A 57,035-nucleotide genomic window follows, 5' to 3' on the forward strand; every position below is an offset into this window, starting at 1 on the left:
TCAAATAAAAGTTGTCCATCGCTCAGCTATCATTATCTGAATATCTGGCTTGGTTGTTTGTTGTTTAATTCTTTAAAAAGAATTTTTATAATTAACCTACTGTTTAATTTTCAAAGTTCTTAATTTGTTTTGTCCGTTTCTCAAGGACAAGTAATACTATATCACCTTTTTTTTACATCGTCAACACTTTTTCAAAAACTTTTTTATTTTTTTACTAAAAGTTTAAAAACAACCCATATATGCTTAAATATATAGTTGCGTATATAGGTTGTTTTCTTTAATTTTTTATTAATTATGTACATTAGTTCCAAAATATCTTTGTATACCTGCATATATAGCCCAAGCAATTTTTTCTTGATATTTTTCATCATTTAGTAACTTCGATTCTTTCTCATTAGATAAAAAACCACACTCTATTAGTACTGATGGAATTTCATTATCTTTTAGTAAATATAAATCATCTCTTGGTTTTATTTCTCTATTGTTAGTTTTATCAACTACACGTTTTAATTCGTCTTGAATAAATTTACCTAATAATTTACTATCTTCTTTATCCTTTGGATAAAATGTTTGAGCTCCATAATATTTACTTTCTTCAAATGCATTAAGATGTATAGATACAAATGCATCTACGTTTGATTCCTTCAATAATTTTTTACGGTTTTTTAAATTTTCATTATACTTTTGTCTAATTGTTTTCTTACCATCTTCTTCGTATAAACTAACATCCTCATCTCTAGTTAATAATACTAAACATCCACTTGATTCTAACAACTCCCTTAGCTTCAAAGTTATTTTTAGATTTACATCTTTCTCAAGTATAGTTTTGTCATTATTTAGAGTTCCAGGATCTATACCCCCATGCCCTGCATCTAACATTATAACCCTATTCGTTGTAGGCATATATGACATAACATCTTGAGAGTTCTTTTTAACTTCAAATATAAATATAGAAAGAAAACATAAAAGCGCACCTATAATGCTTACATGCTTAATATATTTCATATAATATCACCCCATATATTATATAAAAAAAGACTTTGGAATATTCCAAAGTCTTTGTATAAGCATATATAATTATCTCTTTGAGAATTGTGGAGCTCTTCTTGCTGCCTTTAATCCGTATTTCTTTCTTTCCTTCATTCTAGCATCTCTAGTTAAGAATCCTTCTTTCTTTAAAGCTGGTCTTAACTCAGCGTCTACTGTTAATAAAGCTCTAGATATACCGTGTCTTATAGCACCAGCTTGTCCAGTGAATCCTCCACCTTCAACCTTTACTATAACATCGTATTTGTTTTCAGTTCCTGTTAAAACTAATGGTTGTTTAACATCTCTTATTAAAGTTTCGTAGTTGAAGTATTCTTCAACTTTTCTTCCATTTACTATTATATTTCCTTCACCTGCAACTAGTCTTACTCTTGCTACAGAGTGCTTTCTTCTTCCTGTTCCGTAGTATTGAACGTTAGCCATGATTAACTCCTCCTTTCACCCGTTATGATTATTTGAAGTTTAAAACTTCTGGATTTTGAGCTTCGTGTCCGTGGTTTGGTCCAGCAAATACTCTTAATCTAGTCATCATTCTGCTTCTTAATTTGTTCTTACATAACATACCGCTAACAGCATGCATAACAACCTCTTCAGGTTTCTTTTCCATCATTTCTCTATAAGTTATTTCCTTTAATCCACCTACATATCCAGTGTGGTATCTGTACATCTTTTGATCTAATTTCTTTCCTGTTAAAACTACTTTATCAGCATTTACAACAACAACGAAATCTCCACCATCAACGTGAGGAGTGAAAGTTGGTTTATGCTTTCCTCTTAATATTGTAGCTATTTCTGTAGCCATACGACCTAATGTTTTTCCTTCAGCATCAACTACGTACCATTTTCTTTGTACGTCAGCTGGCTTAGCTATATAACTTTTCATTACAAGTCCCTCCTTATCTTATTTCCATATGATATTTTACCGTCTATGTCAAGTCCGGGGCAAGTGGACTTATTAACACACTCTTGTATATTTTAATACATGCACCCTGGAGTGTCAAGCTAATAATCAACTTTTTTAAGAAATAATCCATGAGCTGGCGCAGTGTGTCCAGCCATAGATCTTGACTTAGATTCTATTATACTTAGCATGTCAATATCTATTCTTCCTCGGCCAATATCAACTAATGTTCCAACTAAAATCCTTACCATATTATACAAGAATCCATTACCTTCTACTTCTATAATTATTAAGTCTTCTTGTCTTGATATATCTATGTCATAAATAGTCCTTACCGTATCTTTCACTGATGATCCAGAACTCATAAACCCTTTGAAATCATATGTTCCAATTAAAGCTTTAGCTTCTTTTTTCATCTTTTCAAAGTCTAGATCATACTTAACTAAATACGATATATTATTATATATAGGACTTCTATATGCATTATTATATATTAAATATCTATATCTTTTTCCTTTTGCTGAATACCTTGAATGAAAATCTAAATCCATCTCTTGTGCGTCTATTATAGATATATCCTTTGGCAACTTTGAGTTTAGTGCACCTGGTATTTTCTCAACAGGTATATTACAACTTGTATTAAAATTTGCAACTTGACCTAAAGCATGTACTCCTGCATCAGTTCTTCCTGATCCAATTATTTTAACATCTTCTTTAGTTATCTCTTTTATAGCTTTTTCTATAGTTCCTTGTATACCCAAAAAATCATTTTGCTTTTGCCAACCACAATAATTTTTACCATTATATTGAATAGTCAATTTTATATTTCTCATATGATACCTCTTTATATAAACCTAATAACAACTATTACACCTAAATAAATAAATTGAATAGCATATGCTATATAGTCAGCTTTAGTCATTATACTTTGCTTCATCTTAGTTCTATTATATCCACCTCTATAACATCTAGCTTCCATAGCCATAGCTAATTCATCAGCTCTCCTAAATGCACTTATAAATAAAGGTATTAAAAGCGGAACTAAGTTCTTTGCTCTATTTATTATATTTTTACTTTCAAAATCGGCCCCTCTAGACATCTGAGCTTTCATTATTTTATCTGTTTCATCTAATAAAGTAGGTATAAATCTTAATGCAATAGTCATCATCATAGCTAACTCATGCACAGGGAATCCTATCTTTCTTAATGGATTTAATAATTTTTCTATCCCATCTGTAAGTTCTATAGGCGATGTCGTAAGTGTAAGTAATGATGTTCCAACAACTAAGAATATAAGTCTTAGTGCCATAAAAACAGCTTGACTTAACCCCTGGCTAGTGATCTTTATAAAGCCAAATGACCATATAGGATCTCCAGGCAGAAAGAATATATTAATTACAAATGTAAATACTATAATCCATCTCAAAGGTTTAAGCCCTTTTATAATATACTTAGATGGTATTTTAGACATGGCCACTACAGCCATCAAACTTCCTACCACTATTAAATATGGCCAAAATTTATTTATTATAAACAGTGATACCATAAATATAAAAGTTGCTATAAGTTTAACTCTAGCATCTAATTTATGAATAATTGAGTTAGTAGGATAATATTGACCTATAGTTATATCTTTTAACATTTTCCTTTACCTCTCATAACTCTTATTATTTCTTTCTTAGCTTCTTCAATAGTAATTATATCAGGCTTAATATCAAACCCTCTGTCTCTTAATTTAATGCATAATTCTAGTACTTGAGGAATATCTAAACCTATATCTTTTAATCTATTAGAATGATTTTTAAATACTTCTCTAGTAGGTCCCATAAATTCTATTTTTCCTGAATTCATAACTATTATATTTTTAACTAATTTAGCCATATCATCCATACTATGTGATGAAAGTATTATCGTCATATTTTTTTCTTTATGTAATGTCTTTATTAAATTAAATATTTCATCTCTTCCTTTAGGATCTAATCCAGCTGTAGGTTCATCTAATATTAAGACTTCAGGATTCATAGCTATAACTCCAGCTATAGCTACCCTACGCTTTTGTCCGCCTGATAATTCAAATGGAGATTTATCTTTAAATTCATCATAGTCAAGCCCAACAGCCTCCATAGATGCTTTAATCCTATTAGTTATTTCAATATCATCTAAGCCTAAATTTGAAGGTCCAAAGGCTATGTCCTTTGCAACAGTCTCTTCAAATAGTTGATATTCAGGATATTGAAATACCACTCCAACTTTCTTTCTGATATCAGTTAAATTTAAATCTTTATCAGTTATATCAAATCCATTTATTAAAATTTTTCCTGATGAAGGCTTAAGTATACCATTTAAATGCTGAATTAATGTTGATTTACCCGATCCAGTATGACCTATTAACCCAACAAAATCTCCATCTTCTATACTTAAATTTATATTGTCTAATGCTTTACTAGCAAATGGCATGCCTTCATTGTATATATGTGTTAAATTTTCTATTATAATTGACATAATCTCATCACCATCTCATCCACAGTTAATATATCATCCTCTATATGCATACCTTCTTCCTTAAGTTCTTTACTTAATTCAGTCATATAAGGTACATCTAATCCTATACTTTTTAATTTTTCAACTTTAGAGAATACTTGTTTCGGAGTTCCCTCTAATACTTTTTTCCCTTTCTCCATAACTATAACTCTATCTGCACCTACAGCTTCTTCCATAAAGTGAGTTATATGCATTATAGTTATGTTCTCTTCTTTGTTGAGTCTTTTTATAGTATTCATTACTTCTTTTCTTCCAGATGGATCTAACATAGCTGTAGCTTCATCAAAGATTATACACTTAGGCTTCATAGCTATTATACCTGCTATAGCAACTCTTTGCTTTTGTCCACCAGATAATAGATGAGGTTGTCTATCTTTTAGCTCATACATACCAACACTTGTTAATGCTTCTTTTACCCTCTTTCTGATTTCTACAGGCTCTATCCCCAAATTTTCGGGACCAAAAGCTACATCTTCTTCTATTATAGTAGCTACAATTTGGTTATCTGGATTTTGAAATACCATACCTGCTGTCTGTCTAATATCCCATAAATGTTCTTCATCTTTAGTATTTAGACCATCTATATATATATCACCTTTAGTAGGCATTAGAATTGCATTTAAGTTCTTAGAAAGCGTTGACTTACCTGACCCATTATGGCCTATAACTACAACAAATTCACCTTGTTTAACACTTAAAGTTAAATCATCTATGGCCTTAAATGTACTATCTTCAGTTACATATTCAAATGATACATCCTTAACACTTACTATATCCTTCATAAATTTGTTCTCCTTTAATTAGTAGTGTTTATCAATTTGCAATTTATATTGTATTATATCATAATTTAAATTACAGATTAACACAAAAGTTCATCTTCAATTTAGCAATACACTATTAAATTATAGCACCACTATTAACAAATTTGATATTTAATTGAAATAAAAAAAGGATTAGGCTTTGCCTAATCCTTTTACATACTATACTAATTCTATTAGAGCCATTTCAGCAGCGTCGCCTCTTCTTGGTCCCATTTTTATTATTCTAGTATATCCACCGTTTCTCTCAGCATACTTTGGAGCTATATCAGTGAATAAGTTGTTAACTACTGTCTCATCTAAAACATAAGCTAAAACTTGTCTTCTAGCATGAAGATCTCCTCTCTTAGCAAGAGTTATCATCTTTTCTGCCATTCTACGAGTTTCTTTCGCTCTAGTAACTGTAGTTTCTATTTTTCCATTTCTTAGTAAGTCTGTTACTAAGTTTCTTAACATAAGATTTCTGTGAGCAGTTACACGTCCTAATTTACGGTACTTAGCCATGCTTATCCCTCCTTTGCGCTTACTCTTCGCTTGGTTTAAGATTTAATCCAAGTTCCTCTAACTTTTGAATTACTTCTTCTAACGACTTTTTACCTAAGTTTCTAACTTTCATCATGTCTTCTTCAGATCTATTAGCTAATTCTTCAACTGTGTTTATTCCCGCTCTCTTTAAACAGTTGTAAGATCTAACTGATAAGTCAAGTTCTTCTATAGTCATCTCAAGAACTTTCTCTTTTTGATCTTCTTCTTTTTCTACCATTATTTCAACATTGCTTACATGCTCTGTTAAATCTATGAATAGATTTAGATGTTCAACTAGAACCTTAGCTGCAAGTGATATTCCTTCTTGAGGATTTATACTTCCATTAGTCCAAACTTCAAGTATTAATTTATCATAATCTGATTTTTGACCAACTCTAGTATTTTCTACATGGTAGCTAACTTTTTCAACAGGAGTATATATTGAGTCTACAGGAAGAACTCCTATAGGCATATGCTCTGTTTTATTGTCTTCAGAAGATACATATCCTCTTCCTTTATCAACAGATATTTCCATGTTAAACTTAGCATTATCATCTAGCGTAGCTATATGTAAGTCTTTGCTTATTATTTCAACATCTGGAGGACATATTATGTCAGCACCTGTTATTGTACATGGTCCTTGTGCTTCTATTTTAAGTGTTCTATTTCCTTCACCATCTATAGTAGCTGATAATTCTTTTAATGCTAATATTATTTCAGTAACATCTTCTTTAACACCAGGAACTGTTGAGAATTCATGAAGAACTCCATCTATTTTTATAGAGTTAACAGCTACTCCTGGTAAAGAAGATAATAATATTCTTCTTAATGCATTACCTATAGTTATTCCATATCCTCTTTCTAGAGGCTCTATAACGAATTTACCATATCTATGGTCTTCGCTAATTTCAATTATATCTACTCTTGGTTTTTCTATTTCTATCATGGACAAAACCCTCCTTAAAATTTATTAATCCACTGAGGGTAAACAAAATCTTAAAATATTTGTTATAACTATACTTATTACTTAGAGTAAAGCTCTATTATTAAGTGTTCAGCTATTTCAAGATCTATATCTTCTCTTCCTGGATTAGCAACAACAGAAGCTGTCATGTTCTCTAAGTTAGCATCTAACCATTTAGGAGCTATTCTTGAGTTATTTTCTACTAATCCTTTGAATTTTGCAGAAGACTTAGATGTTTCTTTAACAGTTATAACATCTCCATTAGCAACTGTTAAAGAAGGTATATTTACCTTATGTCCGTTTAAAGTGAAATGACCGTGTCTTACTAATTGTCTAGCTTCTTTTCTAGAAGATGCTAATCCCATTCTGTAAACTACGTTATCTAATCTTCTTTCTAATAAGCTTAGTAAGTTTTCCCCTGTTATACCAGGCATTTTTTCAGCACGCTCGTATAAGTTTCTGAATTGAGTTTCTAAAACTCCGTATATTCTCTTAACTTTTTGTTTTTCTCTTAATTGTAATCCATAGTTAGAAACTTTCTTTCTTCCTTGTCCATGTTGTCCTGGAGCATAGTTTCTCTTAACTATAGCACATTTGTCAGTATAACATCTGTCACCTTTAAGGAATAACTTCATTCCTTCTCTACGACATTGTCTACATGATGCACCTGTATATCTTGCCATTTATTTACACCTCCTAAATTACACTCTTCTTCTTTTTGGTGGTCTACATCCGTTGTGTGGTATTGGAGTAACGTCTTTTATCATAGTTACTTCTAAACCAGTTGCTTGTAAAGCTCTTATAGCAGCTTCTCTACCAGAACCTGGTCCTTTAACGAATACTTCTACACTCTTTAATCCGTGTTCCATTGCAGCCTTAGCAGCAGTTTCAGCAGCCATTTGAGATGCAAATGGAGTTGCTTTTCTTGATCCTTTGAATCCTAATTGTCCAGAACTTGCCCAAGATAATGCATTACCATGAACGTCTGTTAAAGTTATTATAGTATTGTTAAAAGTTGATTGTATATGAGCATGTCCACGTTCTATGTTTTTACGCTCTCTTCTTCTAACACGTGTAACTTTCTTTTTTGGTTTAGCCATTATTCTTCCCTCCTCTTCTAACTATTACTTCTTCTTCTTACGAGATACAGTTTTTCTAGGACCTTTTCTAGTTCTAGCGTTAGTCTTAGTTTTTTGTCCTCTTAAAGGAAGACCTTTAGCATGTCTCATACCTCTGTAACACTTTATATCTCTTAATCTCTTTATGTTTAAAGCTATTTCTCTTCTTAAATCTCCTTCAACTAAGAAATCATTGTCTATTATCTTTCTTAAGTCGTTAACTTGATCTTCAGATAAATCTTTGATTCTTACGTTAGGATCTATGTCAGCTTTAGCTAATATTTCGTTAGCAGTTGCCTTACCTATACCATAGATATATGTTAAGCCTATTTCTGCTCTTTTTTCTCTAGGTAAATCTACCCCAGCTATTCTTGCCATACTTTGCACCTCCTACAACTTAACTTTTTAAACTTTTTTCATGATTAAATTTTCTTAAATAATAAGTGAATTCCGATTCATGTTTATATAAAATCCAAAAAAAGTTTGTTAATTATCACAATATAATATTATACTATAATATTTAACAAAATGCTAGCACAATTTATTAACCTTGCTTTTGCTTGTGCTTAGGATTTTCACATATAACCATTACTCTACCTTTTCTCTTTATTACTTTACATTTTTCACATATTGGTTTTACTGATGGTCTTACTTTCATTATTAATCCCTCCTTAGACTAGCATTGATAGTCTACTTCTTACGCCAAGTAATTCTTCCTCTTGTAAGGTCATATGGAGAAAGCTCAACATTAACCTTATCTCCTTCAAGAATCCTTATAAAGTTCATTCTTAGCTTTCCAGAAATGTGACATAAAACTTCATGCCCGTTTTCTAGTTTAACTTTGAACATGGCATTCGGTAAAGCTTCTGAAACTGTACCTTCTATTTCTATAACATCTTTTTTGGCCATTAACTAACCAAACCTCCATTCAATAAGCTAAACATTGTTTAACTTTCCAAGTTCAGCTCTTAAAAAAGCATCTTTAATAGACTCATTAGATTCTATCATATCTTTAACAGCATTGTTAATTATATCATACTTTTGTAAGTGCTTAACTTTTTTTAGTTTAGGTTTTTCAAGTTTTCTTTTCTTTCCATCTGAGATTAAAACATACTCATCATCAACTACTTTTACTACGAAAAATAATCTCCCAGTATCTCTTCCAGATGTATTTCTAACAACTTGCCCTATACATATATCTTTTGATAGCATAAATCTCACCTACTTTTTTTGATTATAACTTTGTTAATATCAAAGGTTCATCTTCAGTAATAGCTATCGTATGCTCATAATGAGCTGACTTTTTAGAGTCAATAGTAACAATCGTCCAACCATCACCTAACATCTTAACATAGTGTGTACCATAGTTAACCATAGGTTCAATTGCAAGTACCATCCCTTCTTTAAGTTTTGGTCCCTTACCTGGTCGTCCATAGTTAGGTATTTGAGGATCTTCATGTAGCTGTGTGCCAACTCCATGACCTACAAGATCTCTAACTACTGAAAAATTGTTTTTTTCTACGTGTGTTTGTATTGCGTGCGAAATATCAGAAAGTCTATATCCTAGTTTAGCAAACTTTAATCCTTCATAGAAGCTTTCTTTTGTTACTTCTATTAATTTCCTATCTTCTTCAGATATTATACCTACTCCATGCGTTTTTGCCGAGTCTGCATGATATCCTTTATAATAAGCACCTATATCGATACTTATAATATCTCCTTCTTTTAAAGTTTTAGGTCCAGGAATTCCATGTACAACCTCTTCATTAATAGAAGCGCATATAGATCCCTTAAAACCATTATATCCTTTAAAAGATGGGATAGCATTATATTTTCTAATATGATTTTCAGCTATTTTATCTAACTCTAAAGTAGATATTCCCGGTTTAATAGCATCTCTTAAAATCTCATGTGTTTCAGCAACAATTTTACCAGATTCTCTCATAAGTTCAATTTGTTGCTTAGATTTTAAAATAATCATTATTTTTCACTTCCTAGAGCATCTACTATATCTGCAAATACCTTATCTATAGATTGTTCACCATTTATATTAGCTATTATACCTTCTTTTGAATAATAATCAACTAAAGGCTTAGTTTCGTCTAGATAAACTTGTATTCTCTTTGATACAGTTTCTTCATTATCATCTGCTCTTTGGTAAAGTTCTCCTCCGCATACATCGCATACGCCATCTGCTTTTGGAGGATTAAACTCAACATGGTAAGTAGCACCGCAAGATTTACATATTCTTCTTCCTACTGCTCTACCAACTAATATATCTTTGTCAACTTCTATGTTAACTACTTTATCTAAAGATATACCAACTTCTTTTAGATATTTATCTAAATGTTGAGCTTGAGCTACATTTCTTGGGAATCCATCTAACATGAATCCTTTTTCGCAGTCTGGTTGAGATATTCTATCAGTAACTAGACCAACTGTTAATTCATCTGGAACTAAAAGACCTTGATCTATAAATCCTTTAGCTTTTTTACCAAGTTCTGTACCTTCTTTTATATTCTTTCTGAATATATCTCCTGTTGATATATGAGGTATATTGTATTTTTCTACTATTCCTGCTGCTTGAGTACCCTTACCCGCACCAGGAGGTCCAAGTAATATTATTCTCATATGATCATCTCCATCTATTTTAAGAAGCCTTGATAACTTCTCATTACTAAGTTTGATTCTAACTGTCTCTTAAGTTCAAGCGCAACTCCAACAACTATAAGTAAAGATGTTCCAGCCATACTTAAATGTACTCCTGTGAATTTACTTATTATAGATGGAATTACTGCTACAACAGCTAAGAATAAAGCTCCTGCTAATGTTAATCTAGATAATATTCTATTTAAGTAATCCATAGTTGGGTTACCTGGTCTTATACCTGGTATAAAACCTCCACTATTTTTCATATTATTAGTTATATCTTCAGTATTGAATGATATAGTAGTATAGAAATAAGAGAAGAATATTATTAAAATAACTTCTATAACTAAATAAATCCAGAATCCTGGTTCTCCACTAGGAGATAAGAATTTAGTTACAAATGCTTGAGCATCTTTTCCCATAAATATTGCTATAGTTTGAGGGAATGCTAACAATGAACTTGCAAATATTACTGGTATAACCCCAGATTGATTTACTTTCATTGGTATATGAGAGTTTTGACCTCCATATGTTTTTCTTCCAACAACTCTTTTAGCATATTGTACAGGTATTTTTCTTGTTGCTTCTTGTATATACGTAACCGCAGCTACTGTAAGAAGCGATACTATAGTCATAACAACTAATACCCATAGTCCAATGCTTCCGCTTTTAAATTGTCCTATAGCTTGTGTTATGTCTGTAGGAATTCTTGATATAATTCCTATAAATATTATTACAGAGCTTCCGTTACCTAATCCTTTTTCAGTAATCTTATCACCCATCCACATCAATAACATACTGGCTGATATTAATGTGACTATAACTGTAACTATAAAAAATACACTATCTGTTTGTAAAGCACGTCTCACTATTCCTAGTGTTATACCGATAGCCTGTATTATAGCTAATCCTAATGCTGTATACTTAGTGTATTTATTTATCTTTTTCTTACCTTCTTCACCAGACTTTTGAAGTTCTTCAAGAGATGGGAATCCGATAGTTAAAAGTTGAATTATTATAGATGCCGTTATATAAGGACTGATTCCTAATGCAAATAAGGTAAAGCTACTGAAAGCTCCTCCTGTAAACATATTATACAGGGAAAGAAGACCGTTTCCGTCAACCATTCCCTTTATAATAGTTCTATTAACTCCAGGAACAGGAATAGTACATCCTATCCTAAAGATAACAATCATCATCAAAGTATATAAAATTTTTCTTCTTACATCTTTTATTTTCCAAGCTTGTTTAAAGTTTGACAGCACGTTAAACTCACCCCTGCCTTATGGCCAAGAGTTAGCAGATTAGATTAAACTAATTCTGCCTTTCCTCCAGCTTTTTCTATTTTTTCTTGCGCTGAAGCAGTAAACTTAGCAGCCTTTACAGTTAAAGCTCTTTCTAAGTTACCTTCACCTAAGATTTTAACGCCGTCTTTTTCTATTTTGCTTATTACTCCAGTTGCCTTAAGTAATTCAGCTGTTATTTCTGTTCCGTTTTCGAATCTATTTAAAGTTTCTACGTTAACTAGTGAGTAAACTTTCTTACAAGGATTTTTGAATCCTCTCTTAGGAAGTCTTCTAGCAAGTGGCATTTGTCCACCTTCGAATCCAACTCTTACTCCACCACCTGAACGAGACTTTTGACCTTTTTGTCCACGTCCTGAAGTTTTACCTTGTCCAGTAGCAGTACCTCTACCTAATCTCTTTTTAGATGAAACTGCACCTTCAGCAGGTCTTAATTCATGTAACTTCATGGATTGCACCTCCCTTAGTATGTTTAAAATTTATTATTCAGCTATTTCAGTTACTTCTACTAAGTGACTAACTTTAGCTATTATACCTCTCATTTGAGCGTTGTCTTCTTTAACAACTACTTGCTCTCTTTTTCTTAATCCTAACGCTTCTACGTTCTTTCTTTGGTTAGGAGTAGTTCCTATTGTACTTCTAACTAATTTTATTTGTAATTTAGCCATTCTTTACTACCTCCTTACCCTAGAAGATCTTCTACTTTTTTACCTCTAAGTTTAGCTATATCTTCAGCTGTTCTTAAAGATTTTAAACCTTCTATTGTAGCATTTACCATGTTTCTTGGGTTGTTAGTTCCTAAAGATTTAGCTCTAACATCCTTTAATCCAGCTAACTCAAGTACGGCTCTAGCAGGTCCCCCAGCTATAACTCCTGTACCTTGACTAGCAGGCATTATTAATATTTTACCAGCACCAAAGTGTCCGTTTGTTTGGTGAGGTATAGTTGTACCAACCATAGGTACAGTTATTAAATTCTTCTTAGCATCTTCAACTGCTTTTCTTATAGCATCTGGTACTTCCATAGCTTTACCAGTACCTATACCAACGTGTCCGTTTTCATCTCCAACAACTACTAAAGCTGCAAATCTAAAGTTTCTACCACCTTTAACAACCTTAGTAACACGTCTTACTTCGATAACTTTCTCTTGAAGATCAAGTTGTCTTGCATCTATTGGCTTACGACGTAGCATTATTTTCCCTCCTTTGTATTAGAACTTAAGTCCAGCTTCTCTAGCACCTTCAGCTAATTCTTGAACTCTTCCGTGATATAAGTATCCACCTCTGTCAAATACAACTTCAGTTATACCTTTTTCTACAGCTCTCTTAGCAACAAGTTCTCCAACTTTTCTAGCTGCATCTTTATTTCCACAGTGATTAACAGCACCTTTTATTTCAGCTTCTAAAGAAGATGCAGAAACAACAGTTACTCTGTTAGTATCATCTATTATTTGAGCATATATGTTATTAGAACTTCTGAATACACATAATCTTGGTCTTTGAGTAGTTCCAGTTATTTTTCTACGAACTCTCTTATGTCTTTGAAGTCTATTTGCGTTTTTGTTAGCTTTTTTAAACACAGAGATCACTCCTTTCTAGCGTTTATCTTTTGGTATTATTTCTTACCAGTTTTACCTTCTTTACGTCTTACAACTTCACCAGCGTATCTTATACCTTTACCTTTGTATGGCTCTGGCTCTCTCCAAGCTCTTATCTTAGCAGCATAGTTACCTACTAATTGCTTGTCTATACCTTTAACAACTAATTCAGTTTGGTTTGGAGCTTCAACAGTTATTCCTTCTGGATCTACCATCTCAACTGGATGAGAGAATCCTAAGTTCATAACTAACTTGTTTCCTTGCTTTTGAGCTCTGTACCCAACACCAACTAACTCTAACTTCTTCTCGAAACCAGCAGTAACACCTACTACCATGTTATCTATTAAAGTTCTAGTTAATCCGTGTAAAGATCTATGTTTCTTATTATTAGTTGGTCTCTCAACTAATATAGTATTCTCTTCTTTTTTTATAGCTAATTCATTGTTGAATTGCTTAGTTAAAGTTCCTTTTGGTCCTTTTACTGTAACTAAGTTGTTTTCAGCTATAGTTACTTCAACACCTGCAGGAACAGTTATTGGTTTAACACCTATTCTTGACATAGTTGCACCTCCTTACATTGTTCGTTTTTATTACCAAACGTAGCAGATTACTTCTCCACCAACGCCTTCATTTCTAGCTTGCTTGTCAGTTAATATTCCTTTTGAAGTAGATATTATTGATATACCTAATCCGTTTAATACTTTTGGTAATTCTTCTTTAGCAGCGTAAACTCTCATACCAGGCTTAGATATTCTCTTTAATCCTGTTATAACTTTCTCTCCTGCTTGTCCGTACTTTAATTGTATTCTTATTATTCCTTGTTTTCCATCTTCTATAACATCGTACCCTCTTATGAAACCTTCTTCTAATAAGATTCTAGCTAATTCTTTCTTCATATTAGAAGCAGGAACATCAACAGTTTCATGCTTAACTGTGTTAGCATTTCTTATACGAGTTAGCATATCTGCTATTGGATCTGTCATTGTCATATTGTAACCCTCCTTCCATTTTAACCAAGTCTTACCAACTTGCTTTTCTTACACCAGGTATTTGACCTTTATAAGCTAATTCTCTAAAGCATATACGGCATATACCGAATTTTCTTAATACAGAATGTGGTCTACCACATATTGTACATCTAGTATACTCTCTAGTTGCGTACTTTTGCTTTTTTTGTTGTTTTACAACCATCGCTTTTCTAGCCACTGGAATCCCTCCTTTATTTACTTAGAATATGGCATTCCTAATAATTTTAATAACTCACTAGCTTCTTCATCAGTTTTAGCTGTAGTTACAAATATTACATCCATTCCTCTTACTTTATCAACTTTATCGTACTCTATTTCAGGGAATATAAATTGTTCTTTTAATCCTAAAGCGTAGTTACCTCTTCCGTCAAATGCGTTAGCATTAACTCCTCTGAAGTCTCTAACTCTTGGTAAAGATATATTAACTAACTTGTCCATGAAGTAGTACATTTTGTCAGCTCTTAAAGTAACTTTAGTTCCAACAGGCATACCTTCTCTTAATTTGAAGTTAGCTACTGATTTTCTAGCCTTAGTTATAACAGGCTTTTGACCAGATATCATTTCTAATTCTGCAACTGCAGCTTCTAATCCTTTTGGATTTTCTCTTGCATCACCTATACCCATGTTTATTACTATTTTCTCTAACTTAGGTATTTCCATAACGTTTTTGTATCCAAATTTCTCCATTAAAGCTGGAGCAACTTCTTTAACATATTTTTCTTGTAATCTAGAAGTCATTTGTAGTCCCTCCTTTCAAGCTTATTATAATTCTTTTCCGCTCTTTACTGATACTCTAACTTTTTTCCCATCTTTAACTTCAAATCTAACTCTTGTACCTTTTCCTGTTTCAGGATCAACTGGCATTACGTTAGATATGTGTATTGGGGCTTCTTTATTTATTATTCCACCTTGTGGGTTAACAGCAGTTGGTTTTTGGTGCTTAGTTATTACGTTAACACCTTCAACTAATACTCTATTAGCTTTAGTGAAAACCTTAGTAACTGTACCTTTTTTACCTTTATCTTTACCTGCTATAACTACAACAGTGTCACCTTTTTTAACACGCATCATGTCCTATTGCACCTCCTTATTATAGTACTTCTGGAGCAAGAGATACTATTTTCATAAAGTCGTTGTCTCTTAACTCTCTAGCAACAGGCCCGAATATACGAGTTCCTACTGGAGTTTTATCATCTTTTATGATAACTGCAGCATTCTCGTCAAATGATATATAACTACCATCTTTACGTCTTACGCCTTGCTTAGTTCTTACTATAACAGCTTTAACTACTTTACCTTTTTTTACAACTCCACCTGGTGTTGCACTTTTAACAGTTGCAACTATAACGTCACCTATGTTACCATATCTTCTTTTACTTCCGCCTAATACACGAATAGTTAAAAGTTCTTTAGCTCCTGAGTTATCAGCAACTCTTAGACGTGATTCTTGTTGTATCATATCGTAATCCCTCCTTCTTCAAAAACTACTTAACCTTCTCTATAACGTCAACTAGTCTGAATCTCTTATCCTTAGATAAAGGTCTAGTTTCCATTATTCTTACTCTATCTCCGATGCTACATACGTTGTTTTCATCGTGAGCCTTAAATTTCTTAGTTCTCTTAACTGGCTTGTTATATAATGGATGACGTACGAAATCTTCAACAGAAACAACTATTGTTTTATCCATTTTATTACTAACAACACGGCCTACTCTTACTTTTCTTCTTCCTCTTTCCATGTTTGACAGCCTCCTTTCCAAAATTAAGCTCTAGTTTCGTTTAACTTTCTTTCAGCAAGTATAGTTTTAACTCTAGCTATATCTTTCTTAACGAATTTGATTCTTGCTGTGTTTTCTAATTGACCAGTAGCTAATTGGAATCTTAAGCTAAATAATTCACTTTTAAAACCATTTAACTTGTTCATTAATTCTTCGCTTGTTAAATCTCTTAGTTCTTTAGCTTTCATCCTATTCACCACCCTTTACTTCTAAATCTTCACGCTTCACAAACTTACATTTAACTGGAAGTTTATGCATCGCAAGTCTCATTGCTTCTCTAGCTTTATCTTCAGAAACACCTGCTAATTCGAACATTACTCTTCCTGGTTTTACTACTGCTACCCAGTATTCTGGTGAACCTTTACCAGCACCCATACGAGTTTCTGCAGGTTTTCTTGTTACTGGTTTATGAGGGAATATCTTTATCCAAACTTTTCCCCCTCTTTTTATATATCTAGTCATAGCTATTCTGGCAGCTTCTATTTGGTTAGAAGTTATCCAAGATGGCTCTAAAGCAACTAAACCGAACTCTCCGTAAGTAACTTTGTTACCTTTGTGAGCTTTTCCAGCTAAGCTACCTCTGTGTACTCTACGACGTTTTACTCTTTTTGGCATTAACATGAGTATTTTCCTCCTTCCTTAACTGTGCTTTAATTAAGCTTGTTTGTTTTCAGTTCTTTGAGGTCTTTGTCCTCTGTTGTTTCTTCTGTTGTTGTCTCTTCTATCGTTTCTTCTATCGTTTCTTCTGTTATCTCTTCTATCTCTTCTGTTGTTATCTCTTCTATCTTCTCTTGGATTTACACCGTTTCTAGTTGGTAAAACTTCTCCGTTGCATATCCAAACTTTGATACCAGTTTTTCCATAAGTAGTATTTGCTTCAGCAAATCCAAACTCTATGTCAGATCTTATAGTTTGAAGAGGTACATTTCCTTCGCTGTATCCTTCAGTTCTAGCCATTTCAGCTCCACCTAATCTACCAGAAGCAGATACCTTTATACCTTTAACTCCTGACTTCATAGCTCTTTGTATAGCTTGCTTCATAGCTCTTCTGAAAGCAACCCTTCTTTCTATAGCTAAAGCTATATTTTCTGCTACTAATTGAGCATCTTTATCTGGGTTTCTAACTTCTACTATGTTAACTATAACATTTTTCTTAGTCATTTTTTCTAACTCAGCTTTAAGAGCTTCTATTCCAGCTCCACCTTTACCTATAACTACACCTGGCTTAGCAACGTGTAAGTCTAGCTTTAATTTGTTTGCTGATCTTTCTATTTCTATTTTAGCAACACCAGCTGAGTATAATTTATTCTTTAAGAATTTACGTACATTATGGTCTTCTAATAATAAGTTTCCGAACTCTTTTTTATCAGTAGCGAACCATCTTGAGTCCCAGTCCTTTATAACACCGACTCTTAAACCGTGTGGATTAACCTTTTGACCCATTTGTTTCCCTCCTATCTGTTATTATTTTCTTTCTTTAAGAACTACCTCTATGTGAGAAGTTCTCTTTCTTATCATAGTTGCACGACCCATAGCTCTAGGCATGAATCTCTTCATAGTTGGCCCTTGATTAGCAACTATTGAAGCTATATATAATTTTTCAACATCCATTTCGTGATTGTTTTCTGCATTAGCTTTTGCTGACTTTACAACCTTAGCTATTATTGAAGCAGCTCCTCTTGGAGTGTACTTTAATATTGCTAAAGCTTCGTCAACATTCTTTCCTCTAACAAGGCCGCATATTTGACCTGCTTTTCTAGGTGATACACGTACGTATTTAGCAGTAGCTTTTGCTTCCATTACAAATTCCTCCTTCCTCAGTTAGATCTTAATTATTTTCTCTTATTAGATTTTTCGTCGTCCTTGTGCCCTTTGAAAGTTCTTGTAGGAACGAATTCACCTAATTTGTGTCCAACCATATCTTCTGTTATATAAACTGGCACATGCTTTCTTCCATCATGTACAGCTATTGTATGTTCAACCATTTGTGGGAATATAGTTGAAGATCTTGACCAAGTTTTTATAACTTCTTTATTTCCAGAAGCGTTCATATCTTCTATCTTCTTTAAAAGTCTTGCATGTATAAAAGGTCCTTTTTTAGTTGATCTTGACATTTTATTTCCTCCTTTCGAGCAAAAGTAAATCTATTACTTAGTTCTTCTTGATACTATTAACTTATCAGAAGCTTTATTTTTCTTTCTAGTTTTGTATCCAAGTGCTGGTTTACCCCAAGGAGTAACTGGATTAGCTCTACCTATTGGAGATCTACCTTCCCCTCCACCGTGTGGATGGTCACAAGGGTTCATTACAGAACCTCTAACTGTAGGTCTTATACCCATATGTCTTTTTCTACCAGCTTTACCTATAACAACATTACCGTGTTCTAAGTTTCCAACTTGTCCTATAGTAGCTTTACAGTTTATGCTTACTAATCTCATCTCTCCAGATGGTAATCTTAATAATGCATTTTTGCCTTCTTTAGCCATTAATTGAGCAGATGCTCCAGCAGATCTAACTAACTGAGCTCCTTTTCCTGGCTTTAATTCTACGTTGTGTACTACTGTACCAACTGGCATATCTTTTAATGCCATTGCGTTACCTGGCTTTATGTCTGCTTCAGGTCCTGATAATAAAGTATCTCCAACTTGTATTCCAACTGGAGCTAATATATATCTCTTTTCACCATCAGCATAGTTTAATAATGCTATGTTAGCAGTTCTATTTGGATCATACTCAACAGTAGCAACTTTTGCAGGTATTCCATCTTTATTTCTCTTGAAATCTATTATTCTATATTTTCTTCTGTTTCCTCCACCTCTGTGACGAACAGTTATTTTACCATGTACGTTTCTACCAGAATTTTTCTTTAATGAAACTAAAAGAGATTTTTCTGGTTCGTTACAAGTTATTTCATCAGAAACTAAAACTGTCATTTGTCTTAAGGCAGGAGAAGTTGGTCTAAACTTTTTTATAGCCATCTGTTTTCCCTCCTTCGTTTATTAAGGTCAATTACATACCTTGGAAGAATTCTATTTCTTTGCTATCAGCAGCTAATTTAACTACTGCTTTCTTGAAACTTGCAGTTCTTCCTTCGTATCTACCCATTCTCTTAACTTTTCCATCGTAGTTTAAAGTATTTACTCTGTCAACTTTAACTCCGAATATGCTTTCTACAGCTTTCTTTATTTCAGTTTTGTTTGCGCTTTTAGCAACAACAAAAGTATATTTCTTTTCAACCATTTCAGTCATACTTTGCTCAGTTACAACTGGCTTTATTATTATATCATGTGGATTAGTCATTATGCGTACACCTCCTCCACTTTCTTAACCGCATCTGTAGTTATTACGAAAGTATCGTACTTTAATATGTCATAAACATTTATAGTGTTAACTGTAGCAGCTTGAACACCTTCTATGTTTCTAGCTGACTTTACAACGTTCTCGTCTTTTTCAGCTGTTACTACTAAAGCTTTCTTAGAAGCGTTTATGTTCTTTAATATTTGAGCGAACTCTTTAGTTTTTGGAGCTTCCATAGTTAAAGCATCTAAAACTATTATTTCGTTGTTTTGAACTTTAGATGATAAAGCTGATTTCATAGCTAATCTTCTAACTTTCTTTGGTAAAGTGTATCTGTAGTTTCTTGGCTTAGGTGCAAAAGCAACTCCTCCACCAACCCATTGTACAGCTCTTATAGAACCTTGTCTAGCTCTACCAGTTCCTTTTTGTTTCCAAGGTTTTCTTCCGCCACCTCTAACTTCTGCTCTAGTTTTAGCAGATTGAGTACCTTGTCTCTTGTTTGCTAATTGATTTTTAACTACTTCGTATAATACGTGCTCGTTAACTTCAACACCGAATATAGCTTCTGCTAATTCGATTTCTCCAACATTTTGTCCATTAACATTTAATATATTTAATTTTGGCATTGTGCTTCCTCCTTTCTTAGGTTAGTTATTATTTAGAAGCCTTTACTGCTTCTTTTATAGTTACTATTGAACCTTTAGCTCCTGGTATAGCACCTTTAACTAATATAAGGTTCTTTTCAGCATCTACTCTAACTACTTCTAAGTTTTGAACAGTTACTGTAACGCTACCCATGTGACCAGCTAGTTTTTTGTTTTTGAAAACTCTACCTGGGAAAGAACATGCTCCCATTGAACCTGGTCTTCTGTGGTATCTAGAACCGTGAGATTCAGGACCTCTAGATTGTCCATGTCTCTTTATAGGACCTTGGAATCCCTTACCTTTACTTGTTCCAGTAACATCTATTACTTCTCCAGCTGCAAATATGTCAGCTTTTATTTCTTGTCCTACTGAAAACTCTTCAACAGAATCCATTCTGAATTCTTTTAAGTGTTTCTTTAATACGTTAGCAGCAGCAAGATGTCCTTTTTGAGGCTTGTTTAAAGATTTCTCTTTAGCATCTACAAAACCTACTTGAACTGCATTGTATCCTTCTTTTTCTGTTGTTTTTATTTGAGTAACCACTACTGGTCCAGCTTCAACAACAGTTACAGGTACTACATTCCCTGCTTCAGTGAATATTTGAGTCATTCCTAACTTCTTACCTAATATTCCTTTCATATCGCACCTCCTATAATCTTACAGCGGATTATGTTTTATCATAATCATTCTAAGATAGTTGCCTTATAGGATCGTATCTTAGAGGCTTATCTTATAACTTTATTTCTATATCAACACCAGCTGGTAAGTCTAACTTCATTAATGAGTCAACTGTCTTAGGTGTTGGGTTTGCTATGTCTATTAATCTCTTGTGAGTTCTTATTTCGAATTGCTCTCTAGAGTCCTTATACTTGTGTACAGCTCTTAATATAGTTACAACTTGCTTTTCAGTTGGTAGTGGCACAGGTCCTGAAACTTGTGATCCAGCTTTTTTAGCAGTTTCAACTATTTTCCCAGCTGAAAAATCTAATAATTTGTGATCATATGACTTTAATCTTATTCTTATTTTTCCATTGTTAGCCATTTTAGTTTCCCTCCTTTATCGTACGTTTAATTTTTTTAGTTACGCACGACTGATACCGATACACAGTTCCGGGTGTGTTGTGTTTTTATCAAATCGGCATCTCGTCGCCTATCTCTAGGATATTACTTTACTTTTTCTTACATTTCGCATCTCTCAAGCACACTATTATATTTTATATTATTTTTTACTGTTTTTCAAGTTTTTTTTATAATTTTACAAAATATTTTTTGTATGTAAATCTTACTACAAAACTTGTGTTGAGAATCTTAACGGGTACTAGGTTAGTATATCTTTTTTAAGTACTTTTGTCAACAAGTTTTATCCTTCCAATGTTTAGTTAAATATTTTTCTTTATATAAATATCTCCTATAAGCTTTTTACAAATAAAAAAGAGAAAGATGAATTTCATCTTTCTCTTTATTTATATTAGAATAAGAGATTACTCTATTATAGAAGCAACAACACCTGATGCTACTGTTCTTCCACCTTCTCTTATTGCGAATCTTAATCCTTCTTCTATTGCTATTGAGTTTATTAACTCTATAGTCATTTGGATGTTATCTCCAGGCATAACCATTTCAGTTCCTTCTGGTAACTTACAAGCTCCTGTTACGTCAGTTGTTCTGAAGTAGAATTGTGGTCTATATCCATCGAAGAATGGAGTATGTCTTCCACCTTCTTCTTTCTTTAATACGTATACTTCTGCATTGAACTTAGTGTGAGGCTTAACAGTTCCTGGCTTAGCTAAAACTTGTCCTCTTTCTATTTCATTTCTTTGTATACCTCTTATTAATGCTCCTATGTTATCTCCAGCTTGTGCTTGGTCTAATAACTTTCTAAACATTTCTACTCCTGTTACTACTAACTTTCTTGGCTCGTCAGCTAATCCAACTAACTCAACTTCGTCTTGTACTTTTAATACTCCTCTTTCAACTCTACCTGTAGCAACTGTTCCTCTTCCTGTTATAGAGAATACGTCTTCTACTGGCATTAAGAAGTCTTTATCTACATCTCTCTCTGGAGCTGGTATATATTCGTCTATTTGCTCGAATAATTCAACTATTCTGTCTCCCCACTCTGAAGAAGAATCTTGTAATGCCATTAAAGCAGATCCTCTTACTATTGGAGTGTCATCTCCTGGGAATTCGTACTCGTTTAATAAGTCTCTAACTTCCATTTCAACTAACTCTAATAATTCTTCGTCGTCTACCATATCACATTTGTTTAAGAATACTACTATGTATGGTACACCAACTTGTCTTGATAATAATATATGCTCTCTTGTTTGAGGCATTGGTCCATCTGTTGCTGAACATACTAATATAGCACCGTCCATTTGAGCAGCACCTGTTATCATGTTCTTAACGTAGTCAGCGTGTCCTGGGCAGTCAACGTGAGCGTAGTGTCTGTTTGGAGTTTCGTATTCAACGTGTGCAGTTGATATTGTGATTCCTCTTTCTCTTTCTTCTGGAGCTTTATCTATGTTAGCGAAATCTACTGCTTCTCCTAATTGATATCTATCGTATAATGTTTTTGTTATAGCTGCAGTTAATGTAGTTTTACCGTGGTCAACGTGACCTATTGTTCCTATATTAACGTGTGGCTTATTTCTTTCAAATTTAGCTTTAGCCATTTTGAATTCCTCCCTTTAATATTGGTTTATTTTGTGTAAGACGAGGAATTCCTCGTCTTACTTATTTATTATATACAAAATTAATTAAAATTAATTAATTATTTACCTTCAGCTATTTTCTTAGCAACTGAAGCTGGAACTTGCTCATAGTGGTCGAATATCATAGTGTATGTTGCACGACCTTGAGTAGTTGATCTTAACTCTGTAGAGTATCCAAACATTTCAGAAAGTGGAACGAATGCATTTATAACTTGTGCACCAGATCTAGCTTCCATACCTTGGATTAATCCTCTCTTAGAGTTTAATCCACCCATAACGTCTCCCATGTATTCTTCTGGAGTAACAACTTCAACTTTGAAGTATGGCTCAAGTAATACAGCATTACCTTTCTTAAGAGCGTCCTTCATAGCCATTGATCCTGCCATCTTGAATGCCATTTCTGAAGAGTCAACCTCATGGTAAGAACCATCGTATAACTCAACAGCAACGTCAACAACTGGGTATCCAGCAACTATACCTGAAGCCATAGCTCCTTGTATACCTGCATCAGTTGGTCCAACGTACTCTTTTGGTACAGATCCACCAACAGTTTTGTTTTCAAACTTGTAACCAGCACCTGGCTCTTGAGGAGTAACTCTGATCTTAACGTGACCGTATTGTCCTCTACCACCTGATTGCTTAGAGTACTTGTACTCAACGTCAACTGGTTGAGTTATAGTTTCTCTGTAAGCAACTTGTGGAGCACCAACGTTAGCTTCAACTTTGAATTCTCTTAATAATCTATCTACTATTATCTCTAAGTGTAATTCACCCATACCAGATATTATAGTTTGTCCTGTTTCTTCATCAGTCTTAACTCTGAAAGTTGGATCCTCTTCAGCTAATTTTTGAAGAGCTATACCCATTTTTTCTTGAGCAGCTTTTGATTTAGGCTCTATAGCAACAGATATAACTGGCTCTGGGAATTCCATAGATTCAAGTATTATCGGAGCAGCTGGATCACATAAAGTATCTCCAGTAGTAGTATCTTTTAATCCTACTGCTGCAGCTATATCTCCAGCATATACTTCTGTTATTTCTTCTCTTGTGTTAGCATGCATTTGTAGTATACGACCTATTCTCTCTCTCTTACCTTTTGTAGAGTTAAGAACATAAGATCCACCTTGCATTATTCCTGAGTAAACTCTGAAGAATGCTAACTTACCAACGAATGGGTCAGTCATTATTTTGAATGCTAAAGCTGAGAATGGCTCTTCATCAGATGAATGTCTTTCAGCTTCCTCTCCGTTTTCTAATATACCTTTTATAGCTGGTATATCAGTTGGAGCTGGTAAGTAGTCTATAACAGCATCTAGTAATAATTGAACACCTTTATTTCTGTAAGCAGATCCACAGAATACTGGGTTCATTTCACAAGCTATTGTAGCCTTTCTTATAGCAACTTTTAATTCTTCTATAGTTGGCTCTTCACCTTCAAGATATTTCATCATTAGATCTTCATCAGTTTCAGCTACTGCTTCAACCATTTTTTCTCTCCACTCTTGAGCTAATTCTTTCATATCTTCAGGTATTTCAGTTATTTCTATTTCTTTTCCTAAGTCGTCTTTATAGATATGAGCTTTCATTTCTAATAAGTCAACTTCACCTTCTAACCAATCTTCTTTACCTATTGGTAATTGCATTGGTACTGCATTTGCATTTAATCTTTCTTTCATCATTTCTACAACATTGTAGAAGTCTGCACCCATGATGTCCATTTTATTTACAAATGCTATTCTAGGTACACCGTAGTTGTCAGCTTGTCTCCATACGTTCTCAGATTGAGGCTCAACCCCACCTTTAGCACAGAATACAGCAACAGATCCGTCAAGAACTCTTAGAGATCTTTCAACCTCAACTGTAAAGTCGACGTGTCCTGGTGTATCTATTATGTTTATTCTATGGTCTTTCCATGCAGCAGTAGTAGCAGCAGAAGTTATTGTTATACCTCTCTCCTTCTCTTGCTCCATCCAGTCCATTTGAGAAGCTCCTTCATGAGTTTCTCCTATTTTATGAGTTTGCCCTGTATAGAATAGGATTCTTTCTGTAGTAGTAGTTTTCCCAGCATCTATATGAGCCATGATTCCTATATTTCTAGTTCTTTCTAAAGGAAACTTTCTAGACATGATTCTCCTCCTTACGATATCCTTTTAATAGGATATCAAATATATCCTATTATTAGAATCTGTAGTGAGCAAATGCTTTATTAGCCTCTGCCATTTTATGAGTATCTTCTTTCTTCTTAACAGAAGCTCCTGTATTGTTAGCAGCATCCATTATTTCTTTAGCTAGCTTTTCAACCATACCTTTTTCACCACGAGCTCTAGTATAGTTTACTAACCATCTTAAACCTAAAGTTTGTCTTCTTTCAGGTCTAACTTCAACTGGAACTTGGTAGTTAGCTCCACCAACTCTTCTAGCTTTAACTTCTAAAACAGGCATTATGTTGTTCATAGCTGTTTCGAAAACTTCTAAAGCATTTTCTCCAGTTTTTTCAGCGATCATCTCGAAAGCATCATATACTATCTTTTGAGATTTTCCTTTTTTTCCATCTATCATTAAATTGTTTATTAACTTAGTTACTACCTTACTTCCGTATACTGGATCTGGTAAAACTTCTCTCTTTGGAACATTACCTTTTCTTGGCATTTTGCTTCCCTCCTTAATTATTTAATCTTAAATCATAGGTACTCGACATTCAATAAAATGCCGTGATGCCATAAATATATATATATTTAAAGCACCGAACTATAATTGATTTTTAATTGCTTATTTCTTTGCAGCTTTAGGTCTCTTAGCACCGTACTTAGATCTAGCTTGCATTCTCTTATCAACACCAGCTGTATCTAATGTACCTCTTAATATGTGGTATCTAACCCCTGGAAGGTCTTTAACTCTTCCTCCTCTTATAAGAACAACACTATGCTCTTGTAAGTTGTGTCCTTCTCCTGGTATATAAGCAGAAACTTCTATACCGTTAGTTAATCTAACTCTGGCAACTTTTCTTAAAGCTGAGTTAGGTTTCTTAGGAGTAAATGTTTTAACTGAAGTACAAACTCCTCTTTTTTGTGGAGCACTAGCATCAGTTGATTTCTTGTGTAAAGAATCGTATCCTTTTTGTAATGCTGGAGCAGTAGATTTTTTTTCTATCGCTTTTCTTTTCTTACGAACTAATTGGTTAATTGTTGGCATCATCTGCACCTCCTTCCAAAATTTTCGATCTTAAAAATGACCGCCAACTACATCAATATGCGTACATATTGATATCATATGTAGCTTAAGCTACATCGCAATAAATGTCTATAACACACAATTGTGGTTTTAGCACTTTTAGTTTGGTGCATATTATTATGCTTTTTAAAGTAAAAATAAAGTATATTTTAAATATTACTAAGGGTTTTAACCCCTTAGTAATATTTGATATCTTTATTTTACATACCTTTACATTTTAGCATCAGAGATGCTTTATGTCAAGTTATGTTTAATTTATATAGTAAAGTAAAATTACTCTTCTATCTTTTCAACAGCTATATTTTTATATCTCTTCATTCCTGTACCTGCTGGTATTAACTTACCTATTATAACATTTTCTTTAAGACCTATTAAGTGATCTTCTTTTCCTTTTATAGCAGCTTCTGTTAATACTCTTGTAGTTTCTTGGAATGATGCAGCTGATAAGAATGATTCTGTTGCAAGAGATGCCTTAGTTATACCAAGTAACACTCTAGTAGCTGATGCAGGCTTTAATCCTTGAGCTACAGCTTCTTCATTAGTTTGATTGAATGTAAGAACATCTTCATATCCTCCTGGTAATAAATCTGTATCACCTGGATCTTCAACTTTAACTTTAGATAGCATTTGTCTAACAATTACTTCTATATGCTTATCGTTGATGTCAACCCCTTGCATTCTATAAACTCTTTGAACCTCTTTAACAACATAATCTTGAACACCTTCAATACCTTTAACTCTTACTATATCATGAGGATTTATAGATCCTTGAGTTAAAGCCTCTCCAGCTTCAACAAATTGTCCATTCTTAACTCTTAATCTTGAACCATAAGGTATAGCATATACTTGTGATTCACCTTGTTCTGGAATTACAGTAACTTCTTTTCTCTTACCAGTCTCATCTATTTCTATTCTACCTGATATTTCAGTTATAGTAGCAAGACCTTTTGGTTTTCTAGCTTCAAATAATTCCTCAACCCTTGGAAGACCTTGTGTTATATCTCCTCCGGCAACCCCACCTGTATGGAAAGTACGCATTGTAAGCTGTGTACCTGGTTCACCGATTGATTGAGCAGCTATTATACCAACAGCTTCTCCGATATTTACTTCTTTACCAGTAGCTAAGTTTCTACCGTAACACTTAGAACATACTCCATGGTTAGTTTTACAGTTAAGAACTGTTCTTATTTTAACTATCTCGATTCCAGCTTCTATAATTTTTTCAGCTTGATCTTCTTGTATCATTGCATCAGCTTCAACTATTACTTCACCAGTAGTAGGATGTACTATAGCTTCTAAAGTATATCTTCCTACTATTCTATCGTATAGTTCTTCTATAACTTCATTTCCATCTTTTATTGCAAAGATTTCTGTATCTTCTGTAGTTCCACAGTCTATATCTCTAACTATAACATCTTGACTGACATCAACAAGTCTTCTTGTTAAGTATCCTGAGTCAGCTGTACGTAGAGCTGTATCGGCAAGACCCTTTCTAGCCCCGTGTGAAGATGTGAAGTATTCAAGTACTGATAAACCTTCACGGAAGTTAGATTTAACTGGGATTTCAACTGTTTGCCCAGATGCATTGGCCATCAGACCACGCATACCTGCTAACTGTCTTATCTGGTTCTTAGAACCTCTGGCTCCAGAGTGGGCCATTATGAATATATTATTTAATCTGTCTAGATTAGCCATAAGAGCATCTGTAACTTTTTCAGTAGTTTCTGTCCAAGTTTCTATTACTCTTTCATATCTTTCTTCATCAGATATAAGACCTCTTCTAAACGCCTTTTCATACTTATCAACTTTAGCTTCAGCCTCAGCTAAGTAACCTTTCTTAGCTTCTGGTATTTTCATATCTGCAACGGCAACAGTTATACCACCTCTTGTAGAGTATTTAAATCCTAAAGATTTTATATGGTCTAACATTTGAGCTGTTACTGTATTTCCATGCTTTCTGAAGCATTTATCTATTATCTTACCTAAAGACTTTTTATCAGCTAAGAAGTCTACTTCAAGTGCAAATTTATCTTTTTCTCTGTCAACAAATCCTAAGTCTTGAGGGATATTTTCATTGAATATAAATCTACCAACAGTAGCTTCAACTAATTTAGTTCCAACACCTTCAATAGTTCTTCTTACTTTAACTAATGAATGTAATGTAACTGCTTTATTGTCATAAGCAAGCATCATTTCATTGTAGTCTTTGAAGATCATTCCAGTACCTTTAGCACCTTCTTGAGCTTCTATAGTTAGGTAATAACATCCTAAAACCATATCCTGAGAAGGAGTAGTTATAGGTGAACCATCTTTAGGAGCAAGTATGTTATTTATAGATAACATTAAGAATCTTGCTTCAGCTTGAGCTTCAACAGATAATGGTACGTGTACCGCCATTTGGTCACCGTCGAAGTCAGCGTTGTATGCTGTACATACTAGAGGGTGTAGCTTTATAGCTTTACCTTCAACTAAAACTGGTTCAAATGCTTGTATACCTAGTCTGTGTAGAGTCGGAGCACGGTTAAGCATTACTGGATGTCCTTTTATAACATCTTCTAATACATCCCATACTTCTGGTTTAACTTTCTCTACTATAGATTTTGCACTCTTTATGTTGTGTGCATATCCTTCTTTAACTAATCTATCCATAACAAATGGTTTGAATAATTCAAGAGCCATTTTCTTTGGAAGACCACATTGATAGAATTTAAGTTCTGGTCCAACAACTATAACTGAACGTCCTGAGTAGTCAACACGCTTACCAAGTAAGTTTTGACGGAAACGTCCTTGCTTACCTTTAAGCATATCTGATAATGATTTTAATGGTCTATTACCAGGTCCAGTTACTGGTCTACCTCTTCTACCATTGTCGATTAAAGCATCTACAGCCTCTTGAAGCATTCTTTTTTCGTTTCTTACTATTATATCAGGAGCTCCAAGCTCTAATAATCTCTTTAATCTGTTATTTCTATTTATAACTCTTCTGTATAAGTCATTTAAGTCAGATGTAGCAAATCTTCCTCCATCTAATTGAACCATTGGTCTTAAGTCAGGTGGTATAACTGGAATTGCATCTAATATCATCCATTCTGGCTTATTTCCAGATTTCTTAAATGCTTCTACAACTTCTAATCTTCTTATAGTTCTAACTCTTTTTTGACCTGTACTGTCTTTTAAGTCAGCTCTTAATTCTTTACTTTGTTGCTCTAAGTCTATATTTTGTAAAAGTTTCTTAACAGCTTCAGCACCCATACCTACTTCGAAAGTATTGTATCCATACTTTTCTACAGCAGTTCTGTATTCTTTTTCTGTTAATAATTGTTTTTCGTTTAATCCAGTTTCTCCTGGATTAGTTACTACATAAGATGCAAAATATAGTATTTTTTCTAATGATCTAGGAGACATATCAAGTAAAAGTCCCATTCTACTTGGTATACCTTTGAAGTACCAGATATGAGACATAGGAGCTGCTAGCTCTATATGTCCCATTCTTTCTCTTCTTACCTTTGCCTTAGTTACTTCTACTCCACATCTATCACAAACAACACCTTTGTATCTTACTCTTCTGTACTTACCACAGTGACACTCCCAGTCCTTTTGAGGTCCAAATATTCTTTCACAGAAAAGACCATCTTTTTCTGGCTTAAGTGTACGGTAGTTTATTGTTTCTGGCTTTTTTACTTCTCCTCTAGACCATTGTCTTATTTTTTCCGGAGAAGCCAATGCTATTTTTATTGACTCGAAATTGTTTAGTTCAAACAAGGAGTTCTCTCCCTTCTATTTGAGATTTACTTAAAATAAGAAACTATATATCAAAGTCTTCATCTTCATAGTTTAATTCTTCATAAACTACGTCTTCTTCAAAATCTAATTCTTCTATATCTTCTTCATTTGATTCAAAGTCATCTATTTCTTCTACTATGCTATTTTCTTCAAGTTCATTTATGTTTTCCATAACATCTAATTCGAACTCTTTAGCATCTTCGTCGATGTCTATTGATTCTCTAACTTCTATTTCTTGATCTTCTTCTGTTAATACTTTTACATCTAAGCATAAACTTTGAAGTTCTTTTATTAGAACCTTAAATGATTCTGGTATACCTGGTTCAGGTATATTCTCACCTTTAACTATAGCTTCGTAAGTTCTAACACGTCCTACAACGTCGTCAGACTTAACAGTAAGTATTTCTTGAAGTATGTGTGCAGCACCGTATGCTTCTAGTGCCCAAACCTCCATCTCTCCGAATCTCTGACCACCAAATTGTGCTTTACCACCAAGAGGTTGTTGAGTTACTAAAGAGTATGGTCCTGTACTTCTTGCATGTAACTTATCATCAACTAAGTGATGTAGTTTTAACATGTACATGTATCCTACTGTAATTCTATTGTCAAATACTTCTCCAGTTCTACCATCATATAAAGTTAATTTACCATCTTCTGGGTATCCTGCTTTAACTAAAGCTTCTCTGATGTTTTCTTCTTTCGCTCCATCAAATACAGATGTTGCAACATGCCATCCTAGAGTTTTAGCTGCAAGTCCTAAGTGAACTTCAAGAACCTGTCCGATGTTCATACGTGATGGTATACCTTGTGGGTTAAGTACTATATCAAGTGGTTGTCCGTTTTCCATGAATGGCATATCTTCTTCTGGTAATACTCTTGATATAACCCCTTTGTTACCATGACGTCCGGCCATTTTATCTCCGACTCTTATCTTTCTCTTCTTAGCTATATAACATCTAACTAATTCATTAACTCCTGGAGATAAATCATCACCATTTTCTCTAGTGAATACTTTTACGTCAACTATTATACCAGATTCTCCATGAGGAACTTTTAATGAAGTATCTCTAACTTCTCTAGCTTTTTCTCCGAATATTGCACGAAGTAATCTTTCTTCTGCTGTAAGTTCAGTTTCTCCCTTAGGAGTTACTTTACCTACTAATATGTCTCCAGAATCAACTTCAGCACCTATTCTGATTATACCTCTTTCGTCTAAGTTCTTAGTAGCACTTTCTCCAACATTAGGTATATCTCTAGTTATTTCCTCTGGTCCTAGTTTAGTATCTCTTGCTTCACATTCATATTCTTCTATATGAATTGTAGATAATCTATCTTCTTTAACAAGTCTTTCGTTTATTAATATAGCATCCTCGTAGTTATATCCTTCCCATGTCATGAATGCGATAAAGCAGTTTCTTCCTAATGCTACTTCTCCCATTTCAGTAGATGGTCCATCAGCTATAACATCTCCAGCTTCAATCTTATCACCTTTATTTATTATAGGTGTTTGATTTATACAAGTACCTTGGTTAGAACGCTTAAACTTAAGAAGCTTGTATCTATCTTTGTTTCCATCTTCTCTTTTTATTATTATTTCATCTGCAGTTACTCTTTCAGCTATACCAGAATTTTTAGCTACTACAACTACTCCAGAGTCTTTAGCTGCTCTATATTCAACACCTGTCCCTATGATAGGTGCTTCTCTTCTTACTAGTGGCACTGCTTGACGTTGCATGTTTGATCCCATAAGCGCACGGTTGGCGTCATCATTCTCTAAGAATGGTATCATAGCTGTTGCTATAGATACAACTTGCTTAGGAGATATATCCATGTAATCAACTTTGTCAGTTGGAACTAATTCCATTGCACCATTTACAGTTCTACATACAACTCTGTTGTTTACGAATGCATCATTCTCATCTAAAGGCTCGTTAGCTTGAGCTCTTATAAATAAGTCTTCTTCGTCAGCAGTTAAGTAATGAATTTCATCTGTAACTCTCTTGTTTTCTTTGTCAACTTTTCTATAAGGAGACTCTATAAATCCAAATTCATTTATCTTAGCATAAGTTCCTAAAGAGTTTATAAGACCGATGTTTGGTCCCTCTGGAGTCTCTATCGGACACATTCTTCCGTAGTGAGAATGGTGAACGTCACGAACTTCGAATCCAGCTCTTTCTCTTGAAAGACCTCCTGGTCCAAGTGCTGATAATCTTCTTTTGTGAGTTAACTCTGATAGTGGGTTTGTTTGATCCATGAATTGTGATAACTGTGAACTACCAAAGAACTCTTTTATAGCAGCTGACACAGGTCTTATGTTTACTAATGCTTGTGGAGTTATAGCTTCCATGTCTTGAACAGTCATTCTTTCTTTTATAACTCTTTCCATTCTTGAAAGACCTATTCTAACTTGGTTTTGTAATAATTCACCAACTGATCTTATTCTTCTGTTTCCTAAATGATCTATATCATCTATACTACCTATTCCATAGAATATATTGAATTGGTAGCTTATTGAAGCTATTATGTCATCTAGTAATATGTGCTTTGGTATAAGCTCTTTCATTCTTGATTTTATAGCTTCTTTTATTTCTTCTTCATCACTATACTCATCTAAAATTTCTTTTAATGTTGGATAGTGAACTTTTTCTTTTATCTTTAAGTCATCTATATCAAAGCTTATATGTGATTTTATATCTACAAAGTTATTTCCTATAACTTTAACAACTTTTTCATCTTCAGTTAATAACTCAACAACATTTATTCCTGAGTTTTGTATAGCTATTGCTACATCTAAAGATATCTTTTCTTCAGCTTTAACAAAAACTTCTCCAGTTTCTGGATTTATAATATCATTAGCTGATATTTTATTCATTATTCTGTAGCATAATGCAAGTTTTTTATTAAACTTGTATCTACCAACTTTAGCTAAATCATATCTCTTAGCATCAAAGAATAATGCATTTAATAATGATGATGCACTTTCAACTGTTGGTGGTTCACCTGGTCTTAATTTTTTGTATATTTCTATAAGACCTTCTTCAACTGTTTTAGTGTTATCTTTTTCTAATGTAGCCATTAGTCTTTCATCTTCGCCTAATAACTCTATTATTTCTGCATCTGAACCTATTCCAAATGCTCTTAATAAGACTGTCACAGGTTGTTTTCTAGTTCTATCAACCCTTACAGATATTACATCATTAGAATCTGTTTCGTATTCTAACCATGCACCTCTGTTCGGTATAACAGTAGATGATATAAGTCTTTTACCTGACTTATCCATTTCTTGAGCATAGTAAACACCAGGAGATCTAACTAACTGACTTACTATAACTCTTTCTGCTCCATTTATTATGAAAGTTCCCTTTTCTGTCATTAAAGGGAAATCACCCATAAATACTTCTTGCTCTTTTATTTCACCTGTTTCTTTATTTATAAGTCTTACTTTAACTTTTAGAGGTGCACAATATGTAGCATCTCTTTCTTTACATTCTTCTATGTCATACTTTGGTTTCTCATCTAAAGAATAATCAACAAATTCTAATATAAGATTACCTGTATAATCTTCTATAGGTGAAATGTCTTCAAACACTTCTTTTAAACCTTCTTTTAAAAACCACTCATAGGAATCACATTGTATTTCTATAAGATTTGGTACATCAGCTATCTCTTTTATTTTTGAGTAGCTCATTCTAGTTCTCTTACCTATCGTGACAGGATGTGGCATTCACTTTTCACCTCTCAATAATTAAAAATAAAACCATAGTTTATTCTAACGCATCTAATAATTTTAACATAATTGAAAGCTTATTTCAATATATAACTTTTATGTATATGTATAATATTATGTTTTTTTGTTCGACACAAAATATGCATTATTTATTATGTTCAAAAATTAAGTCTCTAATTCTTATTTTTCTAAAATATACAGTTATTTTTTGTAATTTAGAAAAAAAAAAGATGTCCAAAGGACATCTTCTTTAAAAGAAAACTACTTAACTTCTACTGAAGCTCCAGCAGCTTCTAATTTTTCTTTCATTTGGTCAGCTTCTTCTTTAGAAACTCCTTCTTTTAATGTCTTAGGAGCGTTGTCAACTAATTCTTTAGCTTCTTTTAATCCTAATCCAGTTATTTCTCTAACTGCTTTTATAACTCCAACTTTTGAAGAACCAGCGTTTGCTAATACTACATCAAACTCAGTTTTTTCTTCAGCAGCTCCACCAGCAACTGCACCAGCCATCATAACTGGAGCTGAAGCAGATACTCCGAATTTCTCTTCTGCAGCTTTAACTAATTCATTTAATTCTAAAACTTTCATATTTTCTATAGCTTCTAATATTTGTTCTATTGTCATTGTTAGCACCTCCGAATTATATTCTTTTCAATTAATAATTGTTAATTAATCTTTTTTCTTACGTTTAAGCTATTATTAAGCTTCTTGTCCTTCTTGTTTTTTGATCATTGCATCTAATAAGTATGCGAAGTTTGACATTGGAGCTTTTAAGCTTCCAAGTAATTTTGCAAGAAGTACTTCTCTTGATGGTATGTTAGCGAATGCAACGATATCTTCTTTACCGTAGAATTCTCCTTCAACAACACCCATTTTTAAATCCATATTAGGATGAGAATCCATAAACTCTTTTATTATTCTAGCTGGAGCAACTGGATCTTCGTATCCGAATGCTATCGCATTTGTTCCTACTAATAATTCATCGTTGAATTGTTCTATACCAACTTCTTTAGCTGCTTTTCTAACTAAAGTGTTTTTGTATACTTTGTATTCAACACCAGCTTCTCTCATTTTCTTTCTTAATTCAGTTACTTCTTCAACTGTTAATCCTTTGTAATCAACAACTATAGCAGAAGAAGAGTTTTGTAACTTCTCAACTATTTCAGCAACCACTTGTGATTTTACTTCTATAGCTTTTCTCATCTAGTCAGCACCTCCTTCATCCGATAGGTTCATCTGCCGTAAATATCAAAAGCTTTTGCAATCCTTATAGACATACAAAAGCTTTAGTATCAAAATTTATCTAAAACCTCGGTAGGATATTAAGCTTAAAGCCCCTACTGTCTACGGCAAATCTATTCTTTTTTATTTATTAACGAATATTATTTTAACATCGTTATTTACACATGTCAAGCTTTTTATTATTCAGCTATTTTAGCAGGGTTAACTTTAACTCCTGGTCCCATAGTTGAAGTAACAGCTACGCTCTTTAAGTATTGTCCTTTAGCAGCAGCTGGCTTAGCTTTAACTATAGCATCCATTAATGCAGCAAAGTTTTCAGTTAACTTTTCTCCACCGAAAGATACTTTTCCAACTGGAACGTGTATTATGTTAGTTTTGTCTAATCTATATTCAACTTTACCAGCTTTTATTTCTTCTATAGCCTTAGCTACGTCGAAAGTAACTGTTCCTGATTTAGGGTTTGGCATTAAACCTTTAGGTCCTAATACTCTACCTAATCTACCAACTACACCCATCATATCTGGAGTAGCAACAACTACATCAAATTCAAACCAGTTTTCACCTTGTATTTTTTGTACTAATTCTTCAGCACCTACAAAGTCAGCACCAGCATTTGTAGCTTCTTCAGCTTTTGCACCTTTAGCAAAAACTAAAACTCTCTTAGTTTTACCAGTTCCGTGTGGTAATACAACCGCACCTCTTACTTGTTGGTCAGCGTGTCTTGAGTCAACACCTAATTTTATATGAGCTTCTACAGTCTCATCAAACTTAGCACTAGCAACTTCTGCAACTAAAGCTAAAGCTTCTGAAGCATCATATAATCTAGTTCTATCTATTTTATTTAAAGCTTCTACGTACTTTTTACCTTTTTTAGCCATTTTCATGTCCTCCTTGTGGTTATATTGGTTTTTTACCTCCCACTTTTTCAAGCGAAGATAACTAATTTAATATTAATTAGTCTTCAACAACGATACCCATACTTCTAGCAGTACCAGCTATCATTCTCATAGCAGATTCTACAGAAGCAGCGTTTAAGTCAGGCATTTTTAACTCAGCTATTTCTCTTATCTTAGCTGAAGATAAAGTTGCAACCTTCTTCTTGTTTGGTTCTCCTGAAGCAGTATCTAATCCAGCAGCTTTCTTTAATAATACTGCAGCTGGAGGAGTTTTTGTTATGAAGCTGAAAGATCTATCTTGATATACAGTTATAACAACTGGTATTATCATTCCAGCTTGATCTGCAGTCTTAGCATTGAATTCCTTAGTGAATCCCATTATATTAACCCCGTGTTGTCCTAATGCTGGCCCAACTGGTGGAGCTGGTGTAGCTTTACCTGCAGGTATTTGTAATTTTATTTGACCTATAACTTTTTTAGCCATTGAGCGCACCTCCTCAGATTATTTATTCTCTAGTTATATTTTTCTATGCCTTTGTAGTCTATTGCAAATAGAGTTTTTTTACCAAAAGCATCTATACACACTTTTACTTCTTTTGTTTCCAGGTCTATTTCTTCTATAGTTCCTATTTGACCTTCAAAAGGACCATTAGCAACTTTTATTACTTCGCCAATTTCAAAATTTATGTCTCCGCTTACTAATTTAGGAACAGCTGTATCTATGCCCATAGCTATTACTTCTTCTTCACTTAAAGGAACTGGCTTAGAACCTGGTCCTACAAACCCAGTAACCCCTTTAGTATTTCTTACGACATACCAAGATTCATCAGTAATAACCATTTTCACTAGCACGTACCCTGGAAATACCTTACGTTGTCTAGTTTTTTCTTTCCCAGTTTTTGTAGTTTCAACTACATCTTCAGTAGGGACAACTACTTGAGTTATGCAATCTTCCATACCTCTTGTTTTAACAGCTTTTTCAATTGTTGCTTTAACTTTATTTTCATGACCTGAATACGTATGTACTACATACCATCTAGCCTCTTGTAATTCCGACATTCTGATTCTTCCTTTCTATTTTAGTATTAGATTTAGTGCACCAGATAATACACTATCTAAAGCCCATACTAAGATAGTAGCCGAAACAACAACAGTTAAAACAACTCCTGTGTTTTTTAAAAGCTCTTTCTTTGTTGGCCACGTAACTCTTTTTAATTCTTGCTTAGTTTCTTTAACATATCTAAAAAAACTAAACTTTTTTTTAGTTCTTGGACTTTCATTTAATTGGGCAGCCATTCCACACTCACATCCTTAATAAAACTATTTTGTTTCTTTATGAGCAGTATGCTTCTTGCAGAATCTACAGTATTTTTGTAGTTCTATTCTATCTGGGTTATTCTTTTTGTTTTTAGTAGTGTTGTAGTTTCTTTGCTTACACTCTGTACATGCTAAAGTTACTTTAACTCTCATCTGCTACACCTCCAACTCGTAAATACAATATATATATTGTTAACTTTATTGCCTACTCTGTATAATAGGTTCAATATCTCATTTTTGAATCATCACCTCATATAAATTATCACAAATTAGTAGGCATGTCAATGTTTTTGTTGATTTCAAGTTAAAAAAAGAGGAGGTTATCCCCCTCTTTTTTTTAGTTTTAAAATTTATATTAGGAATAAGAGAATTACTCTATTATAGAAGCAACAACACCTGATGCTACTGTTCTTCCACCTTCTCTTATTGCGAATCTTAATCCTTCTTCTATTGCTATTGAGTTTATTAACTCTATAGTCATTTGGATGTTATCTCCAGGCATAACCATTTCAGTTCCTTCTGGTAACTTACAAGCTCCTGTTACGTCAGTTGTTCTGAAGTAGAATTGTGGTCTATATCCATCGAAGAATGGAGTATGTCTTCCACCTTCTTCTTTCTTTAATACGTATACTTCTGCATTGAACTTAGTGTGAGGCTTAACAGTTCCTGGCTTAGCTAAAACTTGTCCTCTTTCTATTTCATTTCTTTGTATACCTCTTATTAATGCTCCTATGTTATCTCCAGCTTGTGCTTGGTCTAATAACTTTCTAAACATTTCTACTCCTGTTACTACTAACTTTCTTGGCTCGTCAGCTAATCCAACTAACTCAACTTCGTCTTGTACTTTTAATACTCCTCTTTCAACTCTACCTGTAGCAACTGTTCCTCTTCCTGTTATAGAGAATACGTCTTCTACTGGCATTAAGAAGTCTTTATCTACATCTCTCTCTGGAGCTGGTATATATTCGTCTATTTGCTCGAATAATTCAACTATTCTGTCTCCCCACTCTGAAGAAGAATCTTGTAATGCCATTAAAGCAGATCCTCTTACTATTGGAGTGTCATCTCCTGGGAATTCGTACTCGTTTAATAAGTCTCTAACTTCCATTTCAACTAACTCTAATAATTCTTCGTCGTCTACCATATCACATTTGTTTAAGAATACTACTATGTATGGTACACCAACTTGTCTTGATAATAATATATGCTCTCTTGTTTGAGGCATTGGTCCATCTGTTGCTGAACATACTAATATAGCACCGTCCATTTGAGCAGCACCTGTTATCATGTTCTTAACGTAGTCAGCGTGTCCTGGGCAGTCAACGTGAGCGTAGTGTCTGTTTGGAGTTTCGTATTCAACGTGTGCAGTTGATATTGTGATTCCTCTTTCTCTTTCTTCTGGAGCTTTATCTATGTTAGCGAAATCTACTGCTTCTCCTAATTGATATCTATCGTATAATGTTTTTGTTATAGCTGCAGTTAATGTAGTTTTACCGTGGTCAACGTGACCTATTGTTCCTATATTAACGTGTGGCTTATTTCTTTCAAATTTAGCTTTAGCCATTTTGAATTCCTCCCTTATTTTTATATTTGTTAATGCTTACATTAAGCTTATGCTAAGTATTTTACTATTAATTATTTCTGTTTTCAAGATATTTTTCCAATTTTCTCTTCACTCTTTGAAGTGCATTATCAATTGATTTAACATCTCTATCTAATCTATCAGCTATATACTGATAAGACTTGCCATTTAAGTATAGTTCTAAAACTTCTAATTCTAATTTACTTAAAATTTCATTCATCTTTGATTCTATATTTTTAAGCTCTTCTTTGCTTATTATTAACTCTTCTGGATCAGTTATTATACTTGTCGCTATTATATCTAATAATGTTCTTTCTGATTCTTCATCATATATAGGCTTATTTAAAGATACATATGAATTAAGAGGTATGTGCTTTTGTCTTGTTGCAGTTTTTATTGCCGTTATAATCTGTCTAGTTATACATATCTCTGCAAAACACTTAAATGAGTTTGTCTTACTTCCGTCAAAATCCCTTATTGCCTTATAAAGACCTATCATACCTTCTTGAATTATATCTTCCTTATCTGCACCAACTAAAAAATATGACTTTGCTTTTGATTTAACAAAGTTTTTATATTTGGTAATTATATACTCTAATGCTAGTGTATCCCCTTTATTAGCTTTTAATACTATCTCATATTCATCTTGTTGAGAATTATTTACAAATTCAAAACCATTTTCTTTAGCTACTAACATTTTACTCCCCCCATTACTTAACTTAATAGGTATATTATAATTTATAAAACTTAGTATTTTCAACGGTTTCTACGAATGTTCTCAAGTTTCGACAAAGTTTCTTTATCTAACCTATCTTCTAACCAATTTCTCTGTATTTTTCGTTCTGAGTTTACTTGTTTACTTTTAATCTTAGTTTTAGCTTCTTCAATATCCAACTTAAGCTCTCTAGCAGATACTCTGCTAGCACCTTTTCCTAATACTATTTGTTGTTCTGCATAATCATTTGTTGCTACTTTCACAATATCATACTTAGATAAAGATGTTATAAATTTTTCAATATAGCTATCTGCCGTTTGGTGTTCTTTTGTGTAAACCACAGTTATATATTTTCTTTTCTCAACTTTTTCCATAGAGTTTTTAACATTATATGCATCAAAAACTACTATAGCTTTTTGTCCCGAAAACTCAGCATATTCTATTATGATATCAATTAACTTTTCTCTTGCTCCATCTAAGTCATCTACTGAAATTTTCTTTAAGTCTCCCCATGCATTTATAATATTATATCCATCAATTATTAGATAATGGTTAATTTTTCTTATCATTACCTATTTAGAACCCATTCTTTGTTTGAATATTTCATATAAAAGAATGCTTCCTGCTACTGATGCATTTAAAGATGTAACATTTCCTACCATAGGCATCTTAACTGTAAAATCACAGTTCTTTTTAACTAGTCTTGATATACCAAAACCTTCACTTCCTATTACTAATCCTATTGGTCCTGTTAAGTTTTGTTCATAAAATGTTTGTCCATCCATATCCGCTGCTGCAATCCATAATCCATGCTCTTTTAATGTTTTTATTGTATTTACAATATTAGTTACTTTGCATACAGGAACATATTCAACTGCACCAGCAGATGCTTTAGCAACTGTTGGAGTTATGTGTACAGATCTTCTCTTTGGTATTATAACACCATGTGCTCCTACAGCATCAGCAGTTCTTATTATTGATCCTAAATTGTGAGGATCTGTTATTTCATCTAATATTATAAAAAATGGGTCTTCACCTTTATCTTTTACGCTATGAATTAACTCATCTAATTCATAGTATTTGTATTCACTTACATTAGCTATTACACCTTGATGTGAATGGCTTGTACTTATTTCATCTAATTTATTTCTGTCTACATATTGAATTACAATATTTTTTTCTTTCGCCATAGCTATAATCTTTTTTATAGAGCCTTCCTTTGCTCCATTAGCTATCATTATCTTATCTATCTCTCTGTCATTTTTTATAGCTTCTATAACTGGATTTCTTCCTTCTATATTTGCCAAACTCTTCACCGCCTATAAATTATTAAACTTTTCTCTTACTTGTGTAATGTTTCCACACGTCATTTTTCCTTCTGGACAAGGTCCTTTTATGCACTTAGGTCCTATATTCTTAAATAATATAGGTGCTATTTCTCTCACCTGTCTTAGCATTTCTACAGATAAATCTCTTATTTCCCATTGAGCTCTTTCACAACATCTATGGTTAAAGAAGTTATATAAACTTCTAGTATTCATAGTAAATACCATTTTCGTCTCACATGCATTAGGGAATACATATCTTGCATCTTCTATTGCTTTTTTCTCTGCATTTCTTTTAGCTTCTTTCTCATTTTTCCCACATTTTACTAAATTATTATAATGTTTCTCAAATAAGATATCTACTAACTTATCATAAGCTTCTTGATCTTTATTCATAGCATCTATAAATAATGCTTTTGCTTCCTCTATTTGTTCTATTTCAGGAGGAACTATATATTCAAATTGATTAAGTTTAACATATCTTTGACTTTGCTGTGAAAAGCTTGCTATACGATGTCTAACAATTTGATGAGAGCAACTTCTTGATATCCCCTCTACAGCAAATGTAAATGTAACATGTTCTAATGGAGATTCATGTCCTATATTTATTAACATATTTAAAAACTTCTCTACACTCTCGTCTGTTAAATTTTGTTCTATTTCATCTACTCCTACTGATGAGTAGCATAGCTTTGCAGCCATTGATATCACCTTTTCTGGGTCTGGTGTATGTGCTATTACTTTAACTTTCATAAGTATACCTCCTTAATAGTTTATTATATTATTATACCTTATTTTGTCTAAAAATGTAGTGTATCAAATAAATAGAATTGTTTGGCAATAAAAAGGAGCTATCCTCACTTAGAGATAGCTCCTTTTAATTACATACTCTCTTCTGTTATTTCAATTGCCTTTTGAATTACTTCCTTAAGTCTATCATAGTCTTTCTTCATATGAAGGTACCCTATTAAAGCCTCAAATCCTGTAGCATTTTTATAATCTATAATATCTGCATTTTTAGGTGTAGTATGAGATTTTTGGTTACGACCTCTTTTATATATCCTATGTTCTTCTTCTGTTAAGGAATCTTCTATCGTAAGAATTACATTAGCTTGTGCCTTAGCTTTAACATACTTTATTGCTGTCTTATGTAAATCATTAACTTTTTTATTTACATTCTTATTTATAAGATACTCTCTTATATATGATTCATATACAGTATCTCCTAAATAAGCAAGTACTAATGGTGATACTGTAGCTAAGTTTATATTTTCCATTATTACACCCTTTTCCATTTAGTTCCTTGTCTAGTATCTTCTAAAACAATACCCATATCTAATAATTTATTTCTTATTTCATCTGCTAAAGCAAAGTTTTTATTTTTCTTTGCATCAGTTCTATCTTGTATTAATTTTTCTATATCTGCATCTAAAACTTCATCTTGTTTTTTATTAACTATGTTTAATACATTAGTTAATTCTTCAAACTCTGATAAGCATTTTTTAGCAAATTCAATTGATGATTCTTCACTTACATTTGAATTTATAAATCTCGCTAATTCAAATATAGCACTTATAGCATCTGCTGTATTTATATCGTCATCCATAGCATCTATAAATTTATCTCTATATGAATCTAATTCTTTAACTAAAGCTTTTTCATTTTCTTTTATATTCTCATCTTTTAAATTACTTAAAGTAAATTCTAATTTTTCTTTAGTATTATATAATCTTTCAAGACCTGCTTTTGCTTGTGATAACATTTCATCGCTAAAGTTTACTGGATTTCTATAATGAGCAGATAGCATAAAGAATCTTACTACTTCTAAATCATATTTGTCAGCAATATCTCTTACTGTAAAGAAATTGCCTTTAGACTTACTCATTTTTTCATTATTTATATTTATATATCCATTATGTATCCAGTAATTAGAGAATGTTTTTCCACTTCTTGCTTCACTTTGAGCTATTTCATTTTCATGATGTGGGAATGCTAAATCTTGTCCTCCAGCATGTATATCTATAGTATCTCCTAAATATCTCTTAGACATTACTGAACATTCAATATGCCAACCTGGTCTACCTACACTCCATGGACTTTCCCATCCTGGCTCTCCTTCTTTTCTTGGTTTCCATAAAACGAAATCCATTGGATGTCTTTTTTGAGAGTTTACTTCTATTCTTGCTCCAGCTTCTAAATCTTCTTGATTTTGCTTAGAAAGTTTTCCATACCCTTCAAATTTTTGAGTATCAAAATATACTTCTCCATTTACTTCATAAGCATATCCTTTTTCTTCTAACTCTTTTATGAACTCTATTATTTCATTTATATTTTCTGTAACTCTTGGATGTACTGTAGCTCTTTTTATCCCTAAACCATCTGCATCCTTGAAATATTCATCTATGTACTTATTAGCAACTTGTTCAGGAGTTATTCCTTCTTCATTACTTCTTTTTATTATTTTATCATCAACATCTGTAAAGTTTTGAATATATGTTACATCATATCCTCTATACTCTAAGTATCTTCTAAATGTATCAAATATTATAAATGGTCTAGCATTTCCTATGTGGAAAAAGTTATAAACTGTAGGTCCACAAACATACATCTTTACCTTTCCTTCTTCTATTGGAACAAATTCTTCTTTTGTTCTAGTTAACGTATTGTATAACTTCATACTATTCACCTCACTATTTTATTTATATTCTAAATCTAACTATTATAATCTATTATAATTTATATTCTCTTTAATTAATAGTACTACTATTATACCCGCTTGTATTCCTAAAGAAACTATTTATATTTTATAGTTTTTTAGTTATTTCTAAAAAATTCATTTTATTTAATACACATTTTTGATACAAATCTTTATTGATAATTTTATCATCTTTCATCTTATTAAGTATATTTATATAGTCTTCACAAAGTTGACTTAACTCCCCCTTTATATCTTTAATATCTATACTCATACAATCCTCCTAAAAATATACATTTAAAATATAACTATTTAACATATATTAAGTTTATATATATAAAATCCCTCTATTTTTGTATGTATAATCTTTCTTCAAAAACTTACATAAATAAAACCCATCTTTTATTAAGACGGGTTTTTATAATTATAATAAGTTTTCTTTTACATATTTTATTCTATTTAAACAAGTTTCTTTACCTATAACAGCAGCTGCCTTTGGTAAATCTGGACCATGCATTTGTCCTGTTAATATAACTCTTGTTCCCATGAATAAGTTTTTACCTTTTATTCCATGCTCTTTTTGTATTTCTTTGAACATAGCCTTAAAGAACTCTTCACTTATTTCATCTGCAGCAGTTATTTTTTCTTCTAAAGCATTTATTAAAGTTGGTATATGCTCTAATTTTAAGAATTCAGCACACTCTTCAGTTTCCAATTTAACTTCATCACCAAAGAATATATTAACATGATCTGTTATTTCTTTTACATATTGTAATTTTTCTTTAACAACAGAAACCATACCTTTTACAAAATCATATCTATTTGTAACATCTTCTTCTGTTATATATCCAGCTTCTATTAAAAATGGTATAGCTAAATCTGTTATATACTCATCTGAAGCTTCTTTTATATAGTGTTGGTTAACCCAGTTTAATTTATCTGTATCAAATACTCCACCACTCTTAGACACTCTTTCAACTGAGAAATGCTCTTCTAATTCTTTCATTGTGAATAACTCTTGGTTATCTTCTGGTGACCATCCAACTAGTGCAACATAGTTAACTAGACCTTCTGGTAAGTATCCTTTTTTCTTGAAGTCTTCTACTGCAACATCTCCATGTCTTTTACTTAATTTTTTCTTTTCCTTATTAAGTATGTTTGGAAGGTGTACAAAAGTAGGAGCTTCCCATCCAAATGCTTCATATAAGTATACATGCTTTGGAGTTGATGATATCCATTCTTCTCCTCTTATAACGTGTGTTATTTTCATCATATGGTCGTCCACTACAACTGCAAAGTGATATGTAGGGAACCCATCTGTTTTTATTAATACTTGATCATCTAACTCATCAGTATTAAATTCAGTTTCTCCTCTTACTAAATCAGTGAACTTTATCACATGATTTTCTGGTAATTTTAATCTTATTACATATTCTTCACCAGCAGCTAATTTAGCTTCAACCTCTTCTTTTGATAAGTTTCTACAATGACCATCATATTTTGGAGTTTCTCCAGCTTCTTTTTGCTTTTCTCTTACTTCATCTAATCTTTCTTTTGAACAGAAGCAATAGTATGCTTTTCCACTATCTAGTAATTGTTGTATATAATCTTTGTATATATCTAATCTTTCTGATTGTATATATGGTCCATATTCTCCAACTTGAGTTACTTCTTTATTCTCGTCTAATATAACACCTTCTGTATGGTTAACACCAGCCCATGCCATAGCTTCTAACATGTTTTCTATTGCACCATCAACAAGTCTTGTTCTATCAGTATCTTCAACTCTTAATATGTATTCTCCACCCATTCTCTTTGCAAATAAGTAGTTATATAAAGCCGTTCTTAAACTACCTATATGTACAAATCCAGTAGGACTTGGAGCAAATCTTACTCTAACACTCATAATCTTACCTCCTAAGTTTTGTTCTATTTATTATAATACCAAATTTATCCCATATTTATAATATAATTTTGCACAATTATATTTTTAAATACTATAATTTATTTTAATTTTTTCCTGTGGATAATTTGATTTTTATATAAAATTAAATAGTATATATATCCACATTTTATTAAAAATGTTAATAATTTAGTGGATTATATATACTATCTAAGTTTTAAACTATCCTAATTTAACTTCATTCTTTACAAATTCAGCTTTTATCTTGTCAGTTATTTCATCTAAAGATATTAATTCTTTTTCTGATTCACTTCTTAATTTAAATTCTACTTTTCCATCAGTTATATCTTTACCTACTGTAATTCTCATAGGTATACCTATTAATTCAGAGTCCTTAAACTTAACTCCTACTCTTTCATCTCTATCATCTAGTAATACTTCTACTCCCATAGAAAGTAATTCATTGTATATCTTTTCAGCGGCTTCCATTTGCTCTGCTTTCTTAACATTTACTGGAACTACAACTACATGATATGGAGCTATAGCTAAAGGCCATATTATACCATTTTCATCATTGTGTTGTTCTATTACAGCCGCGGCAGTTCTTTCAACTCCTATACCATAACATCCCATAACTATTGGTTTACTTTTTCCGTCTTTGTCTATGAAGTTTGCACCCATAGTTTCAGAATACTTAGTTCCTAATTTGAATATATGACCAACTTCAACTCCTCTAGCTATTTCAAGTGGAGCTCCACAACATGTACACTTATCTCCTTCTTGTACATTTCTGAAATCTCCAACTACACCATCAAAGTCTCTACCAAAGTTAGCATTTCTTATATGATAGTCTGTTTTATTTCCACCTACACCGATATTGCTTTGTTCTGCTACTTCTTTATCTATGAATATATAGTCAGCTTTCATTCCTATAGGTCCTGCAAATCCAACTTCTGCATTAGTTAACTCTTTTACAACTTCTTCTCTAGCTAAGTCAAATTCTATAACTTCACCTATAGCATTAGCTACTTTAACTTCATTAACATCTCTATCTCCTCTTACTAAAACAACAACTGTTTTTCCGTCAGCTTCATATATTAAAGTTTTAGCAAAAGTATCTGCTGTAGTGTTAAAGAATTCGCATAATTGTTCTATAGTAGTTACTCCTGGAGTATGAACTGGCTCTAATTCTCTCATTTCTTCTTTAGCTTTTAAATCATTCACTGAATGAGCTTTTTCTATATTAGCTGCATAATCACATCCACTACAGAATACTATTTCATCTTCTCCAACAGGAGACTTAACCATAAATTCTGCTGAAGTAGATCCACCTATAGCTCCTGAATCAGCTTGAACAGGGCTGTTCTCTAAGTCACATCTTCTAAATATTTCTGTATATGCATCATACATATCTTGATATGACTTGTCTAATCCTGCTTCATCAACGTCAAAGCTGTATGCATCCTTCATTGTGAAAGATTTAGTTCTCATAACTCCAAATCTTGGTCTTCTTTCATCTCTATATTTAGTTTGTATTTGATATAAGTTTAAAGGTAATTGCTTATATGATGTAACATCTTGTCTTATTATATCTGTGAAAACTTCCTCATGTGTTGGTCCTAAGCAGTAATCTCTATTATTTCTGTCTTTTAATCTAAACATTTCTGCTCCCATTACATCCCATCTTCCAGACTCTTGCCATAATTCAGCTGGGATTAATGCTGAACATAATATCTCTTGACATCCTTTTTTATTTAACTCTTCTCTTATTATGTTTTCTATTTTTTTGAAAACTCTTATTCCCATAGGTAATTGATTATATACCCCTGATGACATTTTCTTTATCATACCAGCCCTCATCATTAATTGATGACTTGTTATTTCTGCATCTGCTGGAACCTCTCTTAAAGTAGGCATAAACATCTTTGACATTTTCATAATATTGTTCCTCCTATTTTTATAATAAAAAAACCTTTCATCTCTATTATAGAGACGAAAGGTTATATTTCCGCGGTACCACTCTAGTTAATCAATATACTTTTTATATTGATTCTCTTTATAGGATATAACGGTCCTTACCGTAAGAACTTTTTACCGTTCTTAAGCTCTGAGATTGGTTCAAAAACTTATTTTTAGAAGCTCTCACCTAATACTTCTTCTCTGTAAAAAACTCTATTTTTTACTATTTCTCTTCTTAGCTTTTTAATTCTAAAATTTATTTATTATAATTTTATAGTAATTATTTAATATTGTCAATCTTAACTAATAAACATATACTTTGTGCTGATATACCTTCTTTGTTTCCTGTGAAACCAAGCCCTTCTTCTGTAGTTGCTTTAACATTTATATTGTCTATATCTGTATTTAATACTTTTGCTATATTAGCTCTCATAGTTTGTATATGAGGTGCCATCTTTGGTGCTTGAGCTATTATCGTAGCATCTAAATTTCCTATAGCATATCCCTTTTCTTTTATTAAATTATATACAAATTCTAATAATTTCATACTATCTGCACCTTTATATTTTTCATCTGTGTCAGGGAAGTGCTTACCTATATCTCCAAGAGCTAATGCTCCTAATATTGAGTCCATTATTGCATGAAGTAATACATCTGCATCAGAGTGACCTAACAAACCTTTTTCATGTTGTATTTCAACTCCACCTAATATTAGCTTTCTATTTTCAACTAACTTATGAACATCATAACCCATTCCAACTCTCATAATTATCCTCCGTTAATTTTTATTTTTTAATATTTGTTCTCCAACTTTTAAATCTTCTGGTGTCGTTATTTTTATATTATCATATGACCCTTCTACCATCTTAACATTATATCCTATTCGTTCTACTAACATTGCATCATCTGTACCGTAATAATTACCATTATATGCATCTTCATATGCTTTTGCTATAATATCATACTTAAAAACTTGAGGAGTTTGCACAGACCATAAAAAATTTCTATTTGGAGTATCTATAATATTTCCATCTTCACTAACCATTTTTATAGTATCTTTAACTTTAACCCCTACAACCACTGCATTATGTTTTTTAGCTTCTTCTATAGAATTTTTTATTATATCACCTGTTACAAAAGGTCTTGCTCCATCATGAACAAGAATTACATCACAATTATTATTAAGCTTCTTTATTCCATTATAAACAGAATCTTGTCTCTCATTTCCTCCATATGCAATTTTTATATTATCAAATCCATATTTATTTATAACATTATCTATGAAGTACTTCTCCTCTTCTTCTTTTATAACTACAACTATATCATCTATATTATCATTATTGTAAAACTTATCTATAGTATGTGCTATAATTTCCTTGCCATTTAACTTTATAAACTGTTTATTTATATCTTTTTTCATTCTACTTCCAGTTCCTGCAGCTACAACTATAACCCCATTCATATTATCACCTCTTTAGTAACCTAAACTAATTTATATATATTTTAACATATGGGATTAAATAAATATTTATTAAAATTAAAAAGCCTTCAGATTTGACTTCTGAAGACTTTTTTTTAATCTACTTTAGGTTTTCCAAATATCATTCTTCCTGCTGGTGTTTGTAATACAGATGTAACTAAAACTCTTATAGTTTCTCCCATATATTTCTTTCCACCATCAACTACAATCATAGTACCATCATCTAGGTATGCAATTCCTTGATTTGATTCTTTACCTTCTTTAACAACTTGTACTATCATATGTTCACCTGGTATTGCTACTGGTTTAATTGCATTAGCTAATTCGTTTATATTAAGAACTTCAACACCTTGAACTTGAGCTACTTTATTTAAGTTATAATCATTAGTAACAACTTTACCTCCAAGAGTTTCCGCTAACTTTAATAATTTTGCATCAACTTCTGCTATATCATCAAAATCTTTATTGCTTATTTCAACTTCTATGTTTAATTCTTTTTGTATTATGTTAAGTATATCTAAACCTCGTCTACCTCTAACTCTCTTTAAGTCATCAGACGAATCTGCTATATGTCTTAACTCATCTAATACAAAAGTTGGAATTACAATTTTACCTTCTATAAATCCAGTTTGGCATATTTCAGCAATTCTACCATCTATAATAACACTAGTGTCTAAAACCTTAGGTGGTATACTTTTTTCCTTCTTAATGTTTTTATCTTTAATTGGTGCTAATTTTGTTAGTTTATTTAAGTTAAATATGTCATCTTTACTCTTTAATGCAACTCTAATTCCTAGATATCCTAAGAATACATATGTAAATAATGATAATAAATTACCTACTATAGGTATCTTAAGTGATAGTATCAATTGACTTACTAAATAAGCTATAACAAGTCCCACTATTAACCCTATAGTCCCTAATATTATATCAGTTTGAGGATATTTAGATATTTCTCTATCCATATCTTTAGCTAATTTCCTAGATCTATTCATAATCCAAGGTCCCATCATATAGAAAATGCAACCTAGTACTAAACCAACAACTATAGAAATTATAAAGGTGTATAGTTCAGATCCAAAAGAAAGATTAGGAAAGTTTTGAGCTGCTGATATGTATGTTGTCATACCTACTGCAAATCCTAAGATTCCTATTATTGCTCTTATTATCTTCGATAACAAATTTTCACCCCCTATATTTTTTCCTTAATATTTTTTTATTATAATCAAACTACTAATTATATTCAAGAACAAACTTATATCAATATTTTATATATGTCTATCTATAAGTGATAATTCTTGCATTTTTATAAGTCCATTTTTTATATATTTTGCCCTTATTTCTCCTATTCCCTCAACATCATCTAAATCTTCTATTGAGGCATTAAGTATATCTTGAAAATCTTCAAAATAGTTCACTAAATTTTCTATTATAGTGCTAGGTAATCTATGTATTTTATTTAAAATTCTATAACCTCTAGGTCTTATTGGCATATCCATACTTTCTGAGAATCCAGTATATCCAATCATTTTAGCTATATTAGCTAAATCTAATAACTCTTCTGATGACAATGATATAATTTTTTTCTTAAATTCACTTAAAGTCATATCATTTCTTTGATAATCTTTTAGTATTTGGTTTTGATCTATTTTGGTAGTTCCCATTAGTTCATCAACCTGCATACTTATAAGCATACCTTCAACACCTAGTTCTACTATATACTTTTCGATTATATTTGTAACTCTCATAACCATTTCTATTTTTTGAACTACAAGTACAACATCATATAAAGTTACCAAATCTTTAAATTCCAATGCATTTAAACTTATGATAGCTTGGTCTAAAACTGATTTGTATTTTTCTAAGGTTTGTAATGCTTGATTAGCTTTAGTAAAAATCTTTGATATGTCATCAATTACATATTTTTTATCACCTTGATACACAGTTATTACATTTCTTCTTTGTGATATTGCAATTACTATACCACCAGTTTGTTTAGCAACTCTTTCAGCTGTTCTATGTCTAGTTCCTGTTTCTCCAGTTTCAATCGAATAATCTGGTATAAGCTGAGCATTTGCATATAGTATCTTTTTTATATCTCCACTTAATACTATAGCTCCATCCATTTTTGCAAGCTCATATAAATATGCAGGTGAGTAATCTGCATTTATGTTAAAGCCTCCATCTACAATTTTCATAACTTCATCACTATCAGCTATAACTATAAGTCCTCCTGTTTTAGCTTTTAATACATGGTCTATTCCTATTCTAAGACTTGTACCAGGAGATATCATTTTTAATGTGGTAATTGCTTTTTTTCCACTAAAAAAATCATCCATTATTATCTATTCCCCCCTAATACTATATTTATAGCTTGTCTTACACTATCTACTGGACAAATTTCTATATCTTTTATATCTTTAACTGCTTCATAATTACTCTTTGGTATAACAATTTTAGTAAATCCTAATTTCTTGCATTCTGCTATTCTTTTTTCTATAAAACTTACAGCTCTTATTTCTCCAGTTAGTCCAACTTCCCCAGTTATAGCCACAGTACCATCTATTGGTATATTTCTGAAACTAGAAGCTATAGACATAACAATTCCTAAGTCTATAGATGGTTCATTAACTTTTAGTCCTCCAACAACATTTATATATACATCCTGATTTTGTATTTGCATACCAACACGTTTTTCTAGAACTGCCATAAGTAAAGATACTCTATTATAATCTACTCCTGTTGCTGTTCTTTTTGGTATACCAAAACTAGTTGGTGAAACTAAAGCTTGAAGTTCTAATAGCATTGGTCTGGTCCCTTCAACTGTAGATATAATTACTGATCCTGCAACATCTTTTGGTTTTTCAGCTATAAGTATTTTTGATGGATTTTCTAACTCTATTAATCCAAGTTCTCTCATCTCAAAGACTCCTAGTTCATTTGTAGATCCAAATCTATTTTTTACAGCTCTTATTAATCTATATGTATTAAATCTTTCTCCTTCAAAATACAGGACTGTATCGACCATATGCTCTAAAACTTTAGGTCCTGCCAATGAACCTTCCTTAGTTACATGTCCAACCACAAAGGTAGATATACCCATTTTTTTAGAAATTTTCATAAATCTTGATGTACCTTCTTTTATTTGACTTACAGTACCTGGAGCAGATGTAATCTCGGGACTAAAAACAGTTTGTATAGAGTCAACAATTATTAAATCTGGATTAACACTTTCTAAGTGAGCTTCTATTATACTTAGATTATTTTCAGCGAATATATATAAATTATCGGACTGTATTCCTAGCCTTTGAGCCCTCATTTTTATTTGAGATGCAGATTCTTCCCCTGATATGTATAAAACTTTTTTCCCACTATTAGCTACGTTACTTGCAACTTGTATAAGTAATGTAGATTTCCCTATACCAGGATCTCCACCAACTAAAACTAAAGATCCTTTAACTACTCCTCCACCTAAAACTCTATCTAATTCATTTATACAAGTTGAGAATCTTTGTTCCTTTATCGTTTCTATAGAATTTATATTTAAAGGTCTAGATGATGATTTATCTATAACAAATACTTCTTTGTTAGACTTAGAACGTTTATCTTCTATTTCTTCAACAAAAGTATTCCATTTACTACACTCTGGACATTTTCCTAGCCATTTGCTATTTTCATATCCACATTCTTGACACACATATTTAGTTTTTATTTTCGCCATTTATAAACTCACCCTTATGTAATTTTTTATTCTAATATTAATTTTAACATATATAATACTTAATATGTTAAATTTATAGTGTAAAGGAGCTTATTTAAGCTCCTTTGTTATCTATTCTTTAAATTAGGTTCAAATACTATCTTTTCATTTACCATCTTCGCAATAATATAATCACCTTTTTTTATATTTTCACTCAAAATATTCTCTGATAAACTATCTTCTAATTCTTTTTGTATAACTCTCTTTAATGGTCTAGCTCCATATTCCAAATCTATTCCATATTTAGCTATAAATTTTATCACAGTTTCTTCTATATCTAATTCTATATCCATTTTTTTTAGTCTTTTTATTAAATCTTTAGTCATGATTTTTACTATATCATATAAATTATCTAAACTTAGTTTGTGGAATACTACTATATCATCTATTCTATTTATAAATTCTGGTCTAAATCTAATTTTGACTTCTTCCATTATTTTATCTTTCATATCATTATAATTTTCTTCTTTTATTTTGCTTTCATTATTTCCAATTGAAAAGCCTGTTTTTCTTTGATTTGATATAGATGTAGCTCCTAAATTTGATGTCATTATTATTATGGTATTTTTAAAATCTACAGTTCTTCCTTTAGAATCAGTTAATCTTCCTTCATCTAGTATCTGTAATAATATATTAAATATATCTTCATGAGCTTTTTCTATCTCATCAAATAAAACTACTGAATATGGATGACTTCTTACGCTTTCAGTTAACTGACCTCCGTCATCATGCCCTATATATCCTGGAGGAGATCCTATTAATCTTGATACGGAATGTTTCTCCATATACTCTGACATATCTATTCTAACTATTTTATCTTCATTTCCAAAGTGACTTTCAGCTAAAGCTTTACACAATTCAGTTTTTCCAACACCGGTTGGCCCTAAGAATAAAAATGAACCTATTGGTTTTTTAGGATCTTTAATTCCTGATCTAGATCTTCTTATAGCTTTTGATATAGCTTTTATAGCTTCATTTTGACCTATAACTCTCTCTTGTAATATATCTTCTAAATTTAATAACTTGTTACCTTCAGATTTAACTATTTTACTTATAGGTATACCAGTCCATAATTCTACTACTTCTGAAACTATATTACTATCAACTATTCTTTTACCTTTTTTCGATTTAAATTTATTAATGCTAACCCTTGATGCAGATTCATCTATAATATCTACAGCTTTATCTGGTAAGTATCTATCAGTTATATATCTACTTGATAATTCTACAGCTTGTTTTATTGCATCATCTGTTATTTTTACATTATGGTGTTTTTCGTATTTATTCTTCAAACCATTTAATATTTTTATAGCATCCTCTTTTGTTGGCTCTTCAACTATTATTGGTTGTAGTCTTCTTTCTAATGCTACATCTTTTTCTATATTTTTTCTATATTCATCTATAGTTGTAGCTCCTATAACCTGAATATCACCTCTAGATAATACTGGTTTCAGTATATTAGATGCATCCATAGGATTTTCACCTGTAGCTCCAGCTCCTACTATAGTGTGTATTTCATCTATAAATAATATAATTTCTTTGGCATTAATAGCCTCATCAATTATTTTTTTTATTCTTTCTTCAAATTCACCTCTATATTTAGCTCCTGCAAGTACTCCTGATATATCTAAGTTGTATATAATCTTGTTTTCTAATGATTTTGGCACATCTTTTTCTTCTATTTTTATAGCTAATCCCTCAATTATTGCTGTTTTACCAACTCCTGGATCTCCAATTACTACAGGATTATTCTTTGTTCTTCTACTTAAAACTTGAATTATTCTTTGAACTTCTTTTTCTCTGCCAATTAAAGGATCAATTTTATTATTCTTTGCATTATCATTTAAATTTATAGCATACTTTTCTAATGTAGATATTTTAAGTTTATCCTTTTTCTTGTCTTCAATATCTATTTGATTTACTATTAATTCTATACTATCATCTATATCTATATACTCTTTTATAGATTTCTCTAATAGTTGTTTATCTATACCGCTTTTCTTCAATATCTTAATTGCTATACTATCTTCTTCTTGTGAAAGTGCTAATAGTATATGTTCAGTATCTATCAGTTTATTTTTTGATTTATTTAGAAAAATAATTGATTTATCTAATATACTTCTGCTTCTAGGACTTAAAAAAATATCATCTGTATTATCATTTATGCCTATTCCGTATATATCTACAATCTGTTTACTTACTACTTCTGATTCAATACCTAGTCTAATTAAAATCTTAGAAGCTATACCTTCTTCCACTTTAATTAGGCCTAATAGTATATGTTCAGTTCCTACAACACTATGCCCTAAATCCTTTGCACACTTTATAGATATATCTATTACTTTTTGAGCTTTTTTAGTAAATTTATCAAAATACAATATCGTCCCCCCTTGCCTAAAAATATTAGATATATATTTATACTATATGCACCATTAGACTTTATTGCTTCATTGTATTAATTTTTATACTTAATTTTTTAAGGCTGAATAAATAATAAGTAAAAAATAAGGTTCTAGATATATATCTAGAACCTTATTTTTTACTTATTATTTGCACTTAATATTATTTTTTGTGCAATTTGTGTAGGTACTTCTTCATACTTATCTAATTCCATTTCAAAATAACCTCTTCCTTGTGTCATTGCTCTTAAATCTATAGCATATTTAAAAGTTTCTGCTTGAGGTGCATTTGCATATATAATTTGTTTTCCATTTTCAATTGGCTCCATACCCAATATTCTTCCACGCTTTTTATTTATATCACCCATTACATCACCCATATATTCATCTGGGACAACTATTGTTAATTTCATTATAGGTTCTAATAATATAGGATTAGCTTGTTCCATACCTTTTTTAAAGGCTATGCTAGCTGCTAATTTAAATGCCATTTCAGATGAATCTACATCATGATAAGAACCATCATAAAGAGTAACTTTTATATTTGTAACTGGATATCCTGCAAGTATACCTTTATTCATAGATTCCCTTATACCTTTTTCTACTGCAGGTATATACTGTTTAGGTACAGAACCTCCAAATATATCTTCTTCAAATTCAAAATCCTTTTGAGATCTTTCAAACTTTATCTTAACATCGCCATATTGTCCATGTCCGCCAGATTGTTTTTTATGTTTTCCTTGAACATCAGAACTTCCTTTTATCGTTTCTCTATATGCTACTTTTAAATCATATAATTCAACGTCCAGACCAAATTTTTCTTTCATTTTGGATTTAGCTATATTTATATGAAGTTCACCTTGCCCTCCAATTAAAACTTGCTTAGTTTCTACATTTCTACTCCAAGTTATGGTTGGGTCTTCTTCAGATATTTTATTTAATACAATACTAATCTTATCTTCATCACCTTTATTTTTAGGCTGTACTGCAAAATATATTTGTGGTTTTGGAAGATTTATAAAATTATCTGCATTTTCATTTTGATTCGTTGATATACTATCTCCTGTCTGAAGAGAATTAACTTTAGTTATAATTACAACATCACCAGCTTTTGCTGTCTTTAATTCTATCAACTCTCCATTTTTCATAGTATATATATTATAAATTTTTTCTTTTATAGACTTATTGAGATTGTAAATATCCATATCTTTATTTAATTCACCTTGTAAAATCTTAACATATGACATTTTGCCTATAAAAGGATCTACCATAGTTTTAAATATAGAACCTTTTAGATTCTTGCTATCATCAATATATTTAGGTTTTAAATATGTTGATAAAATATTTAAAATTTCCACAGTACCTATATTATTTATAGTTGATCCACACACAACAGGTATTATATCTCCATTTTGTATTCCTAATGTTATACCTTTTTGTATATCTTCATTCGTTAATTCTTCTCCACTAAAATACTTTTCCAACAACTCATCATCTGATTCAGCTATTAGTTCCATCAAACTTTCTTTTATGTTTTCTGCTTCGATTTTAAAATCATTACATAAACCTGACATATCCTCAAATATGTTATGTAATTTTATAAACTTGTTGTCTTCATATACTGGCATATACATAGGTACTATCTTGTTACTATATTTTTGTCTTAGCTCTTCTATTAAATTTTTATATATAGATTTTTCACTATCTATTTTATTAATAAATATAAGTTTAGGTATAGATTTTTCGGTAAGTTCTAAAGCTTTCTCTGTTCCTACTTGAATGCTAGTAGTAGCATCAATTACAATTATAGCTGCATCACTTGCACTTATTGATGATATAACATCCCCTGTAAAATCAGAGTACCCTGGAGTATCTAATAAGTTATATTTGTAATCTTTGAATTCTATAGGAACTAAATTCATGCTATATGTCATATTAATCTTATCAGTTAATTTAGGCATTTTATTTGTAGTTTTAGAAGTATAAGCCATTGCGTCAATTAAGTTTGTCTTTCCACACCCGCTATGACCTAATATAGCTACACTTCTCAGCATATTACTATTATATACCTTCATATTTAAGCACCTACCTCATA

69 protein-coding genes and 2 other annotated features are annotated in these 57,035 nt (G+C 32.0%); all 69 genes read right to left on the reverse strand.

The genetic code is table 11. The features are described from left to right. Positions 1-288: 288 nt before the first annotated feature. Positions 289-1,005: an N-acetylmuramoyl-L-alanine amidase CwlD gene (cwlD, locus tag H8891_RS13535; protein WP_187006828.1), complete on the reverse strand. Its 717-nt coding sequence runs from the start codon at positions 1,003-1,005 to the stop codon at positions 289-291. 72 nt (positions 1,006-1,077) lie between these two features. Beyond that, complete coding sequence (gene rpsI, locus H8891_RS13540; RefSeq protein ID WP_147547986.1) at positions 1,078-1,470, reverse strand: 30S ribosomal protein S9; 393 nt, start codon at positions 1,468-1,470, stop codon at positions 1,078-1,080. 28 nt (positions 1,471-1,498) lie between these two features. After that, positions 1,499-1,930 carry a 50S ribosomal protein L13 gene (rplM, locus tag H8891_RS13545; protein ID WP_021428215.1) on the reverse strand — a complete coding sequence of 144 codons (432 nt, stop codon included), beginning with the start codon at positions 1,928-1,930 and terminating at the stop codon, positions 1,499-1,501. Between the two features lie 119 nt (positions 1,931-2,049). Beyond that, positions 2,050-2,781, reverse strand: a complete 732-nt coding sequence (gene truA, locus H8891_RS13550; protein WP_187006829.1) for a tRNA pseudouridine(38-40) synthase TruA — start codon at positions 2,779-2,781, stop codon at positions 2,050-2,052. Between the two features lie 11 nt (positions 2,782-2,792). After that, positions 2,793-3,590: an energy-coupling factor transporter transmembrane component T family protein gene (locus tag H8891_RS13555; protein WP_147547988.1), complete on the reverse strand. Its 798-nt coding sequence runs from the start codon at positions 3,588-3,590 to the stop codon at positions 2,793-2,795. Beyond that, the gene (locus H8891_RS13560) at positions 3,584-4,450 is read right to left on the reverse strand and encodes an energy-coupling factor transporter ATPase (protein ID WP_187006830.1); all 867 of its coding nucleotides are present in this window, start codon (positions 4,448-4,450) and stop codon (positions 3,584-3,586) included. Before H8891_RS13560 ends, H8891_RS13555 begins: the two co-directional genes overlap by 7 nt. Next, positions 4,438-5,271, reverse strand: coding sequence for an energy-coupling factor transporter ATPase (locus H8891_RS13565; RefSeq protein ID WP_187006831.1), 834 nt, complete (start codon positions 5,269-5,271; stop codon positions 4,438-4,440). The genes H8891_RS13560 and H8891_RS13565 overlap by 13 nt, the downstream gene beginning before the upstream one ends. Before the next feature lie 198 nt (positions 5,272-5,469). After that, positions 5,470-5,811, reverse strand: coding sequence for a 50S ribosomal protein L17 (gene rplQ / locus H8891_RS13570; protein ID WP_147547991.1), 342 nt, complete (start codon positions 5,809-5,811; stop codon positions 5,470-5,472). A 19-nt stretch (positions 5,812-5,830) separates the two neighbouring features. Beyond that, positions 5,831-6,778 (reverse strand): DNA-directed RNA polymerase subunit alpha, encoded by a 948-nt coding sequence (locus tag H8891_RS13575; RefSeq protein ID WP_147547992.1) that lies wholly within the window; start codon positions 6,776-6,778, stop codon positions 5,831-5,833. Positions 6,779-6,855: 77 nt separating this feature from the next. Continuing rightward, a complete protein-coding gene (gene rpsD / locus H8891_RS13580; RefSeq protein ID WP_147547993.1) occupies positions 6,856-7,479 on the reverse strand; it encodes a 30S ribosomal protein S4 in 624 nt (207 codons plus the stop codon). An 18-nt stretch (positions 7,480-7,497) separates the two neighbouring features. Then, the gene (rpsK, locus tag H8891_RS13585; RefSeq protein ID WP_021127562.1) at positions 7,498-7,896 is read right to left on the reverse strand and encodes a 30S ribosomal protein S11; all 399 of its coding nucleotides are present in this window, start codon (positions 7,894-7,896) and stop codon (positions 7,498-7,500) included. A gap of 24 nt (positions 7,897-7,920) precedes the next feature. Next, on the reverse strand, positions 7,921-8,292 hold the full coding sequence (gene rpsM / locus H8891_RS13590; RefSeq protein WP_021122034.1) for a 30S ribosomal protein S13: 372 nt from the start codon (positions 8,290-8,292) through the stop codon (positions 7,921-7,923). Positions 8,293-8,458: 166 nt separating this feature from the next. Beyond that, positions 8,459-8,572, reverse strand: a complete 114-nt coding sequence (gene rpmJ / locus H8891_RS13595; RefSeq protein WP_003373491.1) for a 50S ribosomal protein L36 — start codon at positions 8,570-8,572, stop codon at positions 8,459-8,461. 32 nt (positions 8,573-8,604) lie between these two features. Continuing rightward, positions 8,605-8,823 carry a translation initiation factor IF-1 gene (gene infA, locus H8891_RS13600; RefSeq protein ID WP_147547994.1) on the reverse strand — a complete coding sequence of 73 codons (219 nt, stop codon included), beginning with the start codon at positions 8,821-8,823 and terminating at the stop codon, positions 8,605-8,607. Between the two features lie 27 nt (positions 8,824-8,850). Next, positions 8,851-9,126 (reverse strand): KOW domain-containing RNA-binding protein, encoded by a 276-nt coding sequence (locus H8891_RS13605; protein WP_187006832.1) that lies wholly within the window; start codon positions 9,124-9,126, stop codon positions 8,851-8,853. Between the two features lie 22 nt (positions 9,127-9,148). Then, entirely contained in the window at positions 9,149-9,895 is a 747-nt protein-coding gene (map, locus tag H8891_RS13610; protein WP_147547996.1) for a type I methionyl aminopeptidase, read from the reverse strand. Then, the gene (locus tag H8891_RS13615) at positions 9,895-10,545 is read right to left on the reverse strand and encodes an adenylate kinase (RefSeq protein ID WP_147547997.1); all 651 of its coding nucleotides are present in this window, start codon (positions 10,543-10,545) and stop codon (positions 9,895-9,897) included. Before H8891_RS13615 ends, map begins: the two co-directional genes overlap by 1 nt. Before the next feature lie 14 nt (positions 10,546-10,559). After that, entirely contained in the window at positions 10,560-11,828 is a 1,269-nt protein-coding gene (gene secY / locus H8891_RS13620) for a preprotein translocase subunit SecY (protein ID WP_187006833.1), read from the reverse strand. Positions 11,829-11,872: 44 nt separating this feature from the next. Next, a complete protein-coding gene (rplO, locus tag H8891_RS13625) occupies positions 11,873-12,316 on the reverse strand; it encodes a 50S ribosomal protein L15 (protein WP_147547999.1) in 444 nt (147 codons plus the stop codon). Positions 12,317-12,349: 33 nt separating this feature from the next. Then, on the reverse strand, positions 12,350-12,535 hold the full coding sequence (gene rpmD, locus H8891_RS13630) for a 50S ribosomal protein L30 (protein WP_021127557.1): 186 nt from the start codon (positions 12,533-12,535) through the stop codon (positions 12,350-12,352). Positions 12,536-12,549: 14 nt separating this feature from the next. Then, positions 12,550-13,059 carry a 30S ribosomal protein S5 gene (gene rpsE, locus H8891_RS13635; protein WP_147548000.1) on the reverse strand — a complete coding sequence of 170 codons (510 nt, stop codon included), beginning with the start codon at positions 13,057-13,059 and terminating at the stop codon, positions 12,550-12,552. A gap of 18 nt (positions 13,060-13,077) precedes the next feature. Further along, entirely contained in the window at positions 13,078-13,446 is a 369-nt protein-coding gene (rplR, locus tag H8891_RS13640; protein WP_147548001.1) for a 50S ribosomal protein L18, read from the reverse strand. A gap of 35 nt (positions 13,447-13,481) precedes the next feature. Next, a complete protein-coding gene (gene rplF, locus H8891_RS13645) occupies positions 13,482-14,024 on the reverse strand; it encodes a 50S ribosomal protein L6 (RefSeq protein WP_147548002.1) in 543 nt (180 codons plus the stop codon). 30 nt (positions 14,025-14,054) lie between these two features. After that, on the reverse strand, positions 14,055-14,453 hold the full coding sequence (gene rpsH / locus H8891_RS13650) for a 30S ribosomal protein S8 (RefSeq protein WP_147548003.1): 399 nt from the start codon (positions 14,451-14,453) through the stop codon (positions 14,055-14,057). Positions 14,454-14,484: 31 nt separating this feature from the next. Beyond that, positions 14,485-14,670 carry a type Z 30S ribosomal protein S14 gene (locus H8891_RS13655; protein ID WP_021127555.1) on the reverse strand — a complete coding sequence of 62 codons (186 nt, stop codon included), beginning with the start codon at positions 14,668-14,670 and terminating at the stop codon, positions 14,485-14,487. Between the two features lie 17 nt (positions 14,671-14,687). Next, positions 14,688-15,230, reverse strand: a complete 543-nt coding sequence (rplE, locus tag H8891_RS13660) for a 50S ribosomal protein L5 (protein ID WP_147548004.1) — start codon at positions 15,228-15,230, stop codon at positions 14,688-14,690. Positions 15,231-15,254: 24 nt separating this feature from the next. Further along, positions 15,255-15,560, reverse strand: coding sequence for a 50S ribosomal protein L24 (gene rplX / locus H8891_RS13665; RefSeq protein ID WP_147548021.1), 306 nt, complete (start codon positions 15,558-15,560; stop codon positions 15,255-15,257). A 22-nt stretch (positions 15,561-15,582) separates the two neighbouring features. Further along, positions 15,583-15,951, reverse strand: coding sequence for a 50S ribosomal protein L14 (rplN, locus tag H8891_RS13670; RefSeq protein WP_021122016.1), 369 nt, complete (start codon positions 15,949-15,951; stop codon positions 15,583-15,585). 25 nt (positions 15,952-15,976) lie between these two features. Continuing rightward, entirely contained in the window at positions 15,977-16,231 is a 255-nt protein-coding gene (gene rpsQ, locus H8891_RS13675) for a 30S ribosomal protein S17 (RefSeq protein WP_021122015.1), read from the reverse strand. Positions 16,232-16,254: 23 nt separating this feature from the next. After that, positions 16,255-16,458, reverse strand: coding sequence for a 50S ribosomal protein L29 (gene rpmC, locus H8891_RS13680; RefSeq protein ID WP_021122014.1), 204 nt, complete (start codon positions 16,456-16,458; stop codon positions 16,255-16,257). Position 16,459: 1 nt separating this feature from the next. Beyond that, positions 16,460-16,891: a 50S ribosomal protein L16 gene (gene rplP, locus H8891_RS13685; protein ID WP_021127553.1), complete on the reverse strand. Its 432-nt coding sequence runs from the start codon at positions 16,889-16,891 to the stop codon at positions 16,460-16,462. Positions 16,892-16,924: 33 nt separating this feature from the next. Beyond that, positions 16,925-17,713, reverse strand: a complete 789-nt coding sequence (rpsC, locus tag H8891_RS13690; protein WP_147548005.1) for a 30S ribosomal protein S3 — start codon at positions 17,711-17,713, stop codon at positions 16,925-16,927. Between the two features lie 21 nt (positions 17,714-17,734). Next, positions 17,735-18,070: a 50S ribosomal protein L22 gene (rplV, locus tag H8891_RS13695; RefSeq protein WP_147548006.1), complete on the reverse strand. Its 336-nt coding sequence runs from the start codon at positions 18,068-18,070 to the stop codon at positions 17,735-17,737. A gap of 32 nt (positions 18,071-18,102) precedes the next feature. Continuing rightward, positions 18,103-18,384: a 30S ribosomal protein S19 gene (gene rpsS, locus H8891_RS13700; RefSeq protein WP_147548007.1), complete on the reverse strand. Its 282-nt coding sequence runs from the start codon at positions 18,382-18,384 to the stop codon at positions 18,103-18,105. A gap of 33 nt (positions 18,385-18,417) precedes the next feature. Then, entirely contained in the window at positions 18,418-19,248 is an 831-nt protein-coding gene (gene rplB / locus H8891_RS13705) for a 50S ribosomal protein L2 (protein ID WP_187006834.1), read from the reverse strand. A gap of 31 nt (positions 19,249-19,279) precedes the next feature. Then, positions 19,280-19,570 carry a 50S ribosomal protein L23 gene (gene rplW, locus H8891_RS13710; protein WP_021122006.1) on the reverse strand — a complete coding sequence of 97 codons (291 nt, stop codon included), beginning with the start codon at positions 19,568-19,570 and terminating at the stop codon, positions 19,280-19,282. Then, positions 19,570-20,193, reverse strand: a complete 624-nt coding sequence (gene rplD, locus H8891_RS13715; protein WP_187006835.1) for a 50S ribosomal protein L4 — start codon at positions 20,191-20,193, stop codon at positions 19,570-19,572. Before rplD ends, rplW begins: the two co-directional genes overlap by 1 nt. A gap of 28 nt (positions 20,194-20,221) precedes the next feature. Continuing rightward, on the reverse strand, positions 20,222-20,851 hold the full coding sequence (gene rplC / locus H8891_RS13720; protein ID WP_147548010.1) for a 50S ribosomal protein L3: 630 nt from the start codon (positions 20,849-20,851) through the stop codon (positions 20,222-20,224). Positions 20,852-20,942: 91 nt separating this feature from the next. Beyond that, positions 20,943-21,254 carry a 30S ribosomal protein S10 gene (gene rpsJ, locus H8891_RS13725; protein WP_147548011.1) on the reverse strand — a complete coding sequence of 104 codons (312 nt, stop codon included), beginning with the start codon at positions 21,252-21,254 and terminating at the stop codon, positions 20,943-20,945. A 439-nt stretch (positions 21,255-21,693) separates the two neighbouring features. Continuing rightward, positions 21,694-22,887 (reverse strand): elongation factor Tu, encoded by a 1,194-nt coding sequence (tuf, locus tag H8891_RS13730; protein WP_147548012.1) that lies wholly within the window; start codon positions 22,885-22,887, stop codon positions 21,694-21,696. Positions 22,888-22,985: 98 nt separating this feature from the next. Next, positions 22,986-25,052: an elongation factor G gene (gene fusA / locus H8891_RS13735; RefSeq protein WP_147548013.1), complete on the reverse strand. Its 2,067-nt coding sequence runs from the start codon at positions 25,050-25,052 to the stop codon at positions 22,986-22,988. Positions 25,053-25,104: 52 nt separating this feature from the next. Next, positions 25,105-25,575 (reverse strand): 30S ribosomal protein S7, encoded by a 471-nt coding sequence (gene rpsG / locus H8891_RS13740; protein WP_147548014.1) that lies wholly within the window; start codon positions 25,573-25,575, stop codon positions 25,105-25,107. 120 nt (positions 25,576-25,695) lie between these two features. Beyond that, positions 25,696-26,118, reverse strand: a complete 423-nt coding sequence (gene rpsL / locus H8891_RS13745) for a 30S ribosomal protein S12 (protein ID WP_147548022.1) — start codon at positions 26,116-26,118, stop codon at positions 25,696-25,698. A 312-nt stretch (positions 26,119-26,430) separates the two neighbouring features. Further along, positions 26,431-29,919 (reverse strand): DNA-directed RNA polymerase subunit beta', encoded by a 3,489-nt coding sequence (gene rpoC / locus H8891_RS13750; protein ID WP_147548015.1) that lies wholly within the window; start codon positions 29,917-29,919, stop codon positions 26,431-26,433. Between the two features lie 43 nt (positions 29,920-29,962). Continuing rightward, positions 29,963-33,664 (reverse strand): DNA-directed RNA polymerase subunit beta, encoded by a 3,702-nt coding sequence (gene rpoB, locus H8891_RS13755; protein ID WP_147548016.1) that lies wholly within the window; start codon positions 33,662-33,664, stop codon positions 29,963-29,965. Between the two features lie 264 nt (positions 33,665-33,928). Continuing rightward, on the reverse strand, positions 33,929-34,291 hold the full coding sequence (gene rplL, locus H8891_RS13760; protein ID WP_092921776.1) for a 50S ribosomal protein L7/L12: 363 nt from the start codon (positions 34,289-34,291) through the stop codon (positions 33,929-33,931). 75 nt (positions 34,292-34,366) lie between these two features. After that, positions 34,367-34,870, reverse strand: a complete 504-nt coding sequence (gene rplJ, locus H8891_RS13765; protein ID WP_147548017.1) for a 50S ribosomal protein L10 — start codon at positions 34,868-34,870, stop codon at positions 34,367-34,369. 36 nt (positions 34,871-34,906) lie between these two features. Continuing rightward, positions 34,907-35,035: a sequence feature (ribosomal protein L10 leader region), on the reverse strand. Between the two features lie 53 nt (positions 35,036-35,088). Further along, a complete protein-coding gene (gene rplA / locus H8891_RS13770) occupies positions 35,089-35,787 on the reverse strand; it encodes a 50S ribosomal protein L1 (protein ID WP_147548018.1) in 699 nt (232 codons plus the stop codon). A 76-nt stretch (positions 35,788-35,863) separates the two neighbouring features. Continuing rightward, the gene (gene rplK / locus H8891_RS13775; protein ID WP_021121982.1) at positions 35,864-36,289 is read right to left on the reverse strand and encodes a 50S ribosomal protein L11; all 426 of its coding nucleotides are present in this window, start codon (positions 36,287-36,289) and stop codon (positions 35,864-35,866) included. Between the two features lie 29 nt (positions 36,290-36,318). After that, positions 36,319-36,864: a transcription termination/antitermination protein NusG gene (gene nusG / locus H8891_RS13780; RefSeq protein ID WP_147548019.1), complete on the reverse strand. Its 546-nt coding sequence runs from the start codon at positions 36,862-36,864 to the stop codon at positions 36,319-36,321. 15 nt (positions 36,865-36,879) lie between these two features. After that, positions 36,880-37,101 (reverse strand): preprotein translocase subunit SecE, encoded by a 222-nt coding sequence (gene secE / locus H8891_RS13785; RefSeq protein WP_147548020.1) that lies wholly within the window; start codon positions 37,099-37,101, stop codon positions 36,880-36,882. A gap of 24 nt (positions 37,102-37,125) precedes the next feature. After that, entirely contained in the window at positions 37,126-37,275 is a 150-nt protein-coding gene (gene rpmG, locus H8891_RS13790) for a 50S ribosomal protein L33 (protein ID WP_021121979.1), read from the reverse strand. A 217-nt stretch (positions 37,276-37,492) separates the two neighbouring features. Then, positions 37,493-38,686, reverse strand: a complete 1,194-nt coding sequence (gene tuf, locus H8891_RS13795) for an elongation factor Tu (protein WP_147548012.1) — start codon at positions 38,684-38,686, stop codon at positions 37,493-37,495. A gap of 67 nt (positions 38,687-38,753) precedes the next feature. Next, on the reverse strand, positions 38,754-39,401 hold the full coding sequence (sigH, locus tag H8891_RS13800) for an RNA polymerase sporulation sigma factor SigH (protein WP_147548149.1): 648 nt from the start codon (positions 39,399-39,401) through the stop codon (positions 38,754-38,756). A 59-nt stretch (positions 39,402-39,460) separates the two neighbouring features. Continuing rightward, positions 39,461-39,988 (reverse strand): NYN domain-containing protein, encoded by a 528-nt coding sequence (locus H8891_RS13805; protein WP_187006836.1) that lies wholly within the window; start codon positions 39,986-39,988, stop codon positions 39,461-39,463. A 3-nt stretch (positions 39,989-39,991) separates the two neighbouring features. Beyond that, on the reverse strand, positions 39,992-40,726 hold the full coding sequence (rlmB, locus tag H8891_RS13810) for a 23S rRNA (guanosine(2251)-2'-O)-methyltransferase RlmB (RefSeq protein WP_187006837.1): 735 nt from the start codon (positions 40,724-40,726) through the stop codon (positions 39,992-39,994). Between the two features lie 12 nt (positions 40,727-40,738). Further along, complete coding sequence (gene thyX, locus H8891_RS13815; protein WP_187006838.1) at positions 40,739-41,497, reverse strand: FAD-dependent thymidylate synthase; 759 nt, start codon at positions 41,495-41,497, stop codon at positions 40,739-40,741. Between the two features lie 128 nt (positions 41,498-41,625). Beyond that, a complete protein-coding gene (locus H8891_RS13820; RefSeq protein ID WP_187006839.1) occupies positions 41,626-42,039 on the reverse strand; it encodes a ribonuclease III domain-containing protein in 414 nt (137 codons plus the stop codon). Beyond that, the gene (cysS, locus tag H8891_RS13825; RefSeq protein WP_187006840.1) at positions 42,024-43,421 is read right to left on the reverse strand and encodes a cysteine--tRNA ligase; all 1,398 of its coding nucleotides are present in this window, start codon (positions 43,419-43,421) and stop codon (positions 42,024-42,026) included. Before cysS ends, H8891_RS13820 begins: the two co-directional genes overlap by 16 nt. A gap of 127 nt (positions 43,422-43,548) precedes the next feature. After that, positions 43,549-43,713, reverse strand: a complete 165-nt coding sequence (locus H8891_RS13830) for a hypothetical protein (protein WP_187006841.1) — start codon at positions 43,711-43,713, stop codon at positions 43,549-43,551. 150 nt (positions 43,714-43,863) lie between these two features. Further along, positions 43,864-45,345, reverse strand: coding sequence for a glutamate--tRNA ligase (gene gltX / locus H8891_RS13835; RefSeq protein ID WP_187006842.1), 1,482 nt, complete (start codon positions 45,343-45,345; stop codon positions 43,864-43,866). Positions 45,346-45,564: 219 nt separating this feature from the next. Then, positions 45,565-47,280 (reverse strand): proline--tRNA ligase, encoded by a 1,716-nt coding sequence (locus tag H8891_RS13840; protein WP_187006843.1) that lies wholly within the window; start codon positions 47,278-47,280, stop codon positions 45,565-45,567. A 47-nt stretch (positions 47,281-47,327) separates the two neighbouring features. Continuing rightward, positions 47,328-47,547: a binding site (T-box leader), on the reverse strand. Positions 47,548-47,581: 34 nt separating this feature from the next. Next, positions 47,582-48,067 (reverse strand): 2-C-methyl-D-erythritol 2,4-cyclodiphosphate synthase, encoded by a 486-nt coding sequence (gene ispF / locus H8891_RS13845; RefSeq protein ID WP_187006844.1) that lies wholly within the window; start codon positions 48,065-48,067, stop codon positions 47,582-47,584. A gap of 12 nt (positions 48,068-48,079) precedes the next feature. Beyond that, a complete protein-coding gene (gene ispD / locus H8891_RS13850; RefSeq protein WP_187006845.1) occupies positions 48,080-48,763 on the reverse strand; it encodes a 2-C-methyl-D-erythritol 4-phosphate cytidylyltransferase in 684 nt (227 codons plus the stop codon). A 113-nt stretch (positions 48,764-48,876) separates the two neighbouring features. Beyond that, entirely contained in the window at positions 48,877-49,962 is a 1,086-nt protein-coding gene (locus tag H8891_RS13855) for a PIN/TRAM domain-containing protein (protein ID WP_147548159.1), read from the reverse strand. 87 nt (positions 49,963-50,049) lie between these two features. Then, on the reverse strand, positions 50,050-51,120 hold the full coding sequence (gene disA, locus H8891_RS13860; RefSeq protein WP_147548160.1) for a DNA integrity scanning diadenylate cyclase DisA: 1,071 nt from the start codon (positions 51,118-51,120) through the stop codon (positions 50,050-50,052). A gap of 2 nt (positions 51,121-51,122) precedes the next feature. Further along, entirely contained in the window at positions 51,123-52,502 is a 1,380-nt protein-coding gene (radA, locus tag H8891_RS13865; RefSeq protein ID WP_147548161.1) for a DNA repair protein RadA, read from the reverse strand. A gap of 107 nt (positions 52,503-52,609) precedes the next feature. Beyond that, positions 52,610-54,919: an ATP-dependent Clp protease ATP-binding subunit gene (locus H8891_RS13870; RefSeq protein ID WP_187006846.1), complete on the reverse strand. Its 2,310-nt coding sequence runs from the start codon at positions 54,917-54,919 to the stop codon at positions 52,610-52,612. 161 nt (positions 54,920-55,080) lie between these two features. After that, positions 55,081-57,015: an elongation factor G gene (locus tag H8891_RS13875; RefSeq protein WP_187006847.1), complete on the reverse strand. Its 1,935-nt coding sequence runs from the start codon at positions 57,013-57,015 to the stop codon at positions 55,081-55,083. Positions 57,016-57,035 lie beyond the last annotated feature (20 nt).

It is taken from the genome of Paeniclostridium hominis (assembly GCF_014306135.1).
Classification (GTDB): Bacteria; Bacillota; Clostridia; order Peptostreptococcales; family Peptostreptococcaceae; genus Paraclostridium; species Paraclostridium hominis.

Excerpts from the sequence above, each read along its gene's own strand:
- cwlD (WP_187006828.1), bottom strand. The coding sequence starts at position 1,005 with ATGAAATATATTAAGCATGTAAGCATTATAGGTGCGCTTTTATGTTTT.
- rpsI (WP_147547986.1), bottom strand. The coding sequence starts at position 1,470 with ATGGCTAACGTTCAATACTACGGAACAGGAAGAAGAAAGCACTCTGTA.
- rplM (WP_021428215.1), bottom strand. The coding sequence starts at position 1,930 with ATGAAAAGTTATATAGCTAAGCCAGCTGACGTACAAAGAAAATGGTAC.
- truA (WP_187006829.1), bottom strand. The coding sequence starts at position 2,781 with ATGAGAAATATAAAATTGACTATTCAATATAATGGTAAAAATTATTGT.
- H8891_RS13555 (WP_147547988.1), bottom strand. The coding sequence starts at position 3,590 with ATGTTAAAAGATATAACTATAGGTCAATATTATCCTACTAACTCAATT.
- H8891_RS13560 (WP_187006830.1), bottom strand. The coding sequence starts at position 4,450 with ATGTCAATTATAATAGAAAATTTAACACATATATACAATGAAGGCATG.
- H8891_RS13565 (WP_187006831.1), bottom strand. The coding sequence starts at position 5,271 with ATGAAGGATATAGTAAGTGTTAAGGATGTATCATTTGAATATGTAACT.
- rplQ (WP_147547991.1), bottom strand. The coding sequence starts at position 5,811 with ATGGCTAAGTACCGTAAATTAGGACGTGTAACTGCTCACAGAAATCTT.
- H8891_RS13575 (WP_147547992.1), bottom strand. The coding sequence starts at position 6,778 with ATGATAGAAATAGAAAAACCAAGAGTAGATATAATTGAAATTAGCGAA.
- rpsD (WP_147547993.1), bottom strand. The coding sequence starts at position 7,479 with ATGGCAAGATATACAGGTGCATCATGTAGACAATGTCGTAGAGAAGGA.
- rpsK (WP_021127562.1), bottom strand. The coding sequence starts at position 7,896 with ATGGCTAAACCAAAAAAGAAAGTTACACGTGTTAGAAGAAGAGAGCGT.
- rpsM (WP_021122034.1), bottom strand. The coding sequence starts at position 8,292 with ATGGCAAGAATAGCTGGGGTAGATTTACCTAGAGAAAAAAGAGCAGAA.
- rpmJ (WP_003373491.1), bottom strand. The coding sequence starts at position 8,572 with ATGAAAGTAAGACCATCAGTAAAACCAATATGTGAAAAATGTAAAGTA.
- infA (WP_147547994.1), bottom strand. The coding sequence starts at position 8,823 with ATGGCCAAAAAAGATGTTATAGAAATAGAAGGTACAGTTTCAGAAGCT.
- H8891_RS13605 (WP_187006832.1), bottom strand. The coding sequence starts at position 9,126 with ATGCTATCAAAAGATATATGTATAGGGCAAGTTGTTAGAAATACATCT.
- map (WP_147547996.1), bottom strand. The coding sequence starts at position 9,895 with ATGATTATTTTAAAATCTAAGCAACAAATTGAACTTATGAGAGAATCT.
- H8891_RS13615 (WP_147547997.1), bottom strand. The coding sequence starts at position 10,545 with ATGAGAATAATATTACTTGGACCTCCTGGTGCGGGTAAGGGTACTCAA.
- rplO (WP_147547999.1), bottom strand. The coding sequence starts at position 12,316 with ATGAAGTTACATGAATTAAGACCTGCTGAAGGTGCAGTTTCATCTAAA.
- rpmD (WP_021127557.1), bottom strand. The coding sequence starts at position 12,535 with ATGGCTAAATTACAAATAAAATTAGTTAGAAGTACAATAGGAACTACT.
- rpsE (WP_147548000.1), bottom strand. The coding sequence starts at position 13,059 with ATGCTACGTCGTAAGCCAATAGATGCAAGACAACTTGATCTTCAAGAG.
- rplF (WP_147548002.1), bottom strand. The coding sequence starts at position 14,024 with ATGTCAAGAATAGGTGTTAAACCAATAACTGTTCCTGCAGGTGTTGAA.
- rpsH (WP_147548003.1), bottom strand. The coding sequence starts at position 14,453 with ATGACAATGACAGATCCAATAGCAGATATGCTAACTCGTATAAGAAAT.
- rplE (WP_147548004.1), bottom strand. The coding sequence starts at position 15,230 with ATGACTTCTAGATTACAAGAAAAATATGTTAAAGAAGTTGCTCCAGCT.
- rplX (WP_147548021.1), bottom strand. The coding sequence starts at position 15,560 with ATGCGTGTTAAAAAAGGTGACACTGTTGTAGTTATAGCAGGTAAAGAT.
- rplN (WP_021122016.1), bottom strand. The coding sequence starts at position 15,951 with ATGATACAACAAGAATCACGTCTAAGAGTTGCTGATAACTCAGGAGCT.
- rpsQ (WP_021122015.1), bottom strand. The coding sequence starts at position 16,231 with ATGGAAAGAGGAAGAAGAAAAGTAAGAGTAGGCCGTGTTGTTAGTAAT.
- rpmC (WP_021122014.1), bottom strand. The coding sequence starts at position 16,458 with ATGAAAGCTAAAGAACTAAGAGATTTAACAAGCGAAGAATTAATGAAC.
- rplP (WP_021127553.1), bottom strand. The coding sequence starts at position 16,891 with ATGTTAATGCCAAAAAGAGTAAAACGTCGTAGAGTACACAGAGGTAGC.
- rpsC (WP_147548005.1), bottom strand. The coding sequence starts at position 17,713 with ATGGGTCAAAAGGTTAATCCACACGGTTTAAGAGTCGGTGTTATAAAG.
- rplV (WP_147548006.1), bottom strand. The coding sequence starts at position 18,070 with ATGGAAGCAAAAGCTACTGCTAAATACGTACGTGTATCACCTAGAAAA.
- rpsS (WP_147548007.1), bottom strand. The coding sequence starts at position 18,384 with ATGTCAAGATCAACTAAAAAAGGACCTTTTATACATGCAAGACTTTTA.
- rplB (WP_187006834.1), bottom strand. The coding sequence starts at position 19,248 with ATGGCTATAAAAAAGTTTAGACCAACTTCTCCTGCCTTAAGACAAATG.
- rplW (WP_021122006.1), bottom strand. The coding sequence starts at position 19,570 with ATGACTAATCCACATGATATAATAATAAAGCCAGTTGTAACTGAGCAA.
- rplD (WP_187006835.1), bottom strand. The coding sequence starts at position 20,193 with ATGCCAAAATTAAATATATTAAATGTTAATGGACAAAATGTTGGAGAA.
- rplC (WP_147548010.1), bottom strand. The coding sequence starts at position 20,851 with ATGAAAGGAATATTAGGTAAGAAGTTAGGAATGACTCAAATATTCACT.
- rpsJ (WP_147548011.1), bottom strand. The coding sequence starts at position 21,254 with ATGGCTAACAATGGAAAAATAAGAATAAGATTAAAGTCATATGATCAC.
- tuf (WP_147548012.1), bottom strand. The coding sequence starts at position 22,887 with ATGGCTAAAGCTAAATTTGAAAGAAATAAGCCACACGTTAATATAGGA.
- fusA (WP_147548013.1), bottom strand. The coding sequence starts at position 25,052 with ATGTCTAGAAAGTTTCCTTTAGAAAGAACTAGAAATATAGGAATCATG.
- rpsG (WP_147548014.1), bottom strand. The coding sequence starts at position 25,575 with ATGCCAAGAAAAGGTAATGTTCCAAAGAGAGAAGTTTTACCAGATCCA.
- rpsL (WP_147548022.1), bottom strand. The coding sequence starts at position 26,118 with ATGCCAACAATTAACCAATTAGTTCGTAAGAAAAGAAAAGCGATAGAA.
- rpoB (WP_147548016.1), bottom strand. The coding sequence starts at position 33,664 with ATGCCACATCCTGTCACGATAGGTAAGAGAACTAGAATGAGCTACTCA.
- rplL (WP_092921776.1), bottom strand. The coding sequence starts at position 34,291 with ATGACAATAGAACAAATATTAGAAGCTATAGAAAATATGAAAGTTTTA.
- rplJ (WP_147548017.1), bottom strand. The coding sequence starts at position 34,870 with ATGAGAAAAGCTATAGAAGTAAAATCACAAGTGGTTGCTGAAATAGTT.
- rplA (WP_147548018.1), bottom strand. The coding sequence starts at position 35,787 with ATGGCTAAAAAAGGTAAAAAGTACGTAGAAGCTTTAAATAAAATAGAT.
- rplK (WP_021121982.1), bottom strand. The coding sequence starts at position 36,289 with ATGGCTAAAAAAGTTATAGGTCAAATAAAATTACAAATACCTGCAGGT.
- nusG (WP_147548019.1), bottom strand. The coding sequence starts at position 36,864 with ATGTCGGAATTACAAGAGGCTAGATGGTATGTAGTACATACGTATTCA.
- secE (WP_147548020.1), bottom strand. The coding sequence starts at position 37,101 with ATGGCTGCCCAATTAAATGAAAGTCCAAGAACTAAAAAAAAGTTTAGT.
- rpmG (WP_021121979.1), bottom strand. The coding sequence starts at position 37,275 with ATGAGAGTTAAAGTAACTTTAGCATGTACAGAGTGTAAGCAAAGAAAC.
- tuf (WP_147548012.1), bottom strand. The coding sequence starts at position 38,686 with ATGGCTAAAGCTAAATTTGAAAGAAATAAGCCACACGTTAATATAGGA.
- sigH (WP_147548149.1), bottom strand. The coding sequence starts at position 39,401 with ATGTTAGTAGCTAAAGAAAATGGTTTTGAATTTGTAAATAATTCTCAA.
- H8891_RS13805 (WP_187006836.1), bottom strand. The coding sequence starts at position 39,988 with ATGATAAGAAAAATTAACCATTATCTAATAATTGATGGATATAATATT.
- thyX (WP_187006838.1), bottom strand. The coding sequence starts at position 41,497 with ATGAAAGTTAAAGTAATAGCACATACACCAGACCCAGAAAAGGTGATA.
- H8891_RS13820 (WP_187006839.1), bottom strand. The coding sequence starts at position 42,039 with ATGGAAAAGGGTGTAATAATGGAAAATATAAACTTAGCTACAGTATCA.
- cysS (WP_187006840.1), bottom strand. The coding sequence starts at position 43,421 with ATGAAGTTATACAATACGTTAACTAGAACAAAAGAAGAATTTGTTCCA.
- H8891_RS13830 (WP_187006841.1), bottom strand. The coding sequence starts at position 43,713 with ATGAGTATAGATATTAAAGATATAAAGGGGGAGTTAAGTCAACTTTGT.
- gltX (WP_187006842.1), bottom strand. The coding sequence starts at position 45,345 with ATGAGTGTTAGAGTAAGATTTGCTCCAAGTCCTACTGGATTTGTACAT.
- H8891_RS13840 (WP_187006843.1), bottom strand. The coding sequence starts at position 47,280 with ATGAAAATGTCAAAGATGTTTATGCCTACTTTAAGAGAGGTTCCAGCA.
- ispF (WP_187006844.1), bottom strand. The coding sequence starts at position 48,067 with ATGAGAGTTGGAATGGGTTATGATGTTCATAAGTTAGTTGAAAATAGA.
- ispD (WP_187006845.1), bottom strand. The coding sequence starts at position 48,763 with ATGAATGGGGTTATAGTTGTAGCTGCAGGAACTGGAAGTAGAATGAAA.
- disA (WP_147548160.1), bottom strand. The coding sequence starts at position 51,120 with ATGGATGATTTTTTTAGTGGAAAAAAAGCAATTACCACATTAAAAATG.
- radA (WP_147548161.1), bottom strand. The coding sequence starts at position 52,502 with ATGGCGAAAATAAAAACTAAATATGTGTGTCAAGAATGTGGATATGAA.
- H8891_RS13875 (WP_187006847.1), bottom strand. The coding sequence starts at position 57,015 with ATGAAGGTATATAATAGTAATATGCTGAGAAGTGTAGCTATATTAGGT.